Raw genomic sequence first — 54,735 nt, 5'->3', positions numbered from 1 at the left:
CGCGGCCTCGGCGATCACGACGGTGTCGTTCTGCGGCACGAAGCCGCCGTAGATCTCGGTACGGCCGGCCGCGTCCTCCAGGGCGGCCTGGTCCTCGTACTGATGGATTTTCAGCGAGATCTTCTGCTGGACGGCAGTGGTCAGCGGCGAGCTGCCGGTCACGCCCCAGGGGAGGTCGCGGGCGACCACGGCGTGCTGTGCCGACACGTACGTCGTGGCCATGATGGTCGTCATGACGAGGGCGATCAGCAGGCCGGTGATCAGCGCCCGCCAGGACGGCGGCCTCGGCTCCCCGTCCGGCGCGGGAGGGGACGCGGCCTCGTCTCCGGCGCTCCCGCCCGGAGGTCGGCCGGAGCCGTCCTGTGCGTCGCTCATGGCATCGCTCCGATCGTGTGGGGCGCTGTCGGTCACCCGGTCCCCCGGTCAGCGGTGTTCGGGGTTGTCCGCGCCCGGGCGGCAGCCCGCGTCCCATTCCGAGCGCTGGTTGCCGTGGGCGGGGACGCCGCCGGCGCGCTTGAGGAGGGCGGCGAGGTGCATGAGGTTCCAGGTCATGAAGGAGGTGTTGCGGTTGGTGAAGTCGTTCTCGGGGCCGCCCGAGCCCGGGTCGAGGTACGACGGGCCGGGGCCCGCCGCGCCGATCCAGCCGGCGTCGGCCTGGGGCGGGATCGTGTAGCCGAGGTGCTGGAGGCTGTAGAGGACGTTCATCGCGCAGTGCTTCACGCCGTCCTCGTTGCCGGTGATCAGACAGCCGCCGACGCGGCCGTAGTAGGCGTACTGGCCCTGGGGGTTGAGGAGGGAGGAGCAGGCGTAGAGGCGCTCGATGATCTTCTTGGTGACCGAGCTGTTGTCGCCGAGCCAGATCGGGCCGGCCAGGACCAGGATGTCCGCCGCCATCACCTGCTCGTACAGCGTCGGCCAGGCGTCGGTGGCGAAGCCGTGTTCCGTCATGTCCGGGTGGACGCCGGGGGCGATGTCGTGGTCCACGGCACGGATCTCGTCCGTGGTCACGCCGGCGCTCTCCATGATGCCCCGGCTCTTGTCGATGAGGCCCTGGGTGTGGCTGAGCTGCGGGGACGGTTTGAGGGTGCAGTTGACGTAGAGGGCGGTGAGGTCGTCGTAGCGGGGTGGGGTCCCTGGTGCGGTCATGTGGGCAGCCTCTCGCGCCCCATCCCCTTTGTTCCGGTTCGACGCACCCGCGCATGTCTTACGGAGTCATGACGTACGGGCGCGGTCCGGTGGTGCCGCGCCGGTGCGGTTCTAGCGTGGCCCCATGCGTGTACTGGTCACCGGCGGTGCCGGGTTCATCGGGTCCCACGTCGTCGACGCCCTGCGGGAGCGCGGGCACGAGCCGCTCGTGTACGACGTCCGGGACGACCCCGGCGCCGATGTGCGGGACCCGGCGGCCGTCCGCCGGGCGCTGGCGGGGGTGGACGCCGTGTGTCATCAGGCCGCGATGGTCGGGCTCGGCAACGGGGTCACCGACGCGGCGGAGTACGTCTCGCGCAACGACCTGGGGACCGCGGTGCTGCTCGCCGCCATGGCCGGGGCGGGGGTACGGCACCTGGTGCTGGCCGGGTCGATGGTCGTCTACGGGGAGGGACGGTACGAGTGCCCGCGGCGGCACGGGGTCGTACGGCCCGGTCCGCGGACCGTCGCCGATCTGGACGCGGGTCGGTTCGAGCCCGTCTGCCCGGAGTGCGGGGACGCTCTCTCGCCCGGGCTGGTCGGCGAGGACTCCCCGGCCGATCCGCGCAATGTCTACGCCACGACCAAGCTCGCCCAGGAGCACCTGGCCGCCGCCTGGGCGCGGTCGACGGGCGGGTCGGCGGTCGCGCTGCGCTACCACAACGTGTACGGGCCCCGGATGCCCCGCGACACCCCGTACGCCGGTGTCGCCTCCTTCTTCCGCTCGGCGCTCGCCCGGGGCGAGGCCCCGCGGGTCTTCGAGGACGGGCGGCAGCGGCGGGACTTCGTGCACGTACGGGACGTGGCGGCCGCCAATGTGGCCGCGCTGGAGGCGGGGGCCGCGTCGGGGGTGCTCACCGCCTTCAACACCGGGAGCGGCGAGCCGCACACGGTCGGGGAGATGGCGCGGGCGCTGGCCGCCGCCTGCGGCGGGCCCGAGCCGGTCGTCACCGGGGAGTACCGGCTGGGCGACGTCCGGCACATCACGGCGGACTCGTCGCGGTTGCGGGACGCGCTGGGGTGGAAGCCGGAGGTGGGGTTCGAGGAGGGCATGGCGGAGTTCGCGCGGGCCGGGATGCGCGGCGCGTAGGCCGGTGGACCGGTGGTGCTGCCCGCGTTCATGAAGCTGCGGCGGGCAGCACCACCTCGAAGCGGCAGCCGCCGGGGATGTTGCGTACGGTGGCCCGGCCCTGGTGGGCCTCGACGATCCCCCGGACGATGGCGAGGCCCAGGCCCGCCCCGGCCGGCGGCGTCCGGGCGTGGGTGCCGCGCCAGCCGGTGTCGAAGACACGCGGCAGGTCCTCCTCGGGGATGCCGCCGCAGCCGTCCGTCACCGACAGCACCACGCCCTCGCGGGAACGCTCGGCGGCGACCGCGACCGTGCCGTCGGCCGGGGTCCGGCGGATGGCGTTGACCAGCAGGTTGCCCAGCACCCGGCTCATCTCCCTGCCGTCCACCTCCACCGGCACCGGCTCGACACGGCCTCCCACCAGCCGCACCCCGTGTTCCCGGGCGAGCGGGTCGGCCCCCGCGAGCGCGTCGCCGACCAGGTCGTAGAGCGAGATCCGGGCGTACGACAGCGGCAGCGTGCCCGCGTGGATGCGGGAGAGTTCGAAGAGGTCGCCGACCATGTCGTTGAGGCGTTCGACCTCGGTGCGAATCTGCTTCAGATAGCGGTCGGGGTCGGTGGCGACGCCGTCCTCCAGGGCCTCGGACATGGCGCGCAGTCCGGCCAGCGGGGTGCGCAGATCGTGCGAGATCCAGGCGACGAGCTCGCGCCGGGAGGTCTCCAACGCGCGTTCCCGCTCACGGGATTCGGCGAGGCGGGCGCTGGTGGCCGCCAGCTCGCGGCTGAGGTCGTCGAGTTCGGCGGTCGTCGGGCCGTCGGGCGCGGCGAAGTCGCCGCCGTCGCCGAAGGAGCGTGCGGCCACGGCGAGTTCACGGCTGCGGGCGACGACCCAACGGCCCAGCAGCAGCGCCGTGGCCAGGGAGACCACGGCCGCCATGGCGACGACGGTCGTGACCACGGTCAGATCGTGCGGGGAGAGGAACATCGCCCACGCCACGGCGAGCGTGCCCGCGAGCATCGCGACGACCCCGACCGCCGCGACCACGGCCAGCGAGGCGGTGAGTGAGCGGCGGCGGATCGGCCGCAGCACGGCCGCACCGGCCAGCCCGGTGACGGCGGCGCCGGCGAAGGCGTACAGGGCGATCAGAACGGTGTCCCACACGGTCACTCGCCTCCCGGTTCGAAGCGGTATCCCACACCCCACACGGTCTGGATCAGACGGGGCCGGGCCGGGTCGTCCTCGACCTTGCCGCGCAGACGGCGGACATGGACCGTGACCGTCGACAGGTCGCCGAAGTCCCAGCCCCACACCTCACGCATCAGGTCCTCGCGGCCGTACGCCCGTCCCGGATGGCGCAGGAAGAAGGCGAGCAGATCGAACTCGCGGAGGGTGAGGGGGAGTTCGGCGCCGTTCTTGGTGGCGCGGCGGGCGGCGGGGTCGAGGGTCAGGCCGGCCGCGCCGAGGGGTCCGCCGGTGGTGGTGGCGGCGGGCCTGGTGCGGCGCAGTACGGACTCCACGCGCAGGACGAGTTCGCGCGGGCTGAAGGGTTTGGTGACGTAGTCGTCGGCGCCGACCTCCAGGCCCAGGATGCGGTCGTCCTCGTCGCCGCGGGCGGTGAGCATGATGACCGGCACGGGGCCGTGGCCCCGCATCCGGCGGCACACCTCCAGGCCGTCCATGCCGGGCAGCATCAGATCGAGGACCACCAGGTCGGGCCGGTGCGCGGCGGCACGGGTGAGGGCGGTCGGGCCGTCGTCGGCGCGGTCCACGGTGTATCCGGCGCGGTCGAGATAGCCGGCGACGACCTCGGCGACGGTCGGATCGTCGTCGACGACCAGGATCCGGGGCGACCCGTCCCTGGGCGACCCGTCCGGGGGTTCCCCCGGCTGATACGGCTGCTGCATGCCTCCAGCCTGGCACCGCGCCGCCGCCGGTGCGGTGCACGGACTCCGCACCGACGCCGACGTCCGCGTTTCGTAAGGAGCGCCGGTCCGGTATGTCCGATTCGCGTTCGTAGGGTGAGAGCGTGACGACCACTCCTTCGGACGTCGACGTGGTGCTGCCCTGCCTGAACGAGGCCGAGGCCCTCCCCTGGGTGCTCGAACGGATCCCGCCGGGCTGGCGCGCGCTCGTCGTCGACAACGGTTCCACCGACGGCTCCGCCCGGATCGCCCGCGCGCTCGGCGCGACCGTCGTGCACGAGCCGCGCCGGGGCTTCGGCGCCGCCTGCCACGCCGGGCTGACCGCCGCCACCGCCGACGTGGTGTGCTTCTGCGACTGCGACGCCTCCCTCGACCCGTCCCTCCTCCTCCCCTTCGTCCGCGAGGTACGCGGCGGCCGGGCCGATCTGGTGCTAGGGCGACGGCGTCCGCAGGGGCGGGGCGCGTGGCCCGCGCACGCCCGCGCCGGCAACCTCGCCCTCGCCCGCATACTGCGCCGCCGCACCGGCCTGCCCCTGCACGACCTCGGTCCCCTGCGCGCCGCCCGCCGCGAGCCGCTGCTCGCCCTCGGCCTCACCGACCGGCGCAGCGGCTATCCGCTCCAGATGGTGGTGCGGGCGGCGGACGCGGGCTGGCGGATCGCCGAGCACGACGTGCCGTATCTGCCGCGTACCGGGTCCTCGAAGGTGACGGGCACCTGGCGCGGCACCTGGCAGGCCGTACGGGACATGAGCCGCGTCCTGGCCCACGCCGAGGCCGCCGACGCCGACGCCGACGCCGACGCCGACGCCGACGCCGACGGGAGGACCGTACGGTGACCACGCTCGTCGTCATCGCCAAGGAGCCGCTGCCGGGACGGGTGAAGACCCGGCTGACCCCGCCGTTCACCCCGGTGGAGGCCGCCGGGCTGGCCGAGGCGGCCCTCGCGGACACCCTGCGGACCGTGGCGGCCGCGCCCGCCGACCGGCGTGTCCTCGTCCTCGACGGCGACCCCGGCCCCTGGCTGCCGCCCGGCTTCGACGTCGTGGCGCAGTGCGCGGGCGGGCTGGACGAGCGGCTCGCGGACGCCTTCGCGCGCTGCGGCGGCCCGGCCCTGCTCATCGGCATGGACACCCCGCAGGTGACGACGGAGCTGCTCGCCGTCGACTTCGCCGACTGTGACGCGTACTTCGGGCCGGCCGAGGACGGGGGCTTCTGGGCCCTCGGCCTGGCACGTCCCGATCCCAGTCTGCTGCGGGGCGTGCCGATGTCGACGACGGTGACGGGGGCCGTGCAGCGCGAGCGCCTGGTCGCCGCGGGCCTGCGGGTGCGTGAGCTGCCGCGCCTGCGTGACGTGGACACCGCCGCCGACGCCCACGCCGTCGCCGCCCTGGCCCCGCACGGCGGGTTCGCCGCGCGGCTGGCCCGATGCACGGCGGCCACGGAGCCGGATGCGCGCTGAGCCCCGGCCCGGCCCCTCTCCGACGGGCACCGCCCCCGCCCCCGCCCGGGCGAGCGCCGACCCCTACGCCGCCGTCCTGCGCACCCGCAGCAGCCGTAGCGCCAGCAGCAGCGCCGAGCCGCCGAAGAGGGCGGCGGTGATCAGCAGCCAGCGGGCGGGGAAGCCGTCCGGGGACAGTCCGGTGCCCAACCGGTAGCGCCGCTCCACCCGGCCGCTGATCAGCGGGAACCATACAAGGAGGAGCAGCCCGGAGAGGGCGGCCGGTACGCGCACGTACATCGCCCGGTCCCGGTGACCGGCCTCGCCGAGCCCCCGTACGACCGCCCGGTCCGCGACGGCGTACAACGGCAGCAGCACGAGGTCGTGCAGCAGCGCCGCCCCCACGAGCCACAGCGCCACGCCGAACCAGTCGTCGGCGAGGAGACGTACGCCCGCGTAGGCGGCGAGGGCGAACGAGCAGGCGAGCAGGAGCAGCTGGAAGGGGCTCCCGAGGGGGATCCGCGGTCGGCGCATCACAGGTCTCCGAACGTCATCCGGGCCACCCACTTGGTGTTCAGCACACCGGGCGCCGCGGGCACGATGACCCGCGCCGGGTGGCCGTGGTCGGGGGACAGATCCTCGCCGTTGACGTACAGGGCGAGCAGCGAGCGCGGGTCGGTCACCTGGTTGGCGCGCAGGGCGGCATGCCGGAACGCCCCGCGGCGCTGGAGGGACTCGACGAACACGTCCGGCGGGTCGTCGTCGTATCCGACGAGCGCCGCGAGGTCGCGCAGCCGTACGCCCCGCCACCACTGGTCCGAGGTCGACCAGCCCTCCACGCAGGCGATGGGCAACGCCGAGCTGTGCAGGGGCAGTTCGGCGAGCTGGGCGCGGCTGAGGCGGACGGTGCCCGTGCGGCCCGTGACGACGAGTCGCCAGGCGTCCTCGCCCGTCTGAGCCGCGTCGATGCCGGCGTACGCGGCGGTCTTGTTGATCTGGAAGCCGTTCGGGCCGGTGCCGGGGTCGGCTCCGCCGTGCGGGGCGAGGAGGGCGGTGCGGCGCAGGGCGTCGAAGTTCTGGCCGACGGTCGTCGCGAACAGCAGCAGCGAACCGCCTCCGACGAACCACAGGGCGCCACGCCGGGAGACGGTCGGTTCGAGGGGGTCCGGCGACACCAGGTCGTTCTCCTCCCCGTTCTCCTCCCCGTTCTTCTCCCCGTTCCTCTCCTCGTTCTCCTCCTCGCGCAGTCGCCGCAGACTGCGCAGGGCCGTCGGCGTCTTCAGCAGCGCGTGGGCGACGAAGGCGGAGAAGAACACCCAGGCGCCGTAGAAGTGAAGGGGGTAGAAGGAGCCGGGGAAGACATAGTCGAGCTGGATGTTGAGCACACCGGTCACGAACTCGAACAGCCCTCCCCCGACGAGCAGCAGCAGCGAGACCCGCTCCAGGGCGTGCGTGAGCGAGCGGGCCGGGGGCAGGGCGAACAGCCTCGGCACCACCGACCACAGCTTGGCGAGCAGGACGGGGATCAGGGTGATGCCGAGGGTGACGTGGACGCCCTGGTTGAGCCGGTACAGCCAGTGCGGGCCGGTCGGCCAGGCGAAGAGGTAGAAGCCGAGGATCCCCTTGTCGGGGGTCTTGTCGTTCACCGGCGACAGATCCGGGTTGTACGCGGCGTACGAGACCAGGCCCGTCACGAACAGCACGGTGATGCCGACGAGCAGGACGAGGCCCAGCACCGAGGTGAACCAGGTGCCGCGCACGGGGCTGCGCCAGAAGCGGGGTGAGGTGGGCGATACGGGGAGCCGCATGGTCCGACCGTAGGCCGGGACACCCCTGGTGGAGGGCGTGCGACTGATGACGAAACGCTGACGTCCGGCCCGGACGGCGGTACGCCGTCGGCCGCGCGGCCTAGCGTGCCGGTGTGACCCGCGCCCCGCTCCCCTCGCGACACCGCGACCTCTACGCCGCCCTGGCCGCCGCCCTCCTCGTCGCCACGGCCGTGCTGGTCGGCCGCCGCATCGAGGAGACCCACCACACCCTGCGGGTGAACTGGCCCCCGCTGCTGGCCACCTGGGGCCCGCACACGGGACCGGGCACCTGGGCCGCCGTGGCGGTGGCGGCGGCCGTCGTGGCGTACGGCCCCGCACTGGCCGTCCGCCTGCCCTGGCGGGCCCTGCTCGCCACGGCCTGGGGGTCGGCCACGGCGTGGATCCTCTCCCTCGCCCTGATCGACGGATGGCACCGGGGCATCGCCGTACGGCTCACCACCCGCTACGAATATCTCCAGGTCGTCGACCGCTTCCACGACGTCCCGGCGGCCCTGCGCGACTTCACCCACCACATCCTTCTGCACTCCCCCGACAACTGGCCCGCCCATGTCGCCGGCCACCCGCCCGCCGCCACCCTCACCTTCGTCCTGCTCGACCGGATCGGGCTGCGGGGCGGGGGCTGGGCCGGGATGTGGTGCATCACCGTCGGGGCGACGGCCTGCGTGGCCGTACTGGTCACGATCCGCGCCCTGGCCGACGAGGGGCTCGCCCGGCGGGCGGCACCCTTCCTCGTCCTCGCCCCGGCGGCGGTGTGGATGGGCACCTCGGCGGACGCGTACTTCGCGGCGGTGGCGGCGTGGACGGTGGCCCTGCTGGCACAGGCGGTCACCAGGGGTTCCCTGCTCGCGGCCGGGGCGTCCGGCCTGCTGCTCGGTCTGACCTGCTACCTCTCCTACGGCCTCACGCTCTTCCTCCTCGTCTGCGCGGCGGTGGCCCGGCTCGGCCGGCACCGGATCCGGGAACGGCCCCTGCTGCTTCTCGCGTTCCTCACGGGGCTGGCGGTCGTGCCGACGGCGTTCACCCTGGCGGGCTTCGACTGGTGGGAGGCGTACCGGCTGCTGGTGACGCGCTACCACCAGGGCGCGGGCGGCGTACGGCCCTACGGCTACTGGGTGTGGGCGAATCTCGCGTGCGTGGTGCTGATCACCGGTCCGGCGACGGCGGCGGGGCTCCGGCGGACGGTCACCGTACTGCTCGGGCGGCGCACCGGGCCGGGGGGCGAGGCCCGGCCGGCCCTTCTCGTGACCGCCGCCCTGCTGGCCCTCCTCGTCGCGGACCTGTCCGGCATGAGCAAGGCCGAGACAGAACGCATCTGGCTCCCCTTCGCGATGTGGCTGCTCCCGTCCTGCGCGCTGCTGCCCCGCCCCCGTGTCTGGCTCACCGCCCAGGCGGTGCTCGCGCTGCTCCTCAACCATCTGCTGCGCACCGGGTGGTGACCGCGTCCGCGGGGGCGGAGGCTGAACCCATGACGATCGACGTGACGGCCGACCGCGTCATCCCGCTCCCGCCCGACCGGGTGGCGGCCTACGCCATGGACTGGCGCCACGACGCCGACTGGACCCAGGGCATCCGGGTGGCCGAGCTGACCGGCGAGGCGCCCGGCGGGGGCTTCGGGGTCGGTGCCGAGGTGACCCGGACGGCGTACTTCCTGGGCCGGCGCATCGACTACGTCCTGCGGGTCGCCGGGTACGAGCCGCCGCGGCTGCTGGACATGGTGTCCGTGGCGGGCCCGCTGCCGATGCACGTCACGTACACCTTCGAGCCCCACCCGCGCGGCACGCGGGCCCGTATCCGCGTGCGGGGCGGCGAGGGCGGCTTCTACCGGCTCGCGGCACCGCTGCTGGCCCGGCAGGTCCGCGCCAACCTCGGCAAGGACCTGCGTGATCTCGAGAGACGGCTGACGGCCGCGAGGTGAGACGACGATGACGTACGACGAAGGGCTGGCGGAGCGCATCCGCGAGCGGCTGGGCGGGGACCCGGCGATCACCGAGAAGCACATGTTCGGCGGGGTGGCGTTCCTGTACCGGGGCAACATGGCCGTCGGCGTCACCGGCGACGACCTCATGGTCAGGGTCGGCCCGGACGCGACCGACGCAGCACTCGCCCGGCCGGGCGCCCGTGTCTTCGACATGACCGGCCGCCCGATGCGCGGCTGGGTCGTGGTCGCCGGCACGGTGATCGGGGAGGACGAGGTACTCGACGGGTGGCTCGCCGAGGGACGGGGCTTCGCGGCCGGGCTGCCGCCCAAGTGAGGCGCGGGGCCGCTCGGTGCGGTCACCGCCCTGCCGGGGCTTCCGGCGGGGAGGCCCCCAGTGGTGCCCGCCGTGCGCCACGAGGGATGGGGCGGGCGGGCCTGGGGGCAGGGGGCGTCAGACGATGTTCGCCCTGTTGGCGGCCCAGCGGGGGCGTTCCTCGGCCGCGTGGCGGGGTTTGGGCATCTTGGGGGAGACCTGGCCGACGATCTCCCAGAAACACACCAGGGCGGTGACCGGTGGAATTCCGAAGATGACCAGCGAGAGCAGGGAATGCGAGGCGTGGCTGATGCACAGGCTGACCGCCATGGCCGAGGCGCCCAGCAGAACGCACCAGGATCCTCGTGCGCTCCGCCCCTGAACGGTGGCCCGCAGTACGGACAGGGCCGCCACCAGCCAGGGTCCGTACACCGTCAGCGGCCACCATTGCGCCAGCCTTTCCGGGAGTACGGAGGACGCGGTGCCGCGGAGTTGGGCGTAGGAATAGGTGAACGACCAGCCCAGCATGCAGACCGCGCACACCGAGATCGTCGCGATCAGGATCGTGACATGCGCGTTGCGTCGGATTTCCTGCGGCCGGCCGGCCTCGGCATGCGGGTGCCGTCGCATTTTCCGGTGGCCGGGCCTGCCGGGCGGTCTGAGCGGCGGTCTCGGATCGGGGCTCGCCCCGGACCCCCCGGACAGCAGCTGGGCCAGCTCCTCGGCCGGATCCCACTGCATCTCGATCGTGCCGAAGCCGGGGTCGTAGGAGATCTCTTCGTTGTAAAAGCCATCCATCACACAGGTCCTACAGTCCGGCCATCGCCCGCAGATACTCGCTCTCGATCTGGCCCATACTTCTCAGAAAATCAGCGAGCAGATCCGAACAGTCGTCGAAGAAGACATCCGCTTCATCAGATTTCACAGGAAAGGTGATGATCGAGCGACGGTTTCCGACTGTAAGCATTTCAGTGTGTGTCACAGCCCTCTAACGAGGCCGATCGGGGAGTGAGATGCCGGTTGTTCGGGTATCCGCGTGCCCCGAAAGCGGTACCCCGCGCGGTCTATAGTAGAAGGTGGCGAAAATATCGGAGGTCGGGAAATCGGTCAATTCACATGGGCGTCCGGAGCCGCGTACGAGCGGTACATGGGGCGCTGGAGCCGTGCCGTCGCGAAGGAGTTCGTGGCGTGGCTCGACCGCCCGGACGGTCTGCGGTGGCTCGACGTGGGCTGCGGCACCGGTGTGCTGTCGGCGGTGGTGAGCGCCCGGTGCCGCCCCCGCGTGGTGCTCGGCGTCGACCACTCGGCGGCGTTCGTGCGGGCGGCCGAGTCCGTCGTCCCCGCTCCGGCGGGCTTCCTGGTGGGCGACGCGATGGCCCTGCCGGTGCGCGATGCGGGCTGTGACGTGGTCGTCAGCGGTCTGGCCCTGAACTTCCTGCCCGACCCGGCCGGGGCCGTGGCCGAGATGGCCCGCGCGGTGCGGCCGGGCGGGCCCGTCGCGGCCTACGTGTGGGACTACGCCGGGGGGATGGGTCTGCTGCGCCGCTTCTGGGACGCGGCCGTGGCGGTGGATCCCTCCGCTGCCGCGCTGGACGAGGGGCGCCGCTTCCCCGTCTGCCGGCCGGAGGCGTTGCGCGCGGTGTGGGCGGGCGCGGGCCTGGTCGACGTCCGTGTCGTCCCGCTGTCGACCTCCACCGTGTTCACCGGCTTCACCGATCTGTGGGAGCCGTTCCTGTCCGGACCGGGCCCCGCCCCGGGGTATGTCGCCGCCCTCTCCCCCGGCCGCCGGGAGGAGTTGCGCGCCGCGCTCGACGCGGCGGTGCCCAGGGAAACGGACGGATCCATCGTGCTCGGCGCCCGGGCCTGGGCGGTGCGGGGATGCGCACCCTGAACCCCCGGGGGCAGGATTGCGCGTATGGAACATGTGCTGGGAATCGGCGGGTATTTCATGCGGTCCTCCGATCCGGTGGCGCTGAGCGCCTGGTATCGCGAGTGCCTGGGGCTGGACGCCGACGACAACGGTGTGTGGCGTCAGGAGGCCGGGCCGACGGTGTTCGCGACGTTCGAGGCCGACACCGACTACTTCGGGGACCGGGACCGGCAGACCATGCTCAACTTCCGGGTCCGCGACCTGGACGCGATGCTCGCGCAGCTGCGCGCCAGGGGAGCCGACGTGGCCGACGAGACGCAGGACATGGAGGGCGTCGGCCGGTTCGGCTGGGTCACCGATCCCGAGGGGCACCGGATCGAGCTCTGGCAGCCCGCCTGAAGAAGGGTGCCGCGTCGCCGCCGACGGCGAGGGTGTGGCCGTCGGTCACCAGGTCAGGGCGTCGTCCATCGTGGACTGCCAGTACGAGACCTGGAGCGAGTCGTCCACGTACACGCCCTTCGCGGGGAGGGACGGACGGGCGGCGGTGGAGTCGTTCTCGTTGAGGTAGACCTCGAGGGACTTGACCGTACGGCCGCTGGAGCCGCCGTCGGCGGCCGAGAGCACGACGCTCGCGTAGCCGGACTCGCCGGGGGCCAGCGTGACCACCGCCTGCGGCTTGGAGTCCTCGATGACCGGCGGGACGGACTGGGCGTCGCTGAAGGCGACCGCCGGATAGCCCAAGAGGTTGCAGTTCTTCGAGCCGGTGTTGGTGACGGTGAGGAGCAGGTGGTTCAGGGGGCGGGAGACCTGCGTGGCGGTCGTCCGGGTGGAGGAGACGGAGCAGCGGGTCCTGGTGGGGCCCGAGTCGTCGGAGCCGGAGGAACCGGAAGAGCCGGAAGAGCCGGAGGAACCGGAAGAGCCCTTGGAGCCGGACGAGCCCGAGGTGCCCGAGGAGCCGGTGGAGCCGGTGGAGCCCGTCGTACCGCTCGCGTCGGCCGTGCCGGTCCCGCCGCCCGTCGAAGCGCCCGTCGAGCCGCCGGAGGTCTCGGCCGCCCCGGTGGGGGTCGCCCCGCTCGACACGGATCCCGCCGACGCGCCCTCGTCGACGACGGTCTCTCCGTTCTTGCACGCGGTCAGCGTGAGCGCGGCGGCGGCGAGCGTGGCGGCGACGAGCATGCGGGGGCGGCGAGTACGGGTGAACATGTGATTCCCCTTGTGCGGTACGGGTGTTGGCAGGGGCCGCTCGACCGGTTGCCGGGAGCGGCGTGCTTGGATGACCAGAGCTTGTGCGGTGATCCGTCCCGGCCGCCACGGCTGCCGGGGCTTCCGGGACGCTGGAACGCCTGCGAGGGCTCTGACCTGGGGGAACGCCCCCGCCCTGGAACGAGGTTCCGGGACACGGAGAGAGAGCGGAATGGTGGCGGGAGACGAATTCTCGGAGCTGTTGGGCCGGTTGAAGGAGCGGTCCGGGCTCAGTTACGGGGTGCTCGGGAAGCGGCTGCACACCAGTACGTCCACGCTTCACCGGTACGTCAACGGGGACGCCGTACCGACGGACTACGCGCCCGTGGAACGGTTCGCGCGGGTGTGCAGGGCGACGCCCGAGGAACTGGTGGAGCTGCATCGGCGGTGGGTCGTCGCGGATGCCCGGCGCAGGCAGAGGGCAGCGGGCGGGGCGGCGGTGGCGGTCCCGGCCGCGGCGGTGCCGGAGGTGGTGCCGGAGGCCGTCGCGGAGGCGGTGCCGGAAGTGGTGACGGAGGCGGCGGCGGAGGCCCGTGTCGAGGCGGCCGAAGTCGCCGTCGGGCGGCGGCGTGCCGTCGCGCTCGCCGGGGTCGCCGTGGTCACCGCTCTGGTGTCGGCCGCGCTCGCGGTGCAGTGGGTGCCCGGCCGCGGCGATGACGACCAAGGCCGAAAGCAGTCCCTCGGGACGGCCGTCGCGCCGTCCGCCGACGCGCCCCCCGCCGCCTCGGGGTCGGCCGACGCGAAGGACACCTCGGCCTCGCCGTCCGCCTCGGGCGGCGGGAGTCCCACGGCGTCCGTCTCCGCCTCCCCGAGCGGCGGGGCCGGTGCGGCGGCGGCCCAGGACACCGGCGCCGAGGACGGGGCCACCGCGCCCACGGTCGCCGTCAATCCGTACAAGTGGGAAGGCCCGTGCAGTCAGCACTACCTGATCGACCGGAAGCCCGAGCAGGTGCCTCCGCCGCCGAGCGAGCCGGACGCACGGGGCTGGGTCACCGCGCTGGGCGGGGTCGCCGCCGGGGAGCAGATGCTCGCGCTGACCGTGCAGGGCACCGGGAAGGCCACGGTCGTCCTGGACGCCCTGCATGTCCGGGTGGTGGAGAAGAGCGCGCCGCTCGCCTGGAACGACTTCACGATGGGCGTCGGGTGCGGCGGCGGCGTGCGGACGGCCGCCTTCGGGGTGGACCTCGATGCCGGGCGGCCCGCGCCCTCCCCCCAGGCCGGTCAGCACGACTTCCCGTACAAGGTGAGCGAGTCCGATCCCGAGGTGTTCTACGTCTTCGCGGACGCGCGGGCGCACAACGTGAGCTGGTACCTGGAGCTGGACTGGTCCAGCGGTGACCGGCAGGGCACCCTGCGCATCGACGACCACGGCAATCCGTTCCGGACGACCGGGAACGTGGGGCGCCCCGCCTACGACTATCCCCTCGGTTCCTCCGAGTGGGGGCGCAACGAGTACGAGCCCGTCGTTCCCGGCTGAGCGCCCGGCCGGGAGCCCCCGTCACGGCCGGTAGGCGCCGCGGTTGTGGTAGGTGACCTTGCCTGAGGGCAGCGTGTTCGGTGCGAAGAGCTGGTCGACGGTCACGAAGTGGAAGCCGCGTGCCTTGAGGCCGTTGATGATGCCGGGCACCGCGTCGACCGTCGTCTTGTGGATGTCGTGCATGAGGACGATGTCCCCGGGCCGGGTGTCCGCCTTGACGACCCTGATGAGCCGCGCGGTGTCGCGGTACTTCCAGTCGAGGGTGTCGACGCTCCAGTGCACGAGCGGCCGGCCGGCGGCGGCGCGGACGGTCGCGTTGTGGGCGCCGTAGGGGGCGCGGACGGTGGTGGGCTTCTTGCCGGTCGCCTGCTTGATCGCCGCGTCCGTACGGGAGAACTGCGACTTGACGGCCGCGCTGCTGAGTCTGGTCAGGTCGGCGTGGTCCCAGCTGTGGTTGCCTATCTGGTGGCCGGCCGCCGCCGCGGTGCGCACCGTGGACGGGTACCGCTGGACGTTCTTGCCGACGAGGTAGAAGCTCACCTTGACGTTGCGCTCCTTCAGGATGCGCAGCAGCCGCTGGGTGTCGGCGACCGGCCCGTCGTCGAAGGTGAGCGCCACGCACTTGACCCTGCGGCAGTCGACGGCGGCGGCGGCCGTGGTGGTGGCGGAAGCGGGCGTGGCGGTGCCGGCCAGTGCGGTGCCGCACAGGGCGGCGGTGACGGCCGAGATGACGAGGCGTCGGTGCATCGGATCCTCCGGGCGCGGTGAACTGCCCTTTCGGGCAAGTGGCTTGCCCTGTTGGACACGCCCGGAGTGCGCTTGGATGCCGGTGCATTCGGCCACTCGCCGGCGCCCGCATCCGTCGACCACCGACTCAGAGGTAGTCCTCCAGGGCCGCGACCGTGAAGCCCTGTTCCTGGATGTGGCGGAGCAGGTTCGCCGTCATCTCGGTGATCGTCGTGCCCTTGAGCTCGGCGGGGCCGCGGAAGTGGGCCAGGATGATGTCGCCGGGCTGCAGCTTCCTGCTGGGCGACTGGTACTGCATGTTCTTGATCTGCATGGACTCCCGCCACAGGACGATCGCCTCGAGGCCGCAGGAGGCCGCGGCGGCGCGGGTGTCCTCGTTCCAGTTGCCGTAGGGCGGACGCAGCAGCCGGGGGGTGGTGCCGTACTCGTCCTTCAGCCTGCTCTGCTGACCGCAGATCTCCTGCTTCTGCGCGGACGCGCCGAGGGTGCGCAGGTCGGGATGGGTCAGCGTGTGGTTCTGGACGCCGTTGCCGAGGGCCTGGAGCTTCTTGAAGTAGCCGTAGTCGGCGCGGATGGCGGCGTCCGTGAGGAACATCGTGAAGGGGATCCTCAGCTCCCGCATCATCGTCACGAACTGCGGGTCCTTCTCCGTCCCGTCGTCGAACGTGAGGAAGACGATCTTCTCCCGGGTGGGTATCTCGCTGATCACCGGCACCCGACCGCCGTCGGCGCGGAGCTTCACCGGCTTGACGGCGGGCGGGGCGGGCGGGGCGGCCAGCGGCTTGATGCCCCACTTGCGGTAGGCGGCCTCGACGCCCGCCCGCGCGTCGGCCCCCTGACCGCGGGACGGCTGCGAGGACCGTCCGGAGGGGGAGGGCGAGGTGGAGGGCGCCGTCGACCCGGCGTCCGCCTGGGACTCGGCCACGCAGCTCGTCGTCGTCGCCGTCGCGAGAAGAGCGCAGACCAGTGCCGCCCCCCTGATCCACCTGTTCACCGCGTAGCCCCTGTGTCATCCGTGCGCCATGCCCTGTCCACCTGCTTGATGTCGAACAGGGTGCCGGGGTTCCGACACATGGACGAACGAAGCGTGACACGCGGGCCTCCACGGCGGCCCGACCGGGGTCGGCGGGACGGCGCCGGAGAGCGTGGCTGCTACCGGGTGAATCCGGTGCCCGGCGGAGGACGGTCCGGGTGCGGGCGGGAAGGGCACTCTGCGTACCGCACTCTGCGTACCGGACAGACAAGGTCAGGGAGCGTCCCGATGCCGAAGTTCCTCATCCAGGCGACCTACACACAGGAGGGCGCCCAGGGGCTGCTCAGGGAGGGGGCGAGCGGGCGGCGGGCCGCCGTCGAGCAGGTCGTGGGCGGCCTCGGCGGCTCGGTCGAGGCCATCTACTACGCCTTCGGGGAGGCGGACGCCATCCTCATCGTCGACTTCCCCGACCGGGTCGACATGGCCGCGGTCGCCCTGGCCGTAAAGGCCGGCGGCGGCCTGCAGACCCGCGCCACCCCCCTCCTCACCACAGAGGAAATCGACGAGGCCACCCGCAGACAGGTCACGTTCAGGGCGCCGGGGGCGTAGCCCGGGGCGGGCGCGGCGGTCTCATGTGGCGCAGGCCCCCACGCCCGCCGCCCGCCACAGACCGGCCGCCTCCTCCGCCGTGCCCGGGGCCGTGAGGAGGAGGGGTTCGTTGTAGGTGGGGAGGTGGGGTAGGGCCGTTGCGCCTGCTTCCTGGGCGATCAGGAGGGCCGGGAGGGCGTCGACGTGGTGGAATTCGCCGATCGCCGCCGCCGTCGCGCGGCCCGCCGCCACCTGGACCAGGGACAGGGCCGTGGAGCCCATCACACGGACCGTGCAGTGGCGGGCGGCGAGTTCGGCGAGGAGGGTGTCCATGCCGGGCCAGTGGGCGTGGGCCGCCCACTCGGTGAGGAAGAGATGGCCGGTGAGGGTGGTGTGGTCGGCCGCGTGGACCGGGACGCCGTTGAGGTGGGCGCCGCCGCCGCGGATCGCGGTGAACGTCTCGTCGCGCCAGGGGTCCGCGACCACGCCGAGCAGCGGGGTGCCGTCGGCGGCGGCCAGGCCCAGCGAGAAGGAGCACCAGCCGATGCCGTGCGCGAAGTTGGACGTACCGTCGACCGGGTCGACCACCCAGGTCGGGGCGGAGCCGACGCCCCGCGTGGTGCCGTACTCCTCGCCGACGATGCCGTACCCGGGGAACGCCTCGCCGAGCACCTCGCGGACGTGCCGCTCCACGGCCTCGTCGGTGTCGGTGACGATGTCCGCGGGGCTCGCCTTCTCCCGTACGGCGGTGGTGCGGGCGCCCCGGATGGTCTCCGAGGCCCACGCCGCCAGCTCGGTCGCCACCCGCAGGGCGCGGTCCAGGTCCGCTGTCGTCTCCACGGGGTGACAGTAGCCGGGACGGACGTCGGGGCGCGGTCGTCGAGGACAACCGCACGACAACGCCTGTGCAACGGCTCGTTGGTTGACTGCTGCCCCGACAGATCAGGAGTCTGTGATGAGCACCAAGACGGGCCCTCAGCGCTACCCGGGCGCGAGCCGGGCGAACTGGTACCAGGACGACTTCGGCGGCGACGCCATGCAGGTCAACGTGGTCGTCCTGCACACCACGGAGGGGTACACCCTGCCCGGCTACGAGGGGGGCTCCACCGCGCCGAACCTGACGGCGGTCCCGGACCTCGCCGCCAAGAAGCTGAAGTGGTACCAGCACTTCGACATCGAGACCTCCTCCCGCGCCCTGGTGAACCTGCGCGGCGGTGTCGAGACGAACACCATGAACGTCTGCCAGGTCGAGCTGGCCGGCACCTGCGACCCCGCGACCCACGCCAAGTGGCAGGCCGCGGGTCACGCGCACGTCTACTGGCCGGACGCCCCCGACTGGGCGCTGCAGGGCGTCGCCCGCTTCCTGGCCTGGATGCACGAGGAGCACGGCGTCCCGCTGTCCGGCCCGAAGAACTGGCCCGCGTACCCGACGTCGTACGGCAACGGCGGCGGCCAGCGGATGACCGGCGCCCAGTGGTCGGACTTCAAGGGCGTGTGCGGGCACATGCACGTGCCGGAGAACGTCCACGGCGACCCCGGTGCGATCGACTTCGCGAGGATCCTGAAGTACGCGAAGGCCGACCTGGACGTCGGCGACGACGACACCGCGCAGACGACCACCCCGGCCAAGCCGACGGTGCCCGCGTTCCCGGGCCGCAAGTACTTCGTCGCCGGGGCCTCGAACGCCTACGTCCTGCAGCTCGGCAAGCAGTTGGTGAAGCGTGGCTTCGGCGACCACTACAAGGTCGGTCCGGGCAAGTCCTGGGGCGAGGCGGACCGGCTGAACGTGCGGGACTTCCAGAAGTCCCGCAAGGAACTGCGCGGCGACGCCGACGGCACACCCGGCCCGCTGACCTGGCGCCTGCTGTTCTCCTGACCCGCAACCTGAACCGACGACGAACCCCCGGGCCGCTTCCCGGGGGTTCGTCCGTCCCTGGTCCGGCCGTGGGGTCAGCCCGTGACCTCGCTGAGCCGGGCGTCGTAGCCCGCCAGGTAGCCCATCAGGGTGGGGTGGAAGACCGCGGTCCCGGCGTTCAGGTTGTTGATCCACGGGTCGGAGCCGCACGCGCCGTGGCCCTTGAACGTGTCGCGCATGTCGATGAACTCGACCGGCTCCTTGGCCGCCGCGGCCTTGGTGCCCTCGGCCAGCGCGTCGGCCAGGCCGTTCATGGCGGTGCGCTTGGCGGCGCTGAGGTCGATCAGGGGGCAGGTCCCGGTCGCGGAGACCGTCTGCGGATAGCCGAGGACGACGACCCGGGCGTTCGGCGCCTTGGTCTTGATGTCCTTGTACAGCCCGGCGAGCGACGTCACCAGCTGGCCCTTGGCGTACGACGACATGTACAGCGTGGCCGAGTCGCACCAGCTGTCGGCCTGGGTGAGGCAGCCCTGGGCCACGGTGGAGAACTGGGCGTCGTTGCCGCCGACCGTGAGCGTGACGAGATCGGTGTCGGCGCTCAGCGCGGACAGCTGCTTGTCCCGCACGTCCGCGATCTTCGCGCCGCTGCAGGAGACGTCCTTCAGCGTGTAGTCCCCGTGCGCGGCGGCCCACAGGGCCGGGTAGTTCAGGGTGCTGCGCTTGCAGTCGCCGCCGGCGCTGTCGTAGTAGTCCGCGCCGACCCCGGAGGCGTACGAATCGCCCAGGGCCACGTACTCCAGGCCCGTGGCCGCCTGGGCCGACGTGCTCATCATCCCGGCCATTCCGGCGAAAGCCATCACCGCGCTGGCGACGGCCGACGTCAATTTACGCATGAGTTCCTTCTGGATCGGGGAGCTGGATCGGGGAGCTGGATCGGGAAGTCCGAATCCACGTGAGGAATGAGGATCGTACAGGCGTCCTCAGAGCCCTCAACTCCTGCTTGTTGCACAGGAATTGTTCGCCCGGTCGCCCGCCCGCCGACTACGACCGGAGTCGTAGTCACGGCCTCTATCTCCGGTTGCAGACGGACCGCGGAGAGATCCGATTCCGAGTCGATGTTCCGCCACTTCCGGCGCCCGACAATTTCTCTGTGCAGCAAAACAACAGGGCCAATCCGTAGCAGGACACCGCGGTCCGGTGCCACCCGCGACAACACGGGGACAACAGTGGAGCAACGAGCCATTGGTTGACTCCATCGCGTACCCTGCAATGCCCCGATGCCGTGTGCGGCGAGGCCCCTTCACATCCAGCGCCGCCCAGGAGGGCCCACCCGGTGAACTCACGACAGGAGCTGCGGTTCGGCGTGCTCGGACCCGTCGAGGTATTCAAGGGCAACGTTTCCCTCGATCTGGGTCCCCGGCAGCGCCGGCTGCTGCTCGTCCGACTCCTACTGGAGGACGGCCGGCCCGTCTCGCAGGACACCCTCTGCCGCGATCTGTGGCCGACGGACCGGCCGACGGGCGCCGCCTCCTCCGTCCGCGCGCACATCAGCAGGCTGCGCGCGGTCCTCGACCCGGTCCGGCAGGGCCGCTCCACCGTGCTGGTCAGCGGCCCCGCCGGGTACACGCTGAAGGTGCCGGCCGGGGCGCGGGACACCACCCTCTTCGAGGAGTCCGTGAGCCGGGCCCGCGAGGCCCTGAGGAGCCGCCAGCTGCCCATCGCCCGGCAGGAGATCGACGCCGCGCTCGGGCTGTGGCGCGGCGAGGCGCTGGCCGAGGCCACCGAGCACGCCTTCGCGATACGTGAGCGCACCCGGCTCGACGGCACCCTCCAGGACGCCAAGGAACTCCAGGCCGCGATCCTCGTCCAGCAGGGCGAGACGGAACCGGCGATCGGCGTCGCGGAGGGCCTGGTCCTCAAGGCCCCGCTCCGGGAGACCTCCTGGGCCCTGCTGATGCGCGCCCTGTACGCGGCCGGCCGGCCGGTGGAGGCGCTGCGCCAGTACGAGCGGTTCCGCGACATGCTCGCCACGGAGCTCGGCCTGGACCCCAGCCCCCAGCTCAGGGACCTGCACACGGCGATCCTGCGGCACGACGTCGTCGTCCTCGGCACCCCCCACCCGGCCGACCCCGTCACGGCCGTCTCCGTCGCCCCCCTCGCCCCGGACCCCGATTTCGCCACCGCGTGCGCCCTTCCGGACCCCGGCACCGTCGAGGCCGTCCCCTTCGTGGGCCGGCACGAGGAGAAGAAGCAGCTCGCCGCACTGCTGTCGGCCGCGAACGCGGGCCGCCCCCGCTGGGCCGTGATCACCGGGGAGCAGGGCTCCGGCAAGACCCGGATGGCGGACGAGCTGTCCGCCTGGGCCGCGTCGGCCGGGTTCACCGTCGCCCGCACCCGGGCCGGTCAGGCCCTCAGCGGCAACCGCGGGATCTCCCAGACCTGCCCCACCGTCCAGCTCCTGGACGCGCTGCGGCAGGACGGCAAGGACTCCGCGGAGGACGAGGAGGCGCAGAAGGACCCGCTGGCCACGGTCGTCGACGAGCTCACCCAGGGGCCCACACTGGTCGTCGTGGACGACCTCGACGAGGCGCCGCAGGGCTTCCACCGGCTGCTGCGGCGGCTCGCCAAGGTGTTGCGCGAGGCGCCGGTGGTGTTCGTGTGCACCCTGCGCAACCCCGACGCCCCCGTGTCCAGCATGCTCCTCGCCGACCTGGCCCTGATCGGCGCGACCTGGCTGACCCTGGACCCGCTGACCGCCGACGACGTGGCCGACCTGCTCACGGCGCGCGGCGAGGCCGCCGGCCCCGGGGAGGCGGCGGCCCTGCACCGCCGGTCCGAGGGCCACCCGTTCGCGCTGGCCGAGCTGATGGACCTGCCGCCCGGCCGGCGCACCGGCCCGGAGGCGCAGGTACCGGCCGCCGTGCGCAACATCCTGCACGCGCGCCTGGTCGACCTGCCCGATCCGGCGCGGACCATGCTGACCTACGCCGCCGCCGACGGCGAATGGCTGGACCTGGGTCTGCTCGCCGATGTGCAGGGGCTGGCCCCCGACCAGTTGCTGCCGCTGATCGACGCGGCCGTCACCGCCCGGATCCTGGTCTGGGACGGCGAGCCCGGCACGGGCGGCACCGGCCGCTACCGGCTGCCCGAGCTGCCCCGCGACGTCGTCCTGAGCACCCAGACCCCGTCCTCCCGGCAGATCCGGCATGCCGCGTTCGCCCGGGAGCTCGCCGCCCGCGACGGCGCCGATCCGGCGCGGCTGGCCCGGCACCTGCGGGCGGCGGGGCCGATGGCACCGGCCGCACAGCGCTGAACTCCCCTGGAAACAGCTGTTGTTGGTCTTATCATCGTCAACCCCGCTCCCTACGATCGGTAGATGACACAACCGACGCAACCCGGCCCTCCTGTGCCCCCGCCCGTCCCGTACGGCAGACCGCCCGGCCCGCCGGCGGACCCGGGCGCGGCCTCCGACCGGGTCTCCGGCGGGCTGCTGCTCCTCGGTGCGGTCCTCGCCGTCATCGGTTCGTTCACCACCCTGAGCACCTCGCGGCAGACCTTCAGCAGCAGTAGCGACGGCACGGTCTTCCGGACCGTCGCGAAGGCGTGGTCGTACACCACCTCCTACCCGGGGGAGGACACGGAGTCGGTCACGCAGTTCGACGGGGTCCCGCTGCTCATCGGCAGCCTTCTCGCCATCGCCGCGGCCGTCCTGCTGTTCACCGGCTCCGGCGGCCGGCAGCCGTCGGCCCGGGTGCTCGGCGTCACCGGCGCGGCGCTGCTGTTCGGCACGACACTGACGGTGGCGATCGCCGCGATCGGTGACACCCAATGGGACACCGACTCCCGGTCCACGACCTTCGGCCCCGGCTTCTACCTGCTCGTCGTCGCCTGTCTGCTGGCGCTCGCCGCGACCGTCCTCACCGTGCTCAACAGCCGGCGCCCCGCCGTCGCCGCCGTTCCCGCCCCGTACCCGCAGCCCTGGCCGACGGGCCCGGTCCCGCAGGCGTACCCACCGTTCCAGCCGCAGCCGTATCAGCCGGTCCAGCAACAGCCCTACCCACCGGTCCAGCCCCCGCAGCCCCCGCTCCAGCCCCCGGCCCCGCCCGCGAGCTGAGGACGCGGGCCGCCCGTCACTCCTCCACGACCCCCGACCGCATGTACGTCTTGACATCCTCCCCCTCTTAAAAAAGGGGGATTCCAACCCAGGTGGGTTGAGGTTCACGGGTGCTCGAGCGGCTGGTGGCCGCTGTCACCCCCTCCGGCACCGGCTGTTCGCCGGGGGCGGGGGATCCCGCCCTGTCCTGCCGCGACGTTGTTGGCCGCATTGTTGTCCGCGTTGCAGGTGAAGCCGCGGGAGGAGCAGCAGAACTCGGCTTGGCTCTTGCGCGAGTTCTTGTCGATCCACCCGCAGGCACTGCACCGCAGACTGGTGTAGGGAGCGGGAACATCCTCGACCCGGCCGGGGGCCTTGTGCCCGGTGCGTCGGCGCAGCAGGCCCCAGCCCTGGGCGAGGATGCCCCGGTTCAGGCCGGACTTCTGCGCCACGTTCCTGCCGGGCTGCTCCACGGTTCCCTTCGCGGAGCGGGTCAGAACCCCCGTCCGCGGGCACCCGCCTGTCAGCCCCGCAAGGGGCCGACGGCCGTCGCGCGCTCGGCGCGGCGCTTCAGCAGGTAGGCGTACGGTGACGCGCCGTAGGCGAGGGTGAACTCGCGGCTGAGCTGCCCGGCCGGCAGGCCCGCGGCGGCGGCGAGCGCCAGCACGTCCAGCGGGCGCGCGTGCTCCCGGTCGATCCGGTCCCGGACCCGGCGCAGCCGCGCGAGGTCGCTCAGGCGCCGCGCCGCGACGAGCGCGCGCCGCCATCCCGGGTGACACATGGCGGACCCCCCTTCTCGCCGTACGGCTCAGCGCAGTTCCTGGATGCGGATCAGGTTGCCCGCGGGATCGCGGAAGGCGCAGTCGCGGATGCCGTACGGCTGCTCGGTCGGCTCCTGGACGACCTCGGCGTCCCCGGCGGTGACCTTCTCGAAGGTGCCGTCGAGGTCCGGGGTGGCCAGCAGGATCCAGCCGTAGGTGCCCTTGGCCATCATCTCGGCGATGGTGCGGCGCTCGGCCTCGGTGATGCCGGGGTCGGTGGCGGGCGGGGCCAGCAGGATGGACGTACCGGGCTGCCCGGCCGGGCCGACCGTGATCCAGCGCATCCTGCCCTGTCCCACGTCGGTGCGGACCTCGAAGCCGAGGACGTCACGGTAGAAGGCCAGGGACGCGTCCGGGTCGTCGTGCGGGAGGAAGGTCGTGTGAATGGTGATGTCCATGGACTTCACGCTAGACCCGGCGCGGCGCGGGGCGCTTCTCCGATCGTGACCGGTTGCGGCCGGTGTCGCGCCGGGCGGGGTCAGGCCTTCGCGGCGTCGTACTCCTCGCGGGCCCGCTGGATGGCGGCCATCCGCAGATCCGTCCAGTGCGCGAGGGCGCGGACCTGTTCGGCGGCCTCGCGGCCGAGGTCCGTGAGGGAGTAGTCGACGCGGGGCGGGATCACCGGCTTGGCGTCGCGGTGGACCATGCCGTCGCGTTCCAGGGTCTGCAGGGTCTGGGTCAGCATCTTCTCGCTGACCCTGCCGATCCCCCGGCGCAGTTCGCTGAAGCGGTACGGGCGGTCGAGCAGCGCGATCAGGACGAGGGTGCCCCAGCGGCTGGTGAGGTGCTCCAGGGCGCCGCGCTGCGGGCACATCGCCTCCCCGCCGGCGAGCCGCAGCCCGTCTGCGAGTGCCGTCTCAGTTGCTGCCATGCCCCCACTGTACGGCCGGGCCGGCTTTGCCCGGGAGCCGGTGCGCGGGGCCCCGGGGCATCCGATCGCCTCGATCGGACCAGCAAGAATCGGCACGGGGCCCGCGTCGCGACAAGACTCGGACGCGAAGGGGCCCGGGGCCGGGCATCCGTCCGCAGCGATCGGGCGGGGCTCGCCGTCCCCACTTCCCCGCCCCTTCGTTCCCCCTCCCGTTTCCCCCGTTTCCCCCGTTTCTTCCTTCCCCCCTGCCCTCCTCCGGAGCCGGTCCGGCCACGCCCGAGCGCGTCCTTCGAGGCGCGTTCGTTCGTGCTGCCCGGGTCCGGGGGCGGCGAAAGGAGCCCCCCATGCGTTCACGCACCGCAGCCGCGACCTCCGTCGCGCTGAGCACCGCGGCCGTCCTGCTCGTCCCCGCGGCCATCCCGACCGCCACGGCCGCCGAGAACCGCCCGCGGATCAGCGGCCACCGCGGCGCCGCCGGGTACGCGCCCGAGAACACCCTGCCGTCCTTCGACAAGGCCGACGAGCTCGGCGTCGACTGGGTGGAGACCGATGTGCAGCGCACCAGGGACGGTGAGCTGATCCTGCTGCACGACCGGGACCTCCGGCGGACGACGAACGTCGAGTCGGTGTTCCCGTCCCGCGCGAGCCGCCCCGTCAGCGACTTCACCGCCGCCGAGCTGGCCCTCCTCGACGCGGGCAGCTGGAAGGACGCCCGGTTCTCGGGCACCCGCATCCCGACCCTCGGCCAGACGCTCGACCGGCTGGACCGCAACGGCCAGAGCCTGCTGCTGGAGATCAAGCAGCCGGATCTGCATCCGGGCATCGAGGGCGCCATCCTCGACGTGCTCGCCCGCAAGGGCTGGCTGGACGGCGACCATGTCGACCACCGGCTGATCGTCATGAGCTTCGGTACGAACGCGGTGCGGACGATCCACCGGAAACGGCCGGAGCTGAAGACGTCCGTGCTGGTCTCGGCCCGGCCGTCGGCCTCCGCCCTGCGCGGGTACGCGGCCTACGCCGACCAGGTCAACCCGGACTACCGGCAGGTGTCCGGTGACTTCGTGGCCGCCGTGCACGCGCTCAAGGGCGCGCACGGCAAGCCGCTGGAGACCATCCCCTGGGTGATCAACACCGCGTCGGCGGCCCGGACGGTCGCCGGGTGGGGAGCGGACGGCATGACGAGCGACCTCCCGGACGTGGCCGCCCGAGCCCTCGGCTGACCGCCCCCGGGGATCCCCGCCCTCAGGCGCCGCGGGCCGCCCGTACGAACGCGGTGATGAGGGCGGGGTCCTTGACGCCCCGGCTGCTCTCCACCCCGCTGGAGACGTCGACGCCCCAGGGCCGGGTGACGGCGACGGCGTCCCGGACGTTGTCCGGGGTGAGCCCTCCGGCGAGCAGCCACTTGTCCCCGGAGCCGACCGGGGTCCACCGGGACCAGTCCCAGGCGACCCCGGACCCCGGCACCGGGGCGTCGAGCAGCAGCATGTCCTCACCGAGCTCGCCGCAACGCGGCACGGCGTCGCCGAAGGCGGCCGCCCGGATCAGCGTCCAGTCGCCCGTGGCGAGTTCGTCGTAGTAGCCCCGCTCCTCCGGGCCGTGCAGCTGGACGGCCCGGATGCCGGACTCGACGGCCAGGGACCGTACGTCGTCGAGGGGTTCGGCGCGGAACACGCCGACCGTGAGGACGTGCGCGGGCACCCGCCGGGCGAGCCGCGCGGCCGTGGCGGCGTCGATCCGGCGGGGGCTGGCCGAGAACACGAACCCGATGGCGTCGGCGCCCGCCTCGACGGCCGTGTCGACGTCCCGCTCGGTCTTCAGACCGCAGATCTTGACGAAAAGGGAGTCACTGGAGTTGCTCACGGACCCAAGCCTGCCGCATCGGGAACGGAAGCCGCACACAGGAATGTGACGCAGGCCACATCACAGTCCCCGATGACTTCACCCCCGCTCCCCGGTCCACACGTACGACATCACCGACCCCGACGGGAGCGCCACCATGACCGCCGCCGCAGCCAAGGGCCCCGCCTCCTACTTCCCGTCCATCGAGAAGAAGTACGGCCGGCCGATCGCGGAGTGGAAGGAGCTGATCCGCTCCTCACCGCTGACCCGGCACATGGAGCTCGTGAACTGGCTGAAGTCCGAGCACGGACTCGGCCACGGCCACGCCAACGCGCTCGTCGCCGACACGCTCGCGGAGCGCTAGGCTCCGCGCCGCGACCATTTGTACCGTTTGATCACCTTTAAACCGTCTTCGATCCCGAGGAGGTTGCGATGGCCTCGCGACTCAACCCCTACCTCAGCTTCAACGGCGACGCCCGTGCGGCGCTGGAGCACTACAAGGACGTCTTCGGCGGCACGCTGAACCTGAGCACCTTCGGCGAGTTCGGCCAGGCGGACAGCCCGCAGGCGGACCAGATCATGCACGGCATGCTGGAGGCCCCGAACGGCTTCACGCTGATGGGCGCCGACACCCCGCCGGGGATGGACTACAGCCCCAGCGGCAACGTCTCCGTGAGCGTCAGCGGCGACGACGACGCCGAACTGCGCGGCTACTGGGAGAAGCTGTCCGCCGGGGCCCAGGTGTCCGTCCCGCTGGACAAGCAGATGTGGGGCGACGTCTTCGGCATGTGCACCGACCGCTTCGGCATCACCTGGCTGGTCAACATCGCCCAACAGCGGGGCTAGAGCCTCCCGGCTAGGGCCTGTTGGGAAAGTCCCGTCGTCCGCCCGGAGGGCGGGCCCGGCGGCGTCGTGGGGGCCCCTCCCGCGCGAGCGAAGCCGAGCGTGGGGGAGCGTGCTCTCGGCGTGCCGGGGGGAGACCCTCGTACTGGATGTACTTGGGGCTTCGCCGGCGCGGCGAGTGGGGGTGCCCCCTCTGGGGGAGCGTGCCAGGCGTCGCCGGGCTGGGGGTACCCCCTCTGGGGGAGGGGCTTTCGCAACAGGCCCTAGACCTCGTACCGGCCGACCTCGAGGAAGTACCGCAGTTCCTCCGGGGTGCCGCCGATCGCGGCCTGGGCCGCCGCGCGCAGCGCGTCGCTGATGTCGGTCCGCGCCAGGATCCTCGCGATGGCGACCCGGTCGTCCTCGGCCTGGGCGAGCCGGTAGCCGGTGGCGAGGAAGGCCACCCGGTCCTCGATCGTGCCGTCGAGGGCCTCCGTGGCCTCCCGGTGGACCGCCTTGCCGCTGTCGGGGTCGGCGAGGATCCGGGCGATCGCCACCTTGTTGTCCTCGTCCTGGGCGAGCACGATGCCCGTCTTCAGGAAGGCGCGCAGGTCGTCGACGGTGCCGTCGAGCGCCTCCTGGGCCTCCCTGCGCACCGCCTTGCCCGTGCTCTCGTCGGCGAGGATGCGCGCGATCTCGATCCGCAGCTCGTCCTCCGTCATCGAGTCGTACGGCGACTCCGCGTCGGCGGCCGGGTCCGCGGCCGTCGTGGCGGACGCCGTGACGGCCGCGGAGTCCGGGACGGCGGCCGCGAAGGACGGCGAGGCGAGCAGCAGGGCCGGGGTCAGCGCGCCCACGGCCACGGCGAGCGCCACACGCGAAGGTCTCATTGTCGTTCCCCCATGATTGATTGGCTTGGTGCCGACGGGAAGATCCTTCAGAACCGAACACCGCCGCGCACTGTGCGGACCGAGCAGTCTTGACCGCCGGTTCGTTGCCGGAACACAGACACGGGGGGCGTGGTGGCGGGGGAGATTCCCGAGCAGTACCTGGACGGCTACACCCGGCTGCTGACGGAGGTCACGGCCACCGGCCGCCGGCTCACCCGGGCGGAGCTGGAGTCCCGGCGCGCCCTCGGCGAACGGGCCGCCGACGCCGGTCACGGGCTGCGCGCCCTGGTCAGCGCCCATCTGGCCGCCGCCCGCTCGGTCCGGCCCGACTCCCCCGGCTCCGCCGACAGCACCCTGGCCGCCGTACAGCAGGTGGTGGACGCCCTGGCCGAGGGGTACGAGCGGGCGCAGCGGCTCGCCGTACGACGGGAGGAGGCGGCCCGCCGGGAGTTCATCGACGACCTGCTCTACGGCCGCAGCGACCTGGGCCGCCTCGCCCAGCGCGCCGAACGCTTCGGTCTGCACCTGTCGCACACCCACGCCGTCGCCGTCGCCCGGGGCCCGGCCGCCTACGACGAGGGCGACCCGGTACCCCGCCGGGTGGAGCAGGCGCTGCTCGCCCGGTTCGGCGACCGCGAGGTGCTGCTGACCACCAAGGACGGCTTGTTGGTGTGCGTCGCCCCCGGTCAACGGGGCGAGATCCTGCCCGCCTTCGCCCGGCAGGCGCGGGCCGCGACAGGCGGCGGCCGGGTGGCGATCGGCCGCCCGCAGCCCGGCCCCGGCGGGGTCGTCCAGTCGTACGAGGAGGCCCGGAGCGCCCTCGAACTCGCCGCGCGGCTGGGCCTGGACGACCCGGTGCTGCGCGCCGCCGATCTGCTCGTCTACCCGGTCCTGACCCGCGACCGGCAGGCGATGGCCGACCTCGTGCAGGCCGTGCTCGGCCCGCTGACCGCCGCCCGCGGCGGCGCGGAGCCCCAGCTGGCCACGCTCGCCGCCTACTTCGACTCGGGCTGTGTGGCGGCCCAGGCCGCCCGCCGACTGTCGCTGAGCGTGCGGGCCCTGGCATACCGGCTGCAACGCATCCACCAGCTCACCGGCGTCGACCCCACCGACCCCGCGCACCGCTACACCCTGCAGACCGCCGTGATCGGCGCCCGCCTCCTCGACTGGCCCGCCCAGCCCCTCTGACAACCCCTCCGACAGCCCCCCACAGCCTGCCCACGAAAACGACATGAACGGTTCACATCATGTCCACATCCGGCAGGTTGAGGGGACAGGAACCCGCCATTGACTCTCCCCGCGCGCCTCGATCACGAAGCCGTATGGGGAGAACCGTTTCCTTAGGGGGACCGCAGTGGCGTCCGCAGTGGAGGTTTCCGGCGCGCCGGAACCCGACAGACCCGTTCCTCGACGGCTGCACACGGCCCGTGGCCCAGGTGACCGGGTCTTCCGGTACCAGCTGACGGCCACCGGCGTCACCGTCCTCGCCATCATGGCGGCCGTGGGACTGTTCCTGCTGCTGAGGGCCGGTCAGGCCCTGCGCGCCAAGGGCTTCTCCTTCCTCACCACCGCCGCCTGGCAGCCGGACGTCCACAACTTCGGCATCGCGGCCGTGCTCACCGGCACCCTGCTGATCGCCGCCGTCGCGGTGACGATCTCCGTGCCGCTGGCCGTCGGAACCGCGCTGTTCATCTCCGACGTGGCCCCGCGCGGACTGCGCCGCACCCTCGTCACCATGGTCGACCTGATGGCCGCCGTCCCCTCCGTGGTCTACGGCCTGTGGGGGCTGTTCTTCCTCCAGCAGCACGTCATCGGGCTGTCGCGCTGGCTGTCGACCTGGCTCGGCTGGATCCCGCTGTTCGCCGTCGACGGCACCAGGCCCGGTGAGCCGCTCGCCTCCGACAGCGTCTACACCGCCTCCACGTTCGTCGCCGGGATCGTCGTCGCGCTGATGGTCGCGCCGATCCAGTGCTCGGTGATGCGGGAGGTGTTCGCCCAGGCGCCGGCGGGCGAGCGGGAGGGCGCGTACGCGCTCGGCGCCACCCGCTGGGGCATGATCCGCGCGGTCGTCCTGCCGTACGGCAAGGGCGGCATCATCGGCGGCACGATGCTCGGCCTCGGCCGGGCGCTCGGCGAGACCATCGCCGTCTACCTGATCATCTCGCCGGTCTTCACCATCCAGCCGCACATCCTGCAGACCGGCTCGAACTCGGTCTCCTCCCTGATCGCCCTGCACTACGGCGACGCCTCGACCTTCGGCATGTCGGCGCTGATGGCGGCGGGCCTCGCGCTGTTCCTGCTCACCCTGGCGGTCAACTTCACCGCCTCCTCCATCGTGGCCCGCTCCCGGTCCGGCGCACAGAGCGAGGCATGAGATGACCGTCGTGGACCACGCCCCCGCCAAGCCGGCCGAGCCCACCGAGGCCGCCGAGGCCGCCGCCCCGGCCCCCGAACTCCCCGACGTCCCGCGCCGCATCGGCGGCCTGACCCGCTCCGGTGTCCTGTCCCTCTCGGGAGCCGCGGCCTCCGGTCTGTGCGTCGCCGTCCTGCTGTTCGGCCAGATCGCCCCGTTCTCCGGCGACCTGGGCTTCACCGTCACCGCGTACACCGCCTTCCTCGCCGTCTACGCCGTCCTCACCGGTCTGGAGGAGGACGGCCAGGCGGTACGCGACCGGGTGATGACGGTCGTCCTGTGGACGGCGGCCGGACTCCTCTTCAGCGCGCTCGCCCTGGTCGTCGGCTTCACGGCCTGGCGGGGCCGCGAGGCGCTCCCGCACGGCAACTTCTTCACCCAGGACATGCAGGCGGCCGGCCCGCTCGACCCGCTGAGCCACGGCGGCATCGCCCACGCCATGCTCGGCACCCTGATCATGATCGCCATCGCGCTCACCATCACGGTCCCGCTGGGCCTGGCCTGCGCGGTCTACCTCAACCAGATCCCGGGCCGCTTCTCCCGGTTCGTGCGCACCATCGTCGAGGCGATGACCGCGCTGCCGTCGATCGTGGCCGGTCTCATGGTGTACGCCGTCTGGATCCTCGGCCTCGGCATGCAGAAGTCGGGACTGGCGGCGGGCTTCGCGATCAGCGTGATGATGCTGCCGATCGTGATCCGCGCCTCGGACGTGGTCCTGCGCCTGGTGCCCGGCACCCTCACCGAGGCGGCGGAGGCCCTCGGCGCCCCCCGCTGGCGGACGGTCTGGCACGTCGTCCTGCCGACGGCCCGCTCCGGCCTCGCCACGGCGGTCATCCTCGGCACCGCGCGCGGCATCGGCGAGACCTCCCCCGTCCTGCTGACGGCGGGCTTCACGGCGGCCCTGAACGCCGACCCGACGAACGGCCCGATGGTCTCCCTCCCCCTGGCCGTCTTCAACTTCGTCAAGTCCCCCGAGCCCACGATGATCGCCCGCGGCTTCGGCTCGGCGGCGGTCCTGATGGCCATCGTCCTGATCCTCTTCGCGATCGCCCGAGTGATCGGCGGCAGGGGCCCGGGCCACCAGACGAAACGCCAGGCACGACGAACGGCGCGAGCGTCCCGACGGGACGCCGAAAGATACGCGGACAGCAACTCCCTCAGGGGCGCGGGACTGTACCCATATGCGGCTCCGCCGCGGAGCGCGACCAGCCACACACGACCCGCACCCGACAACGGAGACAGCGACCGATGATCAACGCCCTCAGACGGCTCGGCATCCTGGCCGCACTCATAGGCATCCTCGGCACCCTCACCGGCGCCCCCGCCCAGGCCGACACCTACACCCCCATCGCCGGCGCCGGCTCCACCTGGGCCGAGAACGCCGTCGACGAATGGCGCAGGGCCGTCAACCAGTACGGCATGCGCATCAGCTACGCCGGCACCGGTTCGTCGGACGGCCGCCGTCAGTTCCTCTCCGGCACCGTCGACTTCGCCGTCTCCGACATCCCCTTCCAGACCAACCCCACCGACGGCAGCGCGGCCGAACGCCCCGCGCAGGGCTCGTACGCCTACATGCCGATCGTCGCCGGCGGCACCGTCTTCATGTACCACCTGACGGTCAACGGCAAGCGGGTCACCAACCTCCGCCTCTCCGGTGACGTGGTCACGAAGATCTTCACGGGGGCCGTGAAGACCTGGGACGACCCGGTGATCAAGGCGGACAACCCCGGGCTCCAGCTCCCGCACCGCCCGATCGTGCCCGTGGTCCGCTCCGACGGCTCCGGCTCGACCGCCCAGTTCACGATGTGGATGGCCGCCCAGCACAAGGCGCTGTGGCAGGCGTACTGCGCCAGGGTCGGCCGCTCGGGGGCGTGCGGGCAGACCTCGTACTACCCGACGGTCTCGGGGATGATCGCCCAGTCCGGCGACCTCGGTGTCGCCGGTTACGTCGCCCAGAACTACGGCGAGGGCGCGATCGGTTACGTCAACTACTCCTACGCCCTCAACGCGCACTATCCGGTCGCCAAGGTCCTCAACCACGCCGGCTACTACACCGAGCCCACCCCGCAGAACGTGGCGGTCTCGCTGCTCAAGGCGAAGATCAACACGAACAGGAACTCCGCCGACTACCTCACCCAGCAGCTCGACGGCGTCTACAACGACAGCGACAAGCGCAACTACCCGCTGTCCAGCTACTCGTACATGATCCTGCCGCTGAAGGTGCAGGGCACCTTCACCAAGGCCAAGGGCAAGACGCTCGGCGCGTTCTCCTACTACTTCATGTGCCAGGGCCAGCAGCAGGCGCCCGACCTCGGCTACTCGCCGCTGCCGATCAACCTGGTGCAGGCGGGCTTCGACCAGATCCGCCGGATCCCGGGTGTGCAGGCGCAGAGCATCAACATCCGCAACTGCAACAACCCGACCTTCACCACCAACGGCCGCAACAAGCTCGCCGAGACCGCGCCCTACCCGAAGGACTGCGACAAGAAGGGCGCCGCGCCCTGCGCCACGGGCAGCGGCGGCGCCAAGTCGACCGGTGCCAACGGGGGTTCGGGCGGGGCGTCCGGCGGCTCCACCGGCGGGACCGGGGCCTCGGGCGGCACGGGCAGCGGCGGCGGCACGGGCGCGTCCGGCTCCGCCGGGCAGCCCTCCGTCGACCCCGACACCGGCCAGACCCTGAGCCCGGGCGGCACGGCCTCGTCGAGCGGCGCCTCCGGGGGGACCGCGGCGGACGGCACGGTCGCCCTCGCCCAGCCGGTCGCGGTCGCCGGGCACTCCGGCTGGACCTCCACCCAGACACTGATGCTGCTCGCCGCGTTCCTCGTCCTCGCGCTGATCCTGCTGCCCTCGCTGGTGTCCCGGCTGCTGCGGGGCGACGGCTCCTCGAACGGGGGGACGCGATGAAGGCCGTACGACGGATCCTGGTCCGTCTCGTCGCCGGCGCCGCCGTGGGAGCCCTCGCCGGGCTCGCGGTCGCCCAGGCCGCCCCGCCCGCGACCGCCGCGAGCGACGGCGCCGACTCCGCCGTCACCGTGTCCGGTCGCGGCGAGTTCCAGGACATGAGGTTCACGGTCTCCCAGACCGCCGACCTCACCAGCCAGGCCGTCACCGTCTCCTGGACCGGCGGCACCCCGAGCACCTTCGCGGGCACCCTGTTCGACACGGACTTCGTGCAGATCATGCAGTGCTGGGGCGACGACGACGGCACGGTCCCGGCCAACCCGGGCCCCTCGCGCACCCAGTGCCAGTACGGGGCCTCCCCGACCACCGACCGGGGCAGCTGGCCCGGCAACGACTTCGACGACACCCGCCGGGTCTTCTACAGCGCCGACCCCACCAACTACGGCCAGGACGACCGCTTCGGCGCCACCAACCCCAACGCTCCGGGCGAGGTGCCGTTCAAGCCGGTCAGCGGCGCCACCGTCACCTCGAACACGCAGAACAACCCGTACTTCAACCGCAACACCACCAACGAGATCGACTTCGCCCGCACCGGCGCCGACGGCACCGGCAAGGAGTTCTTCGAGGTGCAGACCGCCAACGAGGCCCCGCACCTCGGCTGCGGCGTCGCCGTGAAGACCGACGGGGTGTCCAAGCCGCGCAGCTGCTGGCTGGTGATCGTCCCGCAGGGCCACCTGGACCTCGACGGCAAGCCGTACGCGGACCACAGCCAGGTCAACGCGGGCTCCCCGGTCTCCTCCACCAACTGGAAGAACCGCGTCGCGATCCCGCTGCACTTCAACCCGGTCGGCACCAACTGCGCCCTCGGCTCCGACGAGCGGCCCACCACCGGCAGCGAGCTGGCCGCCGACGCCATGACCAGCTGGCAGACCGCCCTGTGCGCCACCGGCAAGGTCTACGGCTACACCGAGCTCGGCGAGCCCGACACCCGCGCCCGCCTCGGCAACGACGGCTCCTCCGGACTCGCCTTCACCACCCGCGCGCTGGGCGCCGACGCGGGCACGAGCGCCCCGGACGACACCACCGTCTACGCGCCGACCGCGCTCTCCGGCACCGTCATCGGCTTCACCGTCGAACGCAGACCCAAGGCCACCGCCCCCGAGGCCACCCAGAGACTCGCCGGGACCAGGGTCGAGTCCCTCCGGCTCAACCCCCGTCTGGTGGCCAAGCTGCTCACCGAGTCCTACCGCAACTCCCCCTGGGGAGCGGTCGTCGGCACCACCGCCGCCCAGGGCTACGGCTGGGCGAAGGGCAACCCGGCCGGTCTGGCGAGCGACCCCGAGTTCATCGCGCTCAACCCCGAGTTCGCCGAGCTGTCGGTCGCCGAGACCCCGGCCACCGACACGGATCTGCTGACCTCGCTCGGCCACTCCGACTCGGCCCGCGCCGTGTGGCAGTGGATCGTCGCCGACAAGGACGCCCGCGGCTTCCTCGCGGGCGTGTCCGACGACTGGGGCATGCGGGTCAACCCGTACTTCAGCACCAACACGGACCTGAACCCGACCGGTTTCGCCTTCGACCCGGCGAACACCGACACCTACCCCAAGAGCGACCCGTGGTGCACGATCCCGCCGGGCACCGGCGCCACCGAGAAGCAGTGCATGATCGACTTCCACCCGTACGTGGCGGACATGCACGCCGGCGCCCTGCACACCCTGCGCACCGACAGCCTGTGGAAGGCGACCTGGGACCCGCTGGCCAGCCCGCCCGCGTACAAGAACCCCGGCCCGCAGACCGTCGGCTCCCGCTTCATGATCACCATCACGGACGCCGCCTCCGCCGCCCGCTACGGGCTGACGACCGCGAAACTGCTCAACGCCGCCGGCCGGTACGTCGCCCCCAGCGGCGTCTCCCTGACCGCCGCCGCCGCGAGCGCCACCGGCAAGGGCGCCCCCGAGATCAGCCCCGCCAAGGCCACCGCGAAGGGCGCCTACCCGCTCTCCCAGCTGGTCTACGCGGCCGTACGCCCCGCGAAGCTCGACGCCGCCGCCCGCAAGGACTACGCGACCCTGCTGCGGTACGCGGCGGGCACCGGGCAGACCGCGGGCGCCGACCCGGGCCTGCTCCCCGCCGGCTACGCCCCGCTCTCGCGGACGCTGCGCACCCGGACCACCCAGGCCGCCGACGCGATCCTGCACTACAAGGCCACCTCCACCGGGAGCGGCGACGGATCGGCCGCGGGCGGCGGCTCCGGCGGCTCCACCACCACGGGCGGCACCACCGGTGACCTCTCCGGCGGCACGACGGGCGGCGCCACCGCCGGCGGCACCGGCGCGAGCGCCAGTGCCACGCCGAGCAGCGCGGCCTCCTACGACGGCGGCAAGGCCGTACAGACCACCGCCGCCGGCGCCACGCCCGCCGACCCCGCGAACCCGCTGCGCTACGCCGTCCCCCTCGGCGCCGCCCTCGGCGCCGCGGCCGGGGTGGGCGCCCCCTTCGCGGGCGGCAGCCGGCTGCGCCTGCCGCTGCGGCTGCCGCTCCCCGGCGGCCGCACGGTGACCGTCGTACCGGAGATCGCCCTGCCCGAACGGCTGCGGAAACTCCTGCGGCCCTGAGCGCCCCCACACCGGGCGGCACTCCCACGGACGGCCGCCCGCCCCGAAGGACAGTCGGGGCGGACGGCCCGCACCACCCTGCCAGATCGCTCCACCCCTCGCTCCACCTCTTGCTCCACCCCATGCACCACCTCTTGCACCACCTCTTGCTCCACCCCCTTCTCCACCCCTTTTCGCACAGTCACGGAGACTCTCCATGCGCAGAACGCGTTCCACGGCCGCGCTCGTCGCCGCCGCAGTGGTGGCCGGCGGTGTGGCTCTCGCGAGCCCGGCGTACGCCGACCCCACCCCCGCCGGGACCTTCCGCCAGCTGGTCGGCGTGGGCTCCGACACCACCCAGGACGTGCTCAACGCCCTCGCCGGCGACACCGTGGGCGGCAAGGACTACTCCGGCACCGCCGTGAAGTCGGCGTCCGGCGCGGGCATCGCCTCCTACGACGCGATCGGCTCGTCCACGATCCAGACCCGCTCCGGCGGCCCGTCGTTCACCCGCCCGAACGGCTCCGGCCCGGGCCGTGCGGCGCTCAGCATGTCCCTCACCGGCGACAAGTTCCCCAACAACGACGGTGTCGCCGTCGGCGGCCAGGTCGACTTCGCCCGCTCCTCCGGCGGCCCGAGCTTCTCCGGCAACGCCCTCACCTACATCCCGTTCGCCCGGGACGCGGTCGGCGTCGCGGTCCGCGGCACCGGCCTGGACTCGCTGTCGGTCTCGCAGCTGCACGACATCTACATGGCGGGCGGCGTACGCACGCTGAACGGCACGACCCTGCACCCGGTCCTGCCGCAGACCGGCTCCGGCACCCGCAAGTTCTTCCTCAACGCGATCGGCCTGAACGAGAACACGGTCGACACCAGCCTGCCGACCGTCCAGGAGAACCAGGCCAACGCGGCCCTCACCGAGGACGGCACGCTCGTCCCGTTCTCCGTGGCCAGCTGGATCGCCCAGGCCAACGGCGTCGCCCCCGACTACAGCTCCACCGCGATCACCGCGGGCGGCCACCTGGCCAGCATCACGCTGCCGGGCGACTCCGGCGCCACCACCCCGGTCAGCACTGTCAACGGCAAGCTGGCCCCGGTCCCCGGCTACTTCGAGAACTCCACCTTCGGCCGCGATGTCTACAACGTCGTCCCGAGCCGCGCGGTCGACACGACCAGCGTCTTCTTCGACAAGGACCTCTACGACGTCTTCGTCACCAGCGGCGACCACGAGGCGGCCCTCGCCTCCGACAACGCCGAGAAGGTCATCGCGGCCTTCGGCTTCCTGAACGAGTCGTACAACGGCTCGATCAACCTGGCCAAGCACGCCAAGGTCGGCGGTCTGGAGATCTCGGGCCTGACCACGCCCGGCGCGCCCGTCCTGAAGTCCACCGTGGGCGACGCGAGCGTCAAGCTGACCTGGACCGCGCCCAGCCCGGCCCCCGCGCAGCCCGTCACCGACTACCGCGTCACCCTGAAGGACGCGGACGGCGGCGTCGTCGCCACGAAGGACGTGCCGGCGAGCACCACCTCGTACTCCTTCACCGGTCTGGCCACCGGCACCTACACCGCCACCGTGGCCGCCGCCACCGTCGTCGGCAACGGCACGGAGGCGAGCTGGACCGGCGCGGTCAAGTACGCCAGCACCACGAAGGCGACCGCCGCGACCACCGCGTACGGCAAGACCCCGAAGGTCGCGGTCACCGTCACCGGCTCGCACTCCGTCGCCCCGACCGGCAAGGTCACGGTCAAGGAGGGCTCCACCACCCTCGGCACCGGCACCCTCAGCGGCGGCAAGGTCACCCTCGGGCTGTCGAACCACCTCAAGGTCGGCACGCACTCCCTGACCGTGTCCTACGCCGGCAGCACCAAGCTGAACGCGTCCGCGGTGAAGGTCTCCCTGAAGATCACCAAGGCGACGCCGTCGGTCGCGACCACCGCCCCGGCCTCCGTGAGCCACACCGCCCGCGCCAAGGTCACCGTCAAGGTCACCGCGACCGGCACCACGCCCACCGGCACGGTCCGGATCTACCAGGGCACCAAGGTGATCGCCACCGGCACCCTGAGCGGCGGCAAGGTCACCGTCACCCTGCCCAAGCTGGCCAAGGGCCGCCACACCCTGCACGCGAGCTACCTGGGCTCCTCGACGGTGAACGCCAAGACCGGCGCGAACTTCGTCGTCAAGTCCACCTGATCCATCACCTGATCCATCACCTGATCCACCACCGGACCCCGGCGGCCGGGGAGACCACTGAGGGAGTGTCTCCCCGGCCGACCGGCCCCTACGCCCTGAAGGAGGCGGGCCGCCGTGACGGTCGCCGTACCTTTGACGCTCCCCGGCGTCCGCAGCGTCACCGCCGTCCGCCATCTCGCCCGCGGCGGCCTGCTCGGCCTCGCCGCCCTGCTGCTCGGCATCACCGCACAGCTGCTGGTGATCAGCGGCGCCCAGGAACACTCCGCACAGCACGCGGCCTTCGACGAACTGCGCAACCAGCTCGCCCTCGGCACCGCCCCGGTCGCGCAGACCGACCAGGACGGCCGGCTGCTCGCCCCCGGCACCCCGGTCGCGATCGTCGACGTCCCCAGCCTGGGGATGAACCAGGTCGTCCTGGAGGGCACCGACTCCTCCGTCCTCACCGACGGCCCCGGTCACCGCCGCGACACCCCGATGCCCGGCCAGGCCGGCACCAGCGTCCTGATGGGCCGCGCCGCCGCCTACGGCGGCCCCTTCAGCGGGCTCTCCGCCCTCACGGCGGGCGACACGTTCAGCGTGACCACCGGCCAGGGCAAGGCGACGTACCAGGTCAGCGGCGTACGAAGGGCCGGTGACCCGGCGCCCGCACCGCTCGCCGCCGGCAAGGGGCGGCTCGTCCTGGTCACCGCCACCGGCTCCCGGTTCATCCCGTCCGGTGTCCTGCGCGTGGACGCCGACCTGATGTCCACGCCCTTCCCGACCCCGGCCGCGGTGATCCGCTCCGGCACGCTCCCCGAGTCCGAGGAGCCGCTGGCCCGGCCCGGCGGGGTGCCGTGGCCGCTGGTGATGTGGCTCCAGGCGCTGCTGCTCGCCGCGGTGGCCGCCGTCTGGGCCTGGCACCGGTGGGGCCGCCACCAGACCTGGATCGTGTTCGCCCCGGTCGTCGCGGTCCTCGGCCTCCAGGTCGCCACCCGCACCACCGAGCTCCTGCCCAACCTGCTGTGAGGTGTCAGCCATGACCGAAGTGACCGAAGTGACCGACCTGACCAAAGCGACCGAAGCGACCGAAGCCACCGGGACCCTGACGGACGACACCGTCGTCCTGCCGCCCGCGATCCCCGCGATCCCCGGGATCCCCGGCGCCGCGCCCGCCACCCTCGACGCCCGCGCCGTCTCGGCCTGGTTCGGCACCCACCAGGTGCTCAGCCGGGTGTCGCTGACCATGCCCGCCGGCCGGGTGACCGCGCTCATCGGCCCCTCCGGCTGCGGCAAGTCGACCTTCCTGCGCACCCTGAACCGGATGCACGAGATGATCCCGGCCGCCCGCTTCGGCGGCGAGGTGCTCTTCGAGGGCGAGGACATCTACGACTCCTCGTGGCGGCTCACGGACGCCCGCCGCAGGATCGGCATGGTCTTCCAGAAGCCGAACCCGTTCCCCGCCATGTCGATCTACGACAACGTGGTCGCGGGCCTGCGTCTGACCGGCGTCCGCGCCGGCCGCCGCGAGAAGGACGTCCTGGTCGAGGAGTCCCTGTCCCGGGCCGGCCTGTGGAAGGAGGTCAGGGACCGGCTGCGGCAGCCCGGCGGCGCGCTCTCCGGCGGCCAGCAGCAGCGGCTGTGCATCGCGCGTGCCCTCGCCGTACGGCCCCGGGTGCTGCTCATGGACGAACCCTGCTCCGCCCTCGACCCCACCTCGACCCGCCGCGTGGAGGAGACCATCCAGGAGCTGGCCGGGCAGGTCACGGTCGTGATCGTCACCCACAACATGCAGCAGGCCAACCGCGTCTCCCAGCAGTGCGCCTTCTTCCTCGCCGAGCAGGGCACCCCCGGCGGGATCGTCGAGGCGGGCCCCACCGAGGACATCTTCGGCTCCCCGCAGGACCAGCGGACGGCGGACTACGTGGCGGGCCGCTTCGGCTGACCCCGCCGACAGGACGCGGCGTGACGGAAAATCGACGGTATGAGGATCTCCCAGCGCGCCCGGGCCATAGCCCCCTTCTACGCCATGGAGTTCGGCAAGCAGGCCGCCGACCTGGAGGCGGCGGGCCACCACGTCGTCAAACTCAGCCTGGGCGAGCCCGACTTCGGCGCGCCGCCCGCCGTCCTCGCGGCGATGCGGAACGCCATGGACGGCCGGCCCATGGCCTACACGGCGGCGCTCGGCCTGCCCGCGCTGCGCCGGGCGATCGCCCGCTTCTACGCCGACCGGCACGGCGTCGAGGTCGACCCGGCCCGGGTGGCCGTCACCGCGGGCGCCTCCGCCGCGCTGGTGCTGGGCGCCGCCGCCCTGGTCGACCCCGGCGACGAGGTGCTGATCGCCGACCCCTCCTACCCCTGCAACCGGCAGATCATGGAGAGCTTCGGCGCCCGCGTCACCCTCGTCCCGACCACCCCCGCCTCCCGCTTCCAGCTGGACGCGGCGTCCGTACGGTCGCACTGGTCGCCGGAGACCCGTGGCGTCATGATCGCCACCCCCTCCAACCCCACCGGCACCTCGGTCCCGGCGGACGAGCTGGAGGCCCTGTGCGCCCTGGCCCGGGAGCGCGGGGCGTGGCGGCTGGTCGACGAGATCTACCTCGACCTCAGCGACCCCGACGAGCTCGGCCGCCCGCCGGGCAGCGCCCTGGCGCACGACCCCGGCGCGGTCGTCATCAACAGCTTCTCGAAGTACTTCGGCATGACCGGCTGGCGGCTCGGCTGGTGCGTCGTCCCCGAGGCCCTCGTGCCCGCGCTGGAGCGCCTCGCCCAGAACTACTTCCTGTGCGCCTCCGCCCCGGCCCAGCACGCCGCCCTGGCCTGCTTCACCCCCGAGTCGCTGGCCGTGGTCGAGGCCCGCCGGGTGGAGTTCGCCGAACGCCGCGCACTCGTCCTGGACGGCCTGGAGCGCATCGGCCTGCCCGTCCCCGTCCCGCCCGACGGCGCCTTCTACGCCTACTTCGACGTCAGCGCCACCGGCCTGACCTCCTGGGACTTCTGCGCACGCGCCCTGCGGGACGCCCACGTCGCCCTCACCCCGGGCCGCGACTTCGGCATGGACACGGCCGAGACCCATGTACGGCTGTCGTACGCGGCATCGGCCGGCGAACTGACCGAGGGCATCACCCGCCTGAGCAAGTTCGTGGCCGGGCTCCAGCCCGGTCGGGGCCGTTCCTCCATCATTCGATGACTGGCGTACGGATGTTGTCGCCGCGATCACCGCGACACGCGCGCCACCGCGCAGCGTGAGCGTACGCACCGGGACTACTCCGTGCCGTCCGCCGGCAGGCGCTCCGGCAGCCCGAGCCGCGGGAACCGGTCGTCGTGGAAGATGACGATCTCGGTGATCGCCCCGCCGGTGATGCGTAGGACGTCGATCGTCAGCGGCAGGTACGCGTCCTCCTGCTCCCGCCAGAGGTAGAAGGCGAGGGCGGGCTGCCGGTTCACCGATGTGAGGACGCAGCGCAGGCGCCCCAGGTCCTCGAACCCGTCCTCGACCCAGTTGTTCACCACCGTGTCGCGGCCGACGTACAAGCCCGGGGTGGGCGGCATCGAGCAGCGGACGTCGTCCCGCAGCATGGCAGCGAGACCGTCGACGTCCTTGGCGACGCTCGCGTCGGTGAAGCGGCGCACCAGCTCGCGCGTCCCGGCGTCCTGTTCGCCGCCGGTCCAGTCCTGCCGCTCGGCGGGCAGGTGCTCCCGCATGCCGGAGCGGGCCCGCTGCAGCGCGCTGTTCACGGAGTGGACGGAGTCCCCGAGGAGCTCCGCGACGTCCTTGGCCGGCCAGCCGAGCACGTCCCGCAGGATCAGCACGGCCCGCGGACGCGGCGCGAGGTGCTGGACCGCGACCAGGTACGCCAGCTCGATCGTCTCCCGCGCGACGGCGACGGTCTCCGGCTCGTCCGCGTCGCCCGCGGTCAGCTCGTCGAGCAGCCGGTCCGGGTAGGGCTGCAGCCACGGCACCTCGCCGCCGGTCGCAGGCTCCGGGCGGCACTTGGCGAGCAGGTCCAGGCAGGCGTTGGTGGCGATCCGGTACAGCCAGGCCCGGAACGTCGACCGCCCCTCGAAGGTCTCCCGACGCCGCCAGGCACGGAGGAACGTTTCCTGCACGGTGTCCTCGGCGTCCTCGAACGACCCGAGCATCCGGTAGCAGTGCACGTGCAGCTCCCGCCGGTGCCGCTCCGCCAGCCCCGAGAACGCGGGCTCGTCGACCTCGCTCAGACCGCTCACGCCCAGCTCCTCCAGCTGCGTGTCCGCACTCATCACGTCATCCTTCCGCCTCGTCGAGTCCCGTTGTAGATGTGACGGGTGCGGGCGCGGAAACTCATCACCGGGGTCGGTCGGCATGGCCGAGACAGCAGGAAGATCGTCCCCATGACCAGCAGCAGGGAGTTCGAGTACACCGTGCGCCGCACTCGACACGAAATCGGCCTGCGTCCGTCCCCGGCGCGATGAAGAATGCGCGTCATGGCACCCACACACGACACCCCGCACCTCACGCACATGGCCGCGCCGGAGGGCGTCGCCCCCGGCACCGGCTACACCCACGTGGTCATGGGGACCGGGCGGCTGGTGGCGGTCTCCGGGCAGATCGCCCTCGACGCCGACGGCAAGGTGGTCGGCGAGGGCGACCCGGCCGCGCAGGCCGCGCAGGTGTTCGAGAACCTCCGCCGCTGTCTGGCCGCGGCGGGCACCGGCTTCGAGACCGTCGTGAAGTTCACCTTCTACGTCACCGACGTCGCCCATCTGCCCGCCGTACGCGAGGCCCGCGACCGTTACATCGACGTGGCGCGCCCGCCCGCCAGCACCGCCGTGCAGGTGGCGGCCCTGTTCCGGCCGGAACTGCTGCTGGAGGTGGAGGCGCTGGCCCTCCTCCCCGAGTAGCCCATGGACTTCCCCCGGGTACTGCGCGAACGCCGTACCCGCCGGCAGGTCAGTCAGCTGGAGCTGGCGCTGCGGGCGGGGACGACGCAGCGCCATGTGAGTTTCATCGAGTCCGGCCGGTCCGTCCCCGGCCGGAACATGGTCGTACGGCTGGCCGAGTCGCTGGAGCTGCCGCTGCGGGAGCGCAACGAGCTGCTGCTGGCGGCCGGTTACGCGCCCGTCTACCCGGAGAGCTCGCTCGACGACCCGGTGCTGGCGCCCGTGCGGACGGCGATCGAGCACATCCTGCGCGGGCATCTGCCGTATCCGGCGCTGGTCGTGGACCGGCGGGGTGATCTGATCGCCGCGAACAGCGCCTTCGGCCTGCTCACCGAGGGGGCCGCCCCCGAGCTGCTCGGCCCGGGCCGCAACGCCTACCGCCTCGCCCTGCACCCGGCCGGTCTGGCCCCCCGCATCCGCAACCTCGCCGAATGGGCCCGCCACATCCTGGCCCGCCTGGACCACCTGCCGGAACTGCGCGCCGAACTCACCGGCTATGTACCGGAGTCGGAGCCGTCCGCCGGACTGCTCGGTTTCGCCGTACCGCTGCGGCTGGAGTCCTCCTACGGCGAGCTGAGCCTGATGACGACCGTGACGACCTTCGCCACCGCCGTGGACGTCACCCTCGCCGAGCTGAAACTGGAGGCCTTCCTGCCGTCCGACCCGGCGACGGCGGCAGCGCTCGCGAAGGCCGCCGGGGATCAGGCACGGGGGAATCAGGCGCCGGGGAATCAGGCGCCGGGGAACATGTAGTCGGTCCTGATCCGGCCGTCGTCGTCGAGCACGAGCACGTCCAGGCCCCCGCCCAGCACCTCACCGGTCTCGCCGGACACCGCCTCCCAGCCGAACTTGACGACTTCGTCGAGACGTACGGCGTCGGTGCGCGACCGGAAGACGAACCCCTGCTTCTCGACGAACCGTTCGTGGCTGCGCGCCACCCGGGTCTCGATGGCGTCGTACCCCTTCGCCTCCAAGGTCGTGTGGTCGAAGCCGAGTTCCGCGGCCTTCTCGCGGATCTCCACCGGGGGCTGGAGGACATGGGTGCCGTCCTCGGCCCACAACGCCTCGATGGCCGCACGTCGTTCGGCGGCGTCGGCCAGGTTCCACTGGGCTATGTAACGGTCGGCCAGCTGCTGGGCGTCGATCTCGGTCGTCGTCATGCGCATCTCCTTGCGGGGAAGTCCATCGGGGATCCGTCGCTTCGGCACCGATCCTGTGGCGCGCGCCGGGCACCGGCAATTCCCCGCGGGGAATGGTCATCCGTGGTCGAGGCCGTAGTCGAGGCTCGGATACCAGTCGCCGCGGCCGCCCGGGGTCAGGTCGAGGAGGTGCCAGACGGGGGCCAGCAGGTCGATGCCGCGTTCGGCGATGTCGTCGGCCATACGGGGGTGCACGGAGTAGAAGTGGCGGACCGTGCCGTCGGGGTCGCGGGTGAAGACGGAGACGGTGGAGTCCTGGCCGCCCTCCTCGTCCTCGCTGCCGAGGTCGTACTTGAAGGTGCTGTCGCCGCAGCTCAGCAGGCGCAGCCGGGGCCAGCGGCGGGCGCGGGCGTGTGCGCGCAGGGTGGGCGGGTCGGCGGCGGCGACCACGGCGAAGTCCGCGTTCCGTGTGACGTGGTGGGCGATGTTGCTGAAGCCGTCGATCCAGAGGGTGCACATCGGACAGGCGTCCGTCTGCCGCTTGCCGTACATGAAGTGGTAGACGATCAGCGGCCGGTCCGGGGCGGTGAACAGTTCGCCGAGCCTGACCTCGCGGACCGGAGCGTCCCCGGCGTCGAGGTCGGCGGGGCCCTCCAGGAACACGTAGTCCTCGACGGGCGGCCCCTGCGGCAGCGCCCGCCGACGGGCCGCGACCTCCTCCCGGTGGCGCATGAGGTCGATCTCGGCCAGGCGCAGTTCCTCGCGGGCGGCGAGGTACTCCTCGCTCTCCCCGGCCAGCCGGGTCTGCAGCCGCACCATGACGTCCTCCTGGGGTGGTCGTCCGTCCCGCCCCCTGCCGTCTCCTTCGAGTCTAGGCCGGTGCGGGGTCCGGCGTCCCGGCGCCGAGGGCCCGCAGGACGAACGGCAGCAGGCGGTCCGCCCCCGCCCTCGCGGCCTGCGCGTCCACCCGCTCGGGCGGTCGCGGCGTGATCAGGAAGTGGCTCAGCATCGGCCCGACGACCAGGTCGCCGAGCATCTCCGGGTCGTCGACCGGCGGGATCTCCCCCCGGTCCGCCGCCCGGACCACCGCCTCCTCCACCCGGCGCCGCACGGGCACCAGGAAGCTGGTCGCGAGGGCCTCGGCGAGGGCGTCGTTGTGCGCGGCCTCGCCGATGAGGGCGCGCATCAGCCGCCCGCTCTCCCCGGTCAGGCTCGCGGCCTTGTCCCGCAGGAGGGCCCGCAGGTCCCCTTCGAGGCTGCCGGTGTCGGGCTGCTTCACCAGATCCTCGGCGCGGGTCGTCGCGGCCGCGATCACCAGCTCCTCCTTCGACGACCAGCGGCGGTAGAGCGTCGCGGTGGAGACCCCGGCCCGGGCCGCCACCGCGCCGGTGGTCAGCCCGCCGTATCCGCTCTCGGCCAGCACGGCCAGCGTGGCCTCCAGCAGGGCGCGGTCCCGCCCGGCGTCCCGGGGGCGGCCCCGCCGGGGCGGACCGTCGGGCGCGGCACCGGGCGCGGCGTCCCGGCGCCCCGGGCCACCCGGCCCGGACCCGGCCGGGCCCACCCCGGCCTCACGCATCGGCCAGCCCCGGCAGATGCTCGGCCAGATGCATGGCGTGCAGCCGCTCGTACTGGGCGTGCGTGCAGCGGCCGTACGCCGGGTGGAGGCGGTGCGGTCCGGTGTGGGCGGTGAAGTGGGCCACCGCGTCCGCGAGCCGTGCCGCCGCCTCGGAGGCGGGGAGCCCGGGGTCGAGGGGCGGGGCGCCGTCGAGTTCCGCGTCGAGGGAGTGCCTGGTGGCGCCCCGGCGCAGGAAGAGGTGCTTGGCGAGGGTCCCGGCGGTGGCCCGGAAGAGGGCCGGCTTCAGCCGGGGGTATCCGGTCACCGAGTAGCCGACGGTCTGGGCGCAGTGCTGGAGCGTCTGGGAGAGGTTCCAGGAGCTGCCCGGCGCGAGGAGGTCGCTCTCGGGCCGGTCGAGGCACGCGCTCAGCTGCTCGGCGAGCCGGGTGAGGGGGGCGGGAGTGGGGGCGGGGGCGGTGGGCATGCCCCCAGTATAAGCAATACGAAACGAAAGACTTTCGTTTCGTATATCGTGCGCGCCATGACGCCCACGCCCCACACGGCCACCACCGCCGCCGACACCACCGCCACGACCACCCCGGCCGTCGCCCGCCTGCGTACCGCCTTCGCCACCGGCCGCACCCGCCCCCTCGCCTGGCGCAAGACCCAACTGCGCGCCCTGCGCGACCTCCTGACCACCCACCAGGCCGACTTCGCCGCCGCCCTCCACACCGACCTCGGCAAGAACGCCACCGAGGCCCATGTCACCGAGACCGGCTTCGTCGTCAACGAGATCGACCACACCCTGCGCCACCTGCGCCGCTGGCTGCGCCCCCGGCGGGTCCCGGCCCCCGTCTCCCTCGCCCCGGCCCGCGCCCGGACCGTACGGGAGCCGCTCGGCACGGTCCTGATCATCAGCCCCTGGAACTACCCCGTGATGCTGGCGCTCGCGCCCCTCGTCGGCGCCCTCGCGGCGGGCAACTGCGCGGTGATCAAGCCCAGCGAACTCGCCCCCGCGACCTCCGCGCTGCTCGCCGATCTGCTGCCCCGGGCCCTGGACCCGGAGGCCGTGGCGGTCGTCGAGGGCGGGGTGCCGGAGACGACGGACCTGCTGGAGCAGCCGTTCGACCACATCTTCTACACCGGCAACGGCACCGTCGGCCGGATCGTCATGGCCGCCGCGGCCCGCCGCCTCACCCCGGTCACCCTGGAACTCGGCGGCAAGTCCCCGGTGGTGGTCGAGCCGGGCGCCGACCTCAGGGCCGCCGCCCGCCGCATCGTCTGGGGCAAGTTCATGAACGCCGGCCAGTCCTGCACCGCCCCCGACTACGTCCTCGCGATCGGCGACACGGCCCCCGCCCTGGAGCGGCACCTCACCACCGCGATCGGCGAGATGTACGGCGCCGATCCCGCCGCCAGCGCCGACTACGGCCGGGTCGTCAACGACCGCCACTTCGACCGCCTGCTGGCCCTGCTCGAAGATCGTGAGGGCGGCGGCGCCCGCCTGGTCACCGGCGGCGCACACGACCGTGCGACCCGCTATCTCGCCCCCACGGTCCTCGCCGACGTGGACCCGGACGCGCCGGTGATGCGCGAGGAGATCTTCGGCCCGATCCTGCCGATCCTGCGCGTGCCCGACCTGGACGCGGCGATCGCGTTCATCACCGCCCGGGACAAGCCCCTCGCCCTGTACGGCTTCACCGCCTCCCGGCACTCCAAGCGCCGGCTCGCCGCCGAGACCTCCTCCGGCGCCCTCGCCTTCGGCGTCCCGAACGCCCATCTCACCGTCCCCGGCCTGCCCTTCGGCGGAGTCGGCGAGAGCGGCCTCGGCCGCTACCACGGGGCACACTCGATCGACACCTTCAGCCACACCAAGGCCGTCCTAGACAAGCCCCTCCTGCTGGACCCGCTCCGGGCGGTCTACCCGCCGTACACCCCCACCAAGGCCCGCCTCCTGCGCCGGTTCCTCTGACCCACCGCCCCCGTCCGGATCGAGGGCCTGTCGGTCACTCTCTCGGGTGATGGTGATCGAAGGCGTGGGCGAGAGGGGAACGGGGTGGCTAGTTTCGTGGCATGTCACGTTTCCGGCTGTATCCGACGCCTGTGCAGGCCGAGCAGATGTTCGCACACTGCGCGCACGCGCGGTACGTCTGGAACCTAGCTGTCGAGCAGCACGCGCACTGGCGCCGGTGGCGTAGAAGTGCGCCCGGTTTCGTGGAGCAGTGTCGTCAGCTGACCGAGGCCCGGCGGGAGAACGAGTGGCTGGGTGCCGGGAACGCGGACGTGCAGCAGCAGGCGCTGAAGGACTTCGCGAACGCCAGGAGCGCCAGGTTCACGTCCGGGTTCGGTGAGCCGACCTGGCGCAGGAAGCACGTGCACGAGGGTTTCCGGGTCATCGGCACCGACCGCGTGCCCGAGTACGGCGCGGACGGGTCGCCGAAGCTGAACGCGAAGACCGGCAAGCAGGTCATGGGCCGGTCGGTGGTCGTGCAGAGGCTCAACCGGCGGTGGGCTCAGGTCAGGGTGCCCGGCTGTGGCTGGGTCCGCTTCCGCCTCAGCGCCGGGGGCAGGGGCGCGCAGCCTCCCACCGCGAAGACGTTCCGGGTCACCTTCCGGGGCGGGCAGTGGCACGCGGCTTTCGCGGTCATTCCTGAGCCGGTCCCGGCGCCCGGCACGGGCGGGGTGATCGGCATCGACCGGGGTGTCACGGTCACCGCCGCCCTCTCCGACGGCCGGAAACTGAACTGCCCGCAGCTCACGGTCAGGGAACGCGCCCGGGTCCGCAAGCATGAGCGGCGGGCGGCCCGGGCGAAGAAGGGCAGCCCCGAGAAGGCGGCCGAGTATGCGAAGGTCGCCCGGCTCAAGGCGCGGGAGGCCAACCGGCGCAAGGACTGGTGCGAGAAGACCAGCACCCTGCTCGCCCGCTCCTACGACCTCATCCGCTTCGAGAAGCTCAACATCAAGAACATGACACGCTCCGCGAAGGGAACCGTGGAGCAGCCCGGCAGGAACGTGGCGCAGAAAACCGGCCTGAACCGGTCGATCCTCGCCCAGGGCTGGGGCCTGCTGCGCCGACGCACTGAGGACAAGGCCCCCGGCCGGGTCGAGGACGTTCCCGCTCCCTACACCAGCCTGCGGTGCAGTAACTGCGGATGGATCGAGAAGAAGTCGCGCAAGAGCCAAGCCGACTTCGAGTGCGTGTCCTGCGGCTTCACCTGCAACGCGGATGAGAACGCAGCAAACAACGTCGCGGCAGGACAGGGCGGGATCCCCCGCCCCCGGCGAACAGCCGGTGCCGGAGGGGTGACAGCTGCCACCAGCCGCTCGAGCACCCGTGAACCTCAACCCAACCGGGTTGGAATCCCTCTCTTCTAAGAGGGGGAGGATGTCAAAAGATCCACCGGCCCCGCCCGCCCGATCCTGCTCCCCCAGGAACAGGGCATACGGCACCTGCGCCGCTGGTGCGCCCAGTTCTACCTCTCCGAGACGGCTACGCCTCCGGCCGCCGTACGACCACCACACCCCCGTCGAGATCCACTGTCGTCCGGCGCGGCGGAGCCCCGTCCTCCTCGTCGTCCCGCAGCACCAGAGCCGACTGCCGCTCCTTGAGCTCGTTCTGCTTGCCCGGCGAGAAGCTGGCGTGCAGCTGCTCGAACCCGGTCGCGGATATCTGCCCCTGGCGGACGCTGTTCCGCCAGGGCAGCAGCCCGGCCCGCCCGGCCCGCAGCAGCAGCTGATCCAGGAAGGCCACCAGCGTCAGCAGGATGACGAGGCCGGGCAGGGTCATGAAGACGGCGAATCCCATGGCACCAGCATGGGTGCCGGAACTCCCGCGCGAAAGGCCCGGGCCGGATCCACGGCCCGGGCCCTTCCGTCGTCCAGGGCGGCTACAGCGTCACCTTGCTGCCGCCCAGGGTCACGACCAGCTTGCCGTCCGAGGCGAAGGACCAGGCGAGGGCGCCGCCGTAAGAGGAGGCGCAGCGGGAGCCGTTCGAGCCGGTCCAGAACTGGTTCGTGCTGTCGGCGTCGCCGACGGTCTTGTCGTTGGAGCCGCTGACGTTGAAGCGGCAGGAGGTGTTGGTGCGGAAGACCGACGTACCGGCGTCCCAGGAGTAGTTGCGCTGGGCGTTGTCGATGCTGAGGTTGTTCGACACGGCCATGGAGCCCGGGTTGCTGTTGTACGTGAAGCCGTGCTTGCCGTTGTGGTACGCGATGCTGCGCCGTACGACGTGGTTGACGGCGATGTCGTCGCCGCCGAGCTTGTAGCCGTTGCGGTCGCCGTTGGAGTTCACGGTCCCGTCGGAGAGGGTGCCGTTGTTGTAGGAGAGGGAGTCCTCGATCGTCACCGGGCCGATCGCGCCGGTGTCCGTCTTGGTGTAGAGGTCCCAGCCGTCGTCGATGTTGTTGTGGGAGACGGCGTACCGGAAGACGTTCCCGGTGCCGGTGGTGAGCTTCGCGGCGAAGCCGTCGGCGTCCTCGCCGTCGGAGTCCGCGTTGTCGTGGGACTCGGCGCTCAGGATCAGGTTGTCCGAGGGCCAGTCGGCGCTGGCGGTCGAGGAGGCGATCCGGCCGAGCTGGAGTCCGGTGTCGCGGTTGTAGCGGGTGACCGTGCGCTCGATGACGTTGTGGCTGCCGCCGACGTAGATGCCGTTGTCACCGGCGCGTTCGACGACGACGCCGTAGACCTTCCAGTACGAGCCGAAGAGCTGGAGCCCCCGGTTGGAGGAACTCTCGCTCTGCGCGGAGAAGTTGAGGACCGGGGTCTCGCCGGGGTAGGCGGACAGGGTGGTCCGGGCGCTCGCGGTGCCGCTGTTGGTCTGCGGGATCGTCACGGTGGAGCTCTGGTTGTACGTCCCTCCGCGCAGGTAGATCGTGCCGCCCGCGGTGACCCGGCTGATCGCCGAGGTGAGGGTGGTCGGCGCGGAGGAGGTGCCGGCCGCGCTGTCGGTGCCGCTGGGCGAGACGTAGATCGCGCCGGTGGTGGGGGGCGTGGTGCTGTCGGTCGTCGTGGCCTCGACGTAGTCGACGTTGGGCAGGCCCTCCGCGGTGGTGGGGGTGAGGCGGATGGTGTTGCTGCCCGCGGTGAGGGTCACGGTGAGCGTCTTGGTGACCCAGGTCGACCAGGCGCCGGTGGCCTCGAAGGACGGCGTCTGCACGGTCGTACCGTTGACGACGAGGGAGGCCGGGCGGGCGGCCGCGGTGCCGTTGGCGAAGCGGACGTTCAGGGTGGCCGTGCCGGCGGTGGCCGCGTTCACGGTGAACTGGGCGTATCCGCTGGTCGCGTTGGTGCCGTTGCAGAATCCGCTGCCGGAGTACCCGGTCCAGTCGGAGTCGATGGTGCCGGTGCAGACCGCCGGGGAGGTCTCGGCCTCGTAGCGGACGGTCGCGGCCTGGGCGGGGGTGGTGCCGGCGAGCGCGACGAGCGCGCCGGCCAGCAGCCCGGTGCACGCGATGACGGATCTCAGCTGCATGGGTTCATCTCCAGGAACGGGACGAGTGCGGGTCGGCCGAACTGGAAAGCGCTTTCTCCCGGAAGTTAAGGGGCTAGCCTGGACACGTCAAGACGTGCGTACGGACGCATACATGTTTGCTGTTCATGTAGGTGGACAAATGTGAGTACCCGCAAGATCCTCAAGGGATTCACGCAGGAGCCTCACACGGACTGCACACCGTCCGTCACCCGAGTCGTTAGCGTGGCCCGCCACCGGATCCCCGCGCCAGGAAGACCGCAATGGACTACTGCTCCACGTGCCGCCGACATCTCAACGGCGCCCTGGTGTGCCCCGGATGCGGCGCCTACGCCCCGGACATAGCTCCGGTCACCTCGGGCGGTCGCACCGTGGCGGCCCGTCCCGTCCTGTCACCCGCCCCCGTGAGCGTGCCGTCCGTGGCGTCCGTGGTGCCCTTGGCGTCCGTGGTGCCCGCGCAGTCCGCGCCGCCGGGGCGGGCGGCACGCCGGCGGCAGCTGGCCCGCTGGAAGAAGAACCAGCGTCGCGCCGTCGTCGCCACGGCCGTCGCCCTGGTCGGCGGCGGGCTGAGCGCCGTCGCGCTGGACCGGCAGGGCGGCGAACGGGCCCAGGCGGCCTCGGCACCGGAGAACCCCACCGTGTCGGGCCGGGAGGAACCGACGTCGGAGTACACCCGGCCGACGAGGACCGGCTCCGACACGCACCGGTCCTCGTCCTCCGCCACCGCCCCGTCCCGGTCCACCGGCCGCGCGCACGGGCAGGACGTGCCCACGGACGTCCGCCCGGACGCCGCCGCGTCCCCGGAGACCGACACGGCGGCGCCTTCGGCCACGGCCCCTCGGCAGGGCACCACCTCGTCCTCCGACGGCACGGTCACCACCCCCACCGGCACGACCGGCACGACCGGCACGACCGACGAGCGGTCGTCGACGTCCACTACATCCACCACGACGGACGACACGGACACGTCCTCCTCGTCCTCCTCGACGTCCTCGTCGTCCTCGTCGTCCCAGACGGGCTCGTCGTCGGCGTCGACCTCCCCGTCGGAGGTCTGTCTGCTGGGGCTGGTCTGCCTCAGTTGACCGGACCGGGCGTCGCGGTGGCGGGTCCACCAGCGAGTCCGCCGAGAAGGTGTGGCTCGTACCGTCCTTGAACGTGACCGTGAACGTGCCGGTGAGCAGGCCGTCCGGGCGGCCGTCGGGCCGCCGGGCGGTCATCCGGCCGTTGTCGACCGTGGCGCGGGCGGTCTTGCCGTAGTCGGGCCGTGCCGAACAGCCAGGGCCGCGGATCGTCGGGCACCTCCCGGCGGCGGCGCCACGCCTTACGTGTCCGGGAGGGGAACAGGTGCAACAGGGCTTCTGTCAGGGGGTGGTGGAAGACTGCCTGCCATGACCGAACCGACCATGAAAGCGAACCTCCAGCGGTACCTCCAGAGCGCGCGGGACGTCCTACTGTGGAAACTCGAAGGGCTCTCGGAGTACGACGTCCGGCGCCCGCTCACCCCCACCGGGACGAACCTGCTGGGGCTGGTCAAGCATGCCGCCGGGGTGGAACTGGGCTACTTCGGCGACGTGTTCGGGCGGCCGTTCTTCGCCCCGGACCCGCAGCCCTCGTGGTACGGGGCGGACGCGGAACCCAACGAGGACATGTGGGCGACCGCGGACGAGTCGCGCGAGGAGATCGTCGGGCTGTACCGCCGGGTGTGGGAGCACTCCGACGCCACGATCGCGGAACTGGACCTGGACGCGGCCGGCCGGGTCCCGTGGTGGGGGGAGGGCCGGCAGGAGGTGACCCTGCACCAGGTCCTGGTGCACGTGCTCTCCGACCTCCATCGGCACGCCGGGCACGCCGACATCGTGCGGGAGCTCATCGACGGAAGCGCCGGGCTCGTGCAGGGCAACGAGAACCTGCCGCCGGTGGACCAGGCGGGGTGGGAGGCCCACCGGGAGCGGCTGGAGCAGGCGGCCCGGAAGGCGGCCGACGGCTGATCCCGCCCGGCGCCCGCGCTCACGGCACCGCGTACCCGGGGACGGACGGCCAGCGGACGGTCAGCACCACGGAGTCCTCCTCCGCGTGCCAGGAGTGGTCGACGCCCCGCCCCCACACGACGTAGTCGCCCTGCTCGGCCAGGAGGACGCTGCGGCCGGGCAGTTCGACCCGGAAGCGCCCGCTGATCAGCAGCAACAGGGCCGTGCGCGCCTCCCCGGTGACCCACTGGGCGCGCTCCTCGCCCTTCGGGTGGACGCCCCACTTGATCTCCACTGCCTCGCTGTGCCGGGGATCGGAGGCGTCCTTGAAGTGACCGAGCAGCCAGCCCCGGTCCAGTGCCGCGTCCTTGCCCGCGCTGCCGACGTACACGCTGTCGCTCATGGGCCGGAAGCTAGCAGGTGGGGGCGGTCCGCCCCAGCAGTCCCAGTTCGTGGAGTTCGTGGAGGAAGGACTCGGCGAGGAGTTCCGCGTCCTCGGCGCCCGAGTTGGTGGCGACTCCGAGGGTGTGGCCGCCGGCGCAGCCGCCGAGGGTGAAGGTGACCGTGTCGGCCGGGGGGACCATGGGGACGGCGGTGACGCGGCGCAAGGGGCGGCCGGCGAGGGTGCGGCCGCACTCGCGGAGGTGGACGTAGGAGCAGGCGGCGGGGGCGTAGTCGGGGGCGAAGAGACGGCCGCGGGCCAGTGCCTGCCCGGCGCCGGGGAAGGCTCCGGCGACCCCTTCGAGGAGCCGTTCCGCCGCGCGGCGCGGCCGGACCTCCGTGGTCAGCAGCCCGGCGCAGGCGGCGAGCCGGGCGGCCGGGGCGGCCAGGCCGACGGGCGCGGGCACCCGTACGTTGGCGAAGGCGTTGCCGAGGAAGTCCCCGTGTCCGGGCGGCCGTTGGTCGACCGGCACGGACAGCCAGACCCGCGCGGAGGCGTCCGGGGTCCCCGTCGACGCCGGCAGGCAGGAGCGCAGCACCCCCGAGGCGGCCGCGAGGAACACCTCGTTGGTGGTGACCGGCCGCCCCGGTACGGCCCTGCGCGCCCCGCGCAGCAGGTCGGCGGGCAGCCGCACCACCGCGAAGGCGGGCCGCCGCTCCCCCTTGCCGGGCGGCGGCACCGCCAGCCCCGTCGTGAGCAGCCCCGGCCCGCCGACCGCCGTACGCCGCAGGTTGCCCGGCTCGGCGAGAGCGGCGGCGGAGTCGACCGGCGGGGCGCCGTCGAGGAGGGCGCGCAGCAGGGTGGTGAGGGAGCGGCCGTCGAGCAGGCTGTGGTGCATCCGGAACAGCAGCGAGAACTCGCCGTCGGCCGCCCCGCGCAGCAGGTGCAGATTCCACGGCGGCCGTCCTTCCGGGAAGGGCGTGCGGAACCATCCCTCCACCGCCTCCGCCAGGGTGACGTCGTCCTGCGCCACCCGCCCGGCGGGGTCACCGCCCTCTCCCGTCACCCAGCTGTGCCGACGCGACCCGGGGAGCAGGCGCCGGCCCAGCCGGGGCAGTCCGGCCCACCGCTCGGCGACGAGGGCGCGCAGCTCGGCGGCCGTCGGCGGGGTACCGGCGAAGTCCAGGCAGACCCCGGCGTTGGGCGGCCCGAACGGCCAGCGGGCCATCCCCTCCTCCATGAAGGGCAGAGGCATCGATCCGGGCACGGGCTGCTCCTGTGGTCGCGGGGTCCGTAGTAGCCCAACGGGTCGGCCCGGCCCCCGGTCACGCGCCCGCCCCGGTCACCACGGTGCCGACTGCGGGAAACCTAGTGCCGCGGCAGGCAACGTTTGCCCGTCAAGGAGCGGCGTCCGGTGCGTGCTCTCGTCGTGCCGGCCGGAAGCCCTCGTACTGGATGTACTT

Annotated in this window: 57 protein-coding genes and 1 pseudogene (1 of these 58 only partly in view); 31 read left to right on the top strand and 27 right to left on the bottom strand. The window is 72.6% G+C overall.

Annotated features, from left to right (window positions below; genetic code table 11):
* Together ABZ464_RS43280 and ABZ464_RS43275 are read right to left on the bottom strand one after the other, a co-directional pair.
* Positions 1–375, bottom strand: the 5' portion of a protein-coding gene (locus tag ABZ464_RS43280; RefSeq protein ID WP_359287418.1) for a hypothetical protein. Its footprint begins 729 nt before the window's first position; 375 of the gene's 1,104 nt are visible here — the first part of the coding sequence; its start codon is at positions 373–375; its stop codon lies beyond the left edge, outside the window.
* A gap of 48 nt (positions 376–423) precedes the next feature.
* On the bottom strand, positions 424–1,146 hold the full coding sequence (locus ABZ464_RS43275) for a flavodoxin family protein (protein WP_359287417.1): 723 nt from the start codon (positions 1,144–1,146) through the stop codon (positions 424–426).
* A 124-nt stretch (positions 1,147–1,270) separates the two neighbouring features.
* Here ABZ464_RS43275 and ABZ464_RS43270 point away from each other — a divergent pair, with 124 nt between their 5' ends.
* Positions 1,271–2,275 (top strand): NAD-dependent epimerase/dehydratase family protein, encoded by a 1,005-nt coding sequence (locus ABZ464_RS43270; RefSeq protein ID WP_359287416.1) that lies wholly within the window; start codon positions 1,271–1,273, stop codon positions 2,273–2,275.
* Positions 2,276–2,303: 28 nt separating this feature from the next.
* Here ABZ464_RS43270 and ABZ464_RS43265 read toward each other — a convergent pair whose 3' ends face one another.
* Entirely contained in the window at positions 2,304–3,416 is a 1,113-nt protein-coding gene (locus ABZ464_RS43265) for a HAMP domain-containing sensor histidine kinase (RefSeq protein WP_359287415.1), read from the bottom strand.
* A gap of 2 nt (positions 3,417–3,418) precedes the next feature.
* Positions 3,419–4,159, bottom strand: coding sequence for a response regulator transcription factor (locus tag ABZ464_RS43260; protein ID WP_359287414.1), 741 nt, complete (start codon positions 4,157–4,159; stop codon positions 3,419–3,421).
* Positions 4,160–4,281: 122 nt separating this feature from the next.
* On the opposite strand from ABZ464_RS43260, the gene ABZ464_RS43255 reads away from it, so the two are divergent.
* Both ABZ464_RS43255 and ABZ464_RS43250 read left to right on the top strand, forming a co-directional pair.
* On the top strand, positions 4,282–5,013 hold the full coding sequence (locus tag ABZ464_RS43255; protein ID WP_359287413.1) for a glycosyltransferase family 2 protein: 732 nt from the start codon (positions 4,282–4,284) through the stop codon (positions 5,011–5,013).
* On the top strand, positions 5,010–5,636 hold the full coding sequence (locus ABZ464_RS43250) for a DUF2064 domain-containing protein (RefSeq protein WP_359287412.1): 627 nt from the start codon (positions 5,010–5,012) through the stop codon (positions 5,634–5,636). Before ABZ464_RS43255 ends, ABZ464_RS43250 begins: the two co-directional genes overlap by 4 nt.
* A gap of 63 nt (positions 5,637–5,699) precedes the next feature.
* Here the strand turns inward: ABZ464_RS43250 and ABZ464_RS43245 are convergent, their stop codons facing one another.
* Positions 5,700–6,149, bottom strand: a complete 450-nt coding sequence (locus tag ABZ464_RS43245) for a hypothetical protein (RefSeq protein ID WP_359287411.1) — start codon at positions 6,147–6,149, stop codon at positions 5,700–5,702.
* The gene (locus tag ABZ464_RS43240) at positions 6,149–7,423 is read right to left on the bottom strand and encodes a molybdopterin-dependent oxidoreductase (RefSeq protein ID WP_359287410.1); all 1,275 of its coding nucleotides are present in this window, start codon (positions 7,421–7,423) and stop codon (positions 6,149–6,151) included. Before ABZ464_RS43240 ends, ABZ464_RS43245 begins: the two co-directional genes overlap by 1 nt.
* Before the next feature lie 113 nt (positions 7,424–7,536).
* On the opposite strand from ABZ464_RS43240, the gene ABZ464_RS43235 reads away from it, so the two are divergent.
* The 3 genes from ABZ464_RS43235 to ABZ464_RS43225 are packed head-to-tail and all read left to right on the top strand — an operon-like array spanning position 7,537 to position 9,696.
* Positions 7,537–8,880, top strand: a complete 1,344-nt coding sequence (locus ABZ464_RS43235; RefSeq protein ID WP_359287409.1) for a hypothetical protein — start codon at positions 7,537–7,539, stop codon at positions 8,878–8,880.
* Between the two features lie 29 nt (positions 8,881–8,909).
* A complete protein-coding gene (locus ABZ464_RS43230) occupies positions 8,910–9,359 on the top strand; it encodes an SRPBCC family protein (RefSeq protein WP_359287408.1) in 450 nt (149 codons plus the stop codon).
* A gap of 7 nt (positions 9,360–9,366) precedes the next feature.
* Positions 9,367–9,696: a TfoX/Sxy family protein gene (locus tag ABZ464_RS43225; RefSeq protein ID WP_359287407.1), complete on the top strand. Its 330-nt coding sequence runs from the start codon at positions 9,367–9,369 to the stop codon at positions 9,694–9,696.
* A 117-nt stretch (positions 9,697–9,813) separates the two neighbouring features.
* Here ABZ464_RS43225 and ABZ464_RS43220 read toward each other — a convergent pair whose 3' ends face one another.
* Positions 9,814–10,473: a DUF2637 domain-containing protein gene (locus tag ABZ464_RS43220; RefSeq protein WP_359287406.1), complete on the bottom strand. Its 660-nt coding sequence runs from the start codon at positions 10,471–10,473 to the stop codon at positions 9,814–9,816.
* A 349-nt stretch (positions 10,474–10,822) separates the two neighbouring features.
* On the opposite strand from ABZ464_RS43220, the gene ABZ464_RS43215 reads away from it, so the two are divergent.
* Both ABZ464_RS43215 and ABZ464_RS43210 read left to right on the top strand, forming a co-directional pair.
* Entirely contained in the window at positions 10,823–11,566 is a 744-nt protein-coding gene (locus ABZ464_RS43215) for a class I SAM-dependent methyltransferase (RefSeq protein ID WP_359287405.1), read from the top strand.
* Positions 11,567–11,590: 24 nt separating this feature from the next.
* The gene (locus ABZ464_RS43210; protein WP_359287404.1) at positions 11,591–11,944 is read left to right on the top strand and encodes a VOC family protein; all 354 of its coding nucleotides are present in this window, start codon (positions 11,591–11,593) and stop codon (positions 11,942–11,944) included.
* Positions 11,945–11,989: 45 nt separating this feature from the next.
* Here ABZ464_RS43210 and ABZ464_RS43205 read toward each other — a convergent pair whose 3' ends face one another.
* The gene (locus tag ABZ464_RS43205) at positions 11,990–12,748 is read right to left on the bottom strand and encodes a DUF4232 domain-containing protein (RefSeq protein WP_359287403.1); all 759 of its coding nucleotides are present in this window, start codon (positions 12,746–12,748) and stop codon (positions 11,990–11,992) included.
* 211 nt (positions 12,749–12,959) lie between these two features.
* Here ABZ464_RS43205 and ABZ464_RS43200 point away from each other — a divergent pair, with 211 nt between their 5' ends.
* Positions 12,960–14,264 (top strand): helix-turn-helix transcriptional regulator, encoded by a 1,305-nt coding sequence (locus tag ABZ464_RS43200; RefSeq protein ID WP_359287402.1) that lies wholly within the window; start codon positions 12,960–12,962, stop codon positions 14,262–14,264.
* Between the two features lie 21 nt (positions 14,265–14,285).
* Here ABZ464_RS43200 and ABZ464_RS43195 read toward each other — a convergent pair whose 3' ends face one another.
* Positions 14,286–15,011 (bottom strand): polysaccharide deacetylase family protein, encoded by a 726-nt coding sequence (locus ABZ464_RS43195; RefSeq protein WP_359287401.1) that lies wholly within the window; start codon positions 15,009–15,011, stop codon positions 14,286–14,288.
* A 127-nt stretch (positions 15,012–15,138) separates the two neighbouring features.
* Positions 15,139–16,005 carry a polysaccharide deacetylase family protein gene (locus ABZ464_RS43190; RefSeq protein ID WP_359287400.1) on the bottom strand — a complete coding sequence of 289 codons (867 nt, stop codon included), beginning with the start codon at positions 16,003–16,005 and terminating at the stop codon, positions 15,139–15,141.
* Between the two features lie 267 nt (positions 16,006–16,272).
* On the opposite strand from ABZ464_RS43190, the gene ABZ464_RS43185 reads away from it, so the two are divergent.
* Positions 16,273–16,593 carry a GYD domain-containing protein gene (locus ABZ464_RS43185; protein ID WP_359287399.1) on the top strand — a complete coding sequence of 107 codons (321 nt, stop codon included), beginning with the start codon at positions 16,273–16,275 and terminating at the stop codon, positions 16,591–16,593.
* 21 nt (positions 16,594–16,614) lie between these two features.
* Here the strand turns inward: ABZ464_RS43185 and ABZ464_RS43180 are convergent, their stop codons facing one another.
* A complete protein-coding gene (locus tag ABZ464_RS43180) occupies positions 16,615–17,412 on the bottom strand; it encodes an inositol monophosphatase family protein (RefSeq protein ID WP_359287398.1) in 798 nt (265 codons plus the stop codon).
* 115 nt (positions 17,413–17,527) lie between these two features.
* On the opposite strand from ABZ464_RS43180, the gene ABZ464_RS43175 reads away from it, so the two are divergent.
* Entirely contained in the window at positions 17,528–18,448 is a 921-nt protein-coding gene (locus ABZ464_RS43175) for a peptidoglycan-binding protein (protein ID WP_359287397.1), read from the top strand.
* Between the two features lie 74 nt (positions 18,449–18,522).
* Here the strand turns inward: ABZ464_RS43175 and ABZ464_RS43170 are convergent, their stop codons facing one another.
* Positions 18,523–19,320, bottom strand: coding sequence for an SGNH/GDSL hydrolase family protein (locus ABZ464_RS43170; protein WP_359287396.1), 798 nt, complete (start codon positions 19,318–19,320; stop codon positions 18,523–18,525).
* Positions 19,321–19,760: 440 nt separating this feature from the next.
* Here ABZ464_RS43170 and ABZ464_RS43165 point away from each other — a divergent pair, with 440 nt between their 5' ends.
* Together ABZ464_RS43165 and ABZ464_RS43160 are read left to right on the top strand one after the other, a co-directional pair.
* Complete coding sequence (locus ABZ464_RS43165) at positions 19,761–21,740, top strand: BTAD domain-containing putative transcriptional regulator (RefSeq protein ID WP_359287395.1); 1,980 nt, start codon at positions 19,761–19,763, stop codon at positions 21,738–21,740.
* 63 nt (positions 21,741–21,803) lie between these two features.
* Positions 21,804–22,541 (top strand): hypothetical protein, encoded by a 738-nt coding sequence (locus ABZ464_RS43160; RefSeq protein WP_359287394.1) that lies wholly within the window; start codon positions 21,804–21,806, stop codon positions 22,539–22,541.
* A 104-nt stretch (positions 22,542–22,645) separates the two neighbouring features.
* On the opposite strand, the gene ABZ464_RS43155 is transcribed toward ABZ464_RS43160, so the two are convergent.
* The 4 genes and pseudogenes from ABZ464_RS43155 to ABZ464_RS43140 all read right to left on the bottom strand — a co-directional run bounded on the left by ABZ464_RS43155 (position 22,646) and on the right by ABZ464_RS43140 (position 24,212).
* Positions 22,646–22,993 carry a zinc ribbon domain-containing protein gene (locus tag ABZ464_RS43155; protein WP_359287393.1) on the bottom strand — a complete coding sequence of 116 codons (348 nt, stop codon included), beginning with the start codon at positions 22,991–22,993 and terminating at the stop codon, positions 22,646–22,648.
* A 68-nt stretch (positions 22,994–23,061) separates the two neighbouring features.
* Positions 23,062–23,301 (bottom strand): annotated as a pseudogene (locus ABZ464_RS43150) (AraC family transcriptional regulator); the annotation flags it as partial.
* A 27-nt stretch (positions 23,302–23,328) separates the two neighbouring features.
* Complete coding sequence (locus ABZ464_RS43145; protein WP_359287392.1) at positions 23,329–23,739, bottom strand: VOC family protein; 411 nt, start codon at positions 23,737–23,739, stop codon at positions 23,329–23,331.
* An 80-nt stretch (positions 23,740–23,819) separates the two neighbouring features.
* Positions 23,820–24,212: a helix-turn-helix domain-containing protein gene (locus tag ABZ464_RS43140; protein WP_359287391.1), complete on the bottom strand. Its 393-nt coding sequence runs from the start codon at positions 24,210–24,212 to the stop codon at positions 23,820–23,822.
* Between the two features lie 344 nt (positions 24,213–24,556).
* Between ABZ464_RS43140 and ABZ464_RS43135 the strand changes: the two genes are divergently transcribed.
* A complete protein-coding gene (locus tag ABZ464_RS43135) occupies positions 24,557–25,432 on the top strand; it encodes a glycerophosphodiester phosphodiesterase family protein (protein WP_359287390.1) in 876 nt (291 codons plus the stop codon).
* A gap of 22 nt (positions 25,433–25,454) precedes the next feature.
* Here the strand turns inward: ABZ464_RS43135 and ABZ464_RS43130 are convergent, their stop codons facing one another.
* Positions 25,455–26,072 (bottom strand): phosphoribosylanthranilate isomerase, encoded by a 618-nt coding sequence (locus ABZ464_RS43130; RefSeq protein WP_359287389.1) that lies wholly within the window; start codon positions 26,070–26,072, stop codon positions 25,455–25,457.
* A gap of 136 nt (positions 26,073–26,208) precedes the next feature.
* On the opposite strand from ABZ464_RS43130, the gene ABZ464_RS43125 reads away from it, so the two are divergent.
* Entirely contained in the window at positions 26,209–26,415 is a 207-nt protein-coding gene (locus ABZ464_RS43125) for a DUF4287 domain-containing protein (RefSeq protein WP_359287388.1), read from the top strand.
* Between the two features lie 68 nt (positions 26,416–26,483).
* On the top strand, positions 26,484–26,897 hold the full coding sequence (locus ABZ464_RS43120) for a VOC family protein (RefSeq protein WP_359287387.1): 414 nt from the start codon (positions 26,484–26,486) through the stop codon (positions 26,895–26,897).
* Positions 26,898–27,157: 260 nt separating this feature from the next.
* Here ABZ464_RS43120 and ABZ464_RS43115 read toward each other — a convergent pair whose 3' ends face one another.
* Positions 27,158–27,763, bottom strand: coding sequence for an ALF repeat-containing protein (locus tag ABZ464_RS43115; protein WP_359287386.1), 606 nt, complete (start codon positions 27,761–27,763; stop codon positions 27,158–27,160).
* Positions 27,764–27,892: 129 nt separating this feature from the next.
* Here ABZ464_RS43115 and ABZ464_RS43110 point away from each other — a divergent pair, with 129 nt between their 5' ends.
* The 9 genes from ABZ464_RS43110 to ABZ464_RS43070 all read left to right on the top strand — a co-directional run bounded on the left by ABZ464_RS43110 (position 27,893) and on the right by ABZ464_RS43070 (position 41,028).
* Entirely contained in the window at positions 27,893–28,951 is a 1,059-nt protein-coding gene (locus ABZ464_RS43110; RefSeq protein ID WP_359287385.1) for a helix-turn-helix domain-containing protein, read from the top strand.
* Between the two features lie 166 nt (positions 28,952–29,117).
* On the top strand, positions 29,118–30,137 hold the full coding sequence (gene pstC / locus ABZ464_RS43105; RefSeq protein ID WP_359287384.1) for a phosphate ABC transporter permease subunit PstC: 1,020 nt from the start codon (positions 29,118–29,120) through the stop codon (positions 30,135–30,137).
* A 1-nt stretch (position 30,138) separates the two neighbouring features.
* The gene (pstA, locus tag ABZ464_RS43100; RefSeq protein WP_359287383.1) at positions 30,139–31,428 is read left to right on the top strand and encodes a phosphate ABC transporter permease PstA; all 1,290 of its coding nucleotides are present in this window, start codon (positions 30,139–30,141) and stop codon (positions 31,426–31,428) included.
* Positions 31,425–33,080: a phosphate ABC transporter substrate-binding protein PstS gene (gene pstS, locus ABZ464_RS43095; protein ID WP_359287382.1), complete on the top strand. Its 1,656-nt coding sequence runs from the start codon at positions 31,425–31,427 to the stop codon at positions 33,078–33,080. Before pstA ends, pstS begins: the two co-directional genes overlap by 4 nt.
* Positions 33,077–35,692, top strand: coding sequence for a hypothetical protein (locus ABZ464_RS43090; RefSeq protein WP_359287381.1), 2,616 nt, complete (start codon positions 33,077–33,079; stop codon positions 35,690–35,692). Before pstS ends, ABZ464_RS43090 begins: the two co-directional genes overlap by 4 nt.
* 196 nt (positions 35,693–35,888) lie before the next feature.
* On the top strand, positions 35,889–37,862 hold the full coding sequence (locus ABZ464_RS43085; RefSeq protein ID WP_359287380.1) for an Ig-like domain repeat protein: 1,974 nt from the start codon (positions 35,889–35,891) through the stop codon (positions 37,860–37,862).
* A gap of 114 nt (positions 37,863–37,976) precedes the next feature.
* Positions 37,977–38,867 (top strand): sortase, encoded by an 891-nt coding sequence (locus tag ABZ464_RS43080; RefSeq protein WP_359287379.1) that lies wholly within the window; start codon positions 37,977–37,979, stop codon positions 38,865–38,867.
* A gap of 10 nt (positions 38,868–38,877) precedes the next feature.
* Positions 38,878–39,783, top strand: a complete 906-nt coding sequence (gene pstB / locus ABZ464_RS43075) for a phosphate ABC transporter ATP-binding protein PstB (protein WP_359287378.1) — start codon at positions 38,878–38,880, stop codon at positions 39,781–39,783.
* A gap of 39 nt (positions 39,784–39,822) precedes the next feature.
* Positions 39,823–41,028, top strand: coding sequence for a pyridoxal phosphate-dependent aminotransferase (locus ABZ464_RS43070; protein WP_359287377.1), 1,206 nt, complete (start codon positions 39,823–39,825; stop codon positions 41,026–41,028).
* Positions 41,029–41,102: 74 nt separating this feature from the next.
* On the opposite strand, the gene ABZ464_RS43065 is transcribed toward ABZ464_RS43070, so the two are convergent.
* On the bottom strand, positions 41,103–42,101 hold the full coding sequence (locus ABZ464_RS43065) for an RNA polymerase subunit sigma-70 (protein WP_359287376.1): 999 nt from the start codon (positions 42,099–42,101) through the stop codon (positions 41,103–41,105).
* Positions 42,102–42,296: 195 nt separating this feature from the next.
* On the opposite strand from ABZ464_RS43065, the gene ABZ464_RS43060 reads away from it, so the two are divergent.
* Together ABZ464_RS43060 and ABZ464_RS43055 are read left to right on the top strand one after the other, a co-directional pair.
* Positions 42,297–42,722: a RidA family protein gene (locus tag ABZ464_RS43060; protein WP_359287375.1), complete on the top strand. Its 426-nt coding sequence runs from the start codon at positions 42,297–42,299 to the stop codon at positions 42,720–42,722.
* Positions 42,723–42,725: 3 nt separating this feature from the next.
* A complete protein-coding gene (locus ABZ464_RS43055) occupies positions 42,726–43,514 on the top strand; it encodes a helix-turn-helix transcriptional regulator (RefSeq protein ID WP_359287374.1) in 789 nt (262 codons plus the stop codon).
* Here the strand turns inward: ABZ464_RS43055 and ABZ464_RS43050 are convergent.
* The 4 genes from ABZ464_RS43050 to ABZ464_RS43035 all read right to left on the bottom strand — a co-directional run bounded on the left by ABZ464_RS43050 (position 43,493) and on the right by ABZ464_RS43035 (position 45,939).
* Positions 43,493–43,921 carry a hypothetical protein gene (locus tag ABZ464_RS43050; RefSeq protein WP_359287373.1) on the bottom strand — a complete coding sequence of 143 codons (429 nt, stop codon included), beginning with the start codon at positions 43,919–43,921 and terminating at the stop codon, positions 43,493–43,495. The two genes, ABZ464_RS43055 and ABZ464_RS43050, sit on opposite strands and share 22 nt — an antisense overlap.
* 96 nt (positions 43,922–44,017) lie before the next feature.
* Complete coding sequence (locus ABZ464_RS43045) at positions 44,018–44,719, bottom strand: DUF899 family protein (RefSeq protein WP_359287372.1); 702 nt, start codon at positions 44,717–44,719, stop codon at positions 44,018–44,020.
* Positions 44,720–44,771: 52 nt separating this feature from the next.
* Complete coding sequence (locus ABZ464_RS43040; protein ID WP_359287371.1) at positions 44,772–45,476, bottom strand: TetR/AcrR family transcriptional regulator; 705 nt, start codon at positions 45,474–45,476, stop codon at positions 44,772–44,774.
* A complete protein-coding gene (locus ABZ464_RS43035; RefSeq protein WP_359287370.1) occupies positions 45,469–45,939 on the bottom strand; it encodes a DUF1569 domain-containing protein in 471 nt (156 codons plus the stop codon). Before ABZ464_RS43035 ends, ABZ464_RS43040 begins: the two co-directional genes overlap by 8 nt.
* A 57-nt stretch (positions 45,940–45,996) precedes the next feature.
* On the opposite strand from ABZ464_RS43035, the gene ABZ464_RS43030 reads away from it, so the two are divergent.
* Together ABZ464_RS43030 and ABZ464_RS43025 are read left to right on the top strand one after the other, a co-directional pair.
* Positions 45,997–47,427 (top strand): aldehyde dehydrogenase family protein, encoded by a 1,431-nt coding sequence (locus ABZ464_RS43030; RefSeq protein ID WP_359287369.1) that lies wholly within the window; start codon positions 45,997–45,999, stop codon positions 47,425–47,427.
* Between the two features lie 101 nt (positions 47,428–47,528).
* Positions 47,529–48,830 (top strand): transposase, encoded by a 1,302-nt coding sequence (locus tag ABZ464_RS43025; RefSeq protein WP_359287368.1) that lies wholly within the window; start codon positions 47,529–47,531, stop codon positions 48,828–48,830.
* A gap of 115 nt (positions 48,831–48,945) precedes the next feature.
* Here the strand turns inward: ABZ464_RS43025 and ABZ464_RS43020 are convergent, their stop codons facing one another.
* Positions 48,946–49,260, bottom strand: coding sequence for a DUF6191 domain-containing protein (locus ABZ464_RS43020; protein WP_359287367.1), 315 nt, complete (start codon positions 49,258–49,260; stop codon positions 48,946–48,948).
* Between the two features lie 82 nt (positions 49,261–49,342).
* A complete protein-coding gene (locus ABZ464_RS43015) occupies positions 49,343–50,926 on the bottom strand; it encodes a CBM35 domain-containing protein (protein WP_359287366.1) in 1,584 nt (527 codons plus the stop codon).
* 260 nt (positions 50,927–51,186) lie between these two features.
* Between ABZ464_RS43015 and ABZ464_RS43010 the strand changes: the two genes are divergently transcribed.
* On the top strand, positions 51,187–52,005 hold the full coding sequence (locus ABZ464_RS43010; RefSeq protein ID WP_359287365.1) for a hypothetical protein: 819 nt from the start codon (positions 51,187–51,189) through the stop codon (positions 52,003–52,005).
* A gap of 306 nt (positions 52,006–52,311) precedes the next feature.
* The gene (locus tag ABZ464_RS43005) at positions 52,312–52,911 is read left to right on the top strand and encodes a DinB family protein (protein WP_359287364.1); all 600 of its coding nucleotides are present in this window, start codon (positions 52,312–52,314) and stop codon (positions 52,909–52,911) included.
* 19 nt (positions 52,912–52,930) lie between these two features.
* Here ABZ464_RS43005 and ABZ464_RS43000 read toward each other — a convergent pair whose 3' ends face one another.
* Positions 52,931–53,293 (bottom strand): signal peptidase I, encoded by a 363-nt coding sequence (locus ABZ464_RS43000; protein WP_359287363.1) that lies wholly within the window; start codon positions 53,291–53,293, stop codon positions 52,931–52,933.
* A 10-nt stretch (positions 53,294–53,303) separates the two neighbouring features.
* The gene (locus tag ABZ464_RS42995; protein WP_359287362.1) at positions 53,304–54,539 is read right to left on the bottom strand and encodes a wax ester/triacylglycerol synthase domain-containing protein; all 1,236 of its coding nucleotides are present in this window, start codon (positions 54,537–54,539) and stop codon (positions 53,304–53,306) included.
* Positions 54,540–54,735: the final 196 nt, after the last annotated feature.

The sequence above is a fragment of the Streptomyces sp. NPDC005820 genome (assembly GCF_040630255.1).
Lineage (GTDB): Bacteria > Actinomycetota > Actinomycetes > Streptomycetales > Streptomycetaceae > Streptomyces.
The sequence above is the reverse complement of the archived record's forward strand: the minus strand, read 5'-3'. Positions and strand labels throughout refer to the sequence as shown.

Coding starts and splice junctions, on each gene's coding strand:
- ABZ464_RS43275 (WP_359287417.1), bottom strand. CDS start 1,146: ATGACCGCACCAGGGACCCCACCCCGCTACGACGACCTCACCGCCCTC.
- ABZ464_RS43270 (WP_359287416.1), top strand. CDS start 1,271: ATGCGTGTACTGGTCACCGGCGGTGCCGGGTTCATCGGGTCCCACGTC.
- ABZ464_RS43260 (WP_359287414.1), bottom strand. CDS start 4,159: ATGCAGCAGCCGTATCAGCCGGGGGAACCCCCGGACGGGTCGCCCAGG.
- ABZ464_RS43245 (WP_359287411.1), bottom strand. CDS start 6,149: ATGCGCCGACCGCGGATCCCCCTCGGGAGCCCCTTCCAGCTGCTCCTG.
- ABZ464_RS43240 (WP_359287410.1), bottom strand. CDS start 7,423: ATGCGGCTCCCCGTATCGCCCACCTCACCCCGCTTCTGGCGCAGCCCC.
- ABZ464_RS43230 (WP_359287408.1), top strand. CDS start 8,910: ATGACGATCGACGTGACGGCCGACCGCGTCATCCCGCTCCCGCCCGAC.
- ABZ464_RS43225 (WP_359287407.1), top strand. CDS start 9,367: ATGACGTACGACGAAGGGCTGGCGGAGCGCATCCGCGAGCGGCTGGGC.
- ABZ464_RS43220 (WP_359287406.1), bottom strand. CDS start 10,473: ATGGATGGCTTTTACAACGAAGAGATCTCCTACGACCCCGGCTTCGGC.
- ABZ464_RS43215 (WP_359287405.1), top strand. CDS start 10,823: ATGGGGCGCTGGAGCCGTGCCGTCGCGAAGGAGTTCGTGGCGTGGCTC.
- ABZ464_RS43210 (WP_359287404.1), top strand. CDS start 11,591: ATGGAACATGTGCTGGGAATCGGCGGGTATTTCATGCGGTCCTCCGAT.
- ABZ464_RS43205 (WP_359287403.1), bottom strand. CDS start 12,748: ATGTTCACCCGTACTCGCCGCCCCCGCATGCTCGTCGCCGCCACGCTC.
- ABZ464_RS43200 (WP_359287402.1), top strand. CDS start 12,960: ATGGTGGCGGGAGACGAATTCTCGGAGCTGTTGGGCCGGTTGAAGGAG.
- ABZ464_RS43195 (WP_359287401.1), bottom strand. CDS start 15,011: ATGCACCGACGCCTCGTCATCTCGGCCGTCACCGCCGCCCTGTGCGGC.
- ABZ464_RS43185 (WP_359287399.1), top strand. CDS start 16,273: ATGCCGAAGTTCCTCATCCAGGCGACCTACACACAGGAGGGCGCCCAG.
- ABZ464_RS43175 (WP_359287397.1), top strand. CDS start 17,528: ATGAGCACCAAGACGGGCCCTCAGCGCTACCCGGGCGCGAGCCGGGCG.
- ABZ464_RS43170 (WP_359287396.1), bottom strand. CDS start 19,320: ATGCGTAAATTGACGTCGGCCGTCGCCAGCGCGGTGATGGCTTTCGCC.
- ABZ464_RS43160 (WP_359287394.1), top strand. CDS start 21,804: ATGACACAACCGACGCAACCCGGCCCTCCTGTGCCCCCGCCCGTCCCG.
- ABZ464_RS43145 (WP_359287392.1), bottom strand. CDS start 23,739: ATGGACATCACCATTCACACGACCTTCCTCCCGCACGACGACCCGGAC.
- ABZ464_RS43140 (WP_359287391.1), bottom strand. CDS start 24,212: ATGGCAGCAACTGAGACGGCACTCGCAGACGGGCTGCGGCTCGCCGGC.
- ABZ464_RS43135 (WP_359287390.1), top strand. CDS start 24,557: ATGCGTTCACGCACCGCAGCCGCGACCTCCGTCGCGCTGAGCACCGCG.
- ABZ464_RS43125 (WP_359287388.1), top strand. CDS start 26,209: ATGACCGCCGCCGCAGCCAAGGGCCCCGCCTCCTACTTCCCGTCCATC.
- ABZ464_RS43120 (WP_359287387.1), top strand. CDS start 26,484: ATGGCCTCGCGACTCAACCCCTACCTCAGCTTCAACGGCGACGCCCGT.
- ABZ464_RS43115 (WP_359287386.1), bottom strand. CDS start 27,763: ATGAGACCTTCGCGTGTGGCGCTCGCCGTGGCCGTGGGCGCGCTGACC.
- pstA (WP_359287383.1), top strand. CDS start 30,139: ATGACCGTCGTGGACCACGCCCCCGCCAAGCCGGCCGAGCCCACCGAG.
- pstS (WP_359287382.1), top strand. CDS start 31,425: ATGATCAACGCCCTCAGACGGCTCGGCATCCTGGCCGCACTCATAGGC.
- ABZ464_RS43090 (WP_359287381.1), top strand. CDS start 33,077: ATGAAGGCCGTACGACGGATCCTGGTCCGTCTCGTCGCCGGCGCCGCC.
- ABZ464_RS43085 (WP_359287380.1), top strand. CDS start 35,889: ATGCGCAGAACGCGTTCCACGGCCGCGCTCGTCGCCGCCGCAGTGGTG.
- pstB (WP_359287378.1), top strand. CDS start 38,878: ATGACCGAAGTGACCGAAGTGACCGACCTGACCAAAGCGACCGAAGCG.
- ABZ464_RS43070 (WP_359287377.1), top strand. CDS start 39,823: ATGAGGATCTCCCAGCGCGCCCGGGCCATAGCCCCCTTCTACGCCATG.
- ABZ464_RS43065 (WP_359287376.1), bottom strand. CDS start 42,101: ATGAGTGCGGACACGCAGCTGGAGGAGCTGGGCGTGAGCGGTCTGAGC.
- ABZ464_RS43060 (WP_359287375.1), top strand. CDS start 42,297: ATGCGCGTCATGGCACCCACACACGACACCCCGCACCTCACGCACATG.
- ABZ464_RS43055 (WP_359287374.1), top strand. CDS start 42,726: ATGGACTTCCCCCGGGTACTGCGCGAACGCCGTACCCGCCGGCAGGTC.
- ABZ464_RS43050 (WP_359287373.1), bottom strand. CDS start 43,921: ATGACGACGACCGAGATCGACGCCCAGCAGCTGGCCGACCGTTACATA.
- ABZ464_RS43045 (WP_359287372.1), bottom strand. CDS start 44,719: ATGGTGCGGCTGCAGACCCGGCTGGCCGGGGAGAGCGAGGAGTACCTC.
- ABZ464_RS43040 (WP_359287371.1), bottom strand. CDS start 45,476: ATGCGTGAGGCCGGGGTGGGCCCGGCCGGGTCCGGGCCGGGTGGCCCG.
- ABZ464_RS43035 (WP_359287370.1), bottom strand. CDS start 45,939: ATGCCCACCGCCCCCGCCCCCACTCCCGCCCCCCTCACCCGGCTCGCC.
- ABZ464_RS43030 (WP_359287369.1), top strand. CDS start 45,997: ATGACGCCCACGCCCCACACGGCCACCACCGCCGCCGACACCACCGCC.
- ABZ464_RS43025 (WP_359287368.1), top strand. CDS start 47,529: ATGTCACGTTTCCGGCTGTATCCGACGCCTGTGCAGGCCGAGCAGATG.
- ABZ464_RS43020 (WP_359287367.1), bottom strand. CDS start 49,260: ATGGGATTCGCCGTCTTCATGACCCTGCCCGGCCTCGTCATCCTGCTG.
- ABZ464_RS43015 (WP_359287366.1), bottom strand. CDS start 50,926: ATGCAGCTGAGATCCGTCATCGCGTGCACCGGGCTGCTGGCCGGCGCG.
- ABZ464_RS43010 (WP_359287365.1), top strand. CDS start 51,187: ATGGACTACTGCTCCACGTGCCGCCGACATCTCAACGGCGCCCTGGTG.
- ABZ464_RS43005 (WP_359287364.1), top strand. CDS start 52,312: ATGACCGAACCGACCATGAAAGCGAACCTCCAGCGGTACCTCCAGAGC.
- ABZ464_RS43000 (WP_359287363.1), bottom strand. CDS start 53,293: ATGAGCGACAGCGTGTACGTCGGCAGCGCGGGCAAGGACGCGGCACTG.